Source organism: Variovorax sp. GW821-FHT09B01, from assembly GCF_059418345.1.
On record NZ_JBWKPQ010000012.1, the window covers coordinates 110,298 to 165,689 of the forward strand.

The 55,392-nt window shown below is 70.4% G+C and carries 51 protein-coding genes (2 of these 51 running past the window's edge); 27 read left to right on the forward strand and 24 right to left on the reverse strand.

The window, feature by feature from the left end; translation table 11 throughout:
- The 5 genes from AC07RV_RS28095 to AC07RV_RS28115 all read left to right on the forward strand — a co-directional run.
- A protein-coding gene (locus AC07RV_RS28095; RefSeq protein ID WP_296776113.1) for an alanyl-tRNA editing protein crosses the window boundary here: on the forward strand, positions 1–118 show its final stretch. 608 nt of this gene lie to the left of the window's left edge; only the last 118 of its 726 coding nucleotides appear in the window; the start codon falls outside the window, past its left edge; it ends in the stop codon at positions 116–118.
- A gap of 7 nt (positions 119–125) precedes the next feature.
- A complete protein-coding gene (argE, locus tag AC07RV_RS28100; RefSeq protein WP_296776110.1) occupies positions 126–1,262 on the forward strand; it encodes an acetylornithine deacetylase in 1,137 nt (378 codons plus the stop codon).
- 55 nt (positions 1,263–1,317) lie between these two features.
- On the forward strand, positions 1,318–1,968 hold the full coding sequence (locus tag AC07RV_RS28105; RefSeq protein ID WP_296776107.1) for a DNA-3-methyladenine glycosylase I: 651 nt from the start codon (positions 1,318–1,320) through the stop codon (positions 1,966–1,968).
- A gap of 219 nt (positions 1,969–2,187) precedes the next feature.
- Positions 2,188–3,957, forward strand: coding sequence for an Ig-like domain-containing domain (locus AC07RV_RS28110; protein ID WP_296776103.1), 1,770 nt, complete (start codon positions 2,188–2,190; stop codon positions 3,955–3,957).
- A gap of 108 nt (positions 3,958–4,065) precedes the next feature.
- On the forward strand, positions 4,066–5,163 hold the full coding sequence (locus tag AC07RV_RS28115; protein WP_444813771.1) for a hypothetical protein: 1,098 nt from the start codon (positions 4,066–4,068) through the stop codon (positions 5,161–5,163).
- A gap of 69 nt (positions 5,164–5,232) precedes the next feature.
- Here AC07RV_RS28115 and AC07RV_RS28120 read toward each other — a convergent pair whose 3' ends face one another.
- The 9 genes from AC07RV_RS28120 to AC07RV_RS28160 form a co-directional block, all read right to left on the reverse strand.
- Complete coding sequence (locus tag AC07RV_RS28120) at positions 5,233–7,011, reverse strand: tannase/feruloyl esterase family alpha/beta hydrolase (protein ID WP_296776097.1); 1,779 nt, start codon at positions 7,009–7,011, stop codon at positions 5,233–5,235.
- A gap of 137 nt (positions 7,012–7,148) precedes the next feature.
- Complete coding sequence (locus AC07RV_RS28125; RefSeq protein ID WP_296776094.1) at positions 7,149–8,051, reverse strand: SDR family NAD(P)-dependent oxidoreductase; 903 nt, start codon at positions 8,049–8,051, stop codon at positions 7,149–7,151.
- A 38-nt stretch (positions 8,052–8,089) separates the two neighbouring features.
- On the reverse strand, positions 8,090–9,031 hold the full coding sequence (gene kce / locus AC07RV_RS28130) for a 3,5-dioxohexanoate:acetyl-CoA acetone transferase (protein ID WP_296776091.1): 942 nt from the start codon (positions 9,029–9,031) through the stop codon (positions 8,090–8,092).
- 38 nt (positions 9,032–9,069) lie between these two features.
- A complete protein-coding gene (locus tag AC07RV_RS28135; RefSeq protein ID WP_296776088.1) occupies positions 9,070–9,789 on the reverse strand; it encodes an ABC transporter ATP-binding protein in 720 nt (239 codons plus the stop codon).
- Complete coding sequence (locus AC07RV_RS28140) at positions 9,786–10,541, reverse strand: ABC transporter ATP-binding protein (RefSeq protein ID WP_296776086.1); 756 nt, start codon at positions 10,539–10,541, stop codon at positions 9,786–9,788. Before AC07RV_RS28140 ends, AC07RV_RS28135 begins: the two co-directional genes overlap by 4 nt.
- The gene (locus AC07RV_RS28145) at positions 10,538–11,830 is read right to left on the reverse strand and encodes a branched-chain amino acid ABC transporter permease (protein WP_296776082.1); all 1,293 of its coding nucleotides are present in this window, start codon (positions 11,828–11,830) and stop codon (positions 10,538–10,540) included. Before AC07RV_RS28145 ends, AC07RV_RS28140 begins: the two co-directional genes overlap by 4 nt.
- Positions 11,831–11,847: 17 nt before the next feature.
- A complete protein-coding gene (locus tag AC07RV_RS28150) occupies positions 11,848–12,789 on the reverse strand; it encodes a branched-chain amino acid ABC transporter permease (protein WP_208509039.1) in 942 nt (313 codons plus the stop codon).
- A 116-nt stretch (positions 12,790–12,905) separates the two neighbouring features.
- Complete coding sequence (locus AC07RV_RS28155; protein ID WP_296776078.1) at positions 12,906–14,171, reverse strand: branched-chain amino acid ABC transporter substrate-binding protein; 1,266 nt, start codon at positions 14,169–14,171, stop codon at positions 12,906–12,908.
- Positions 14,172–14,220: 49 nt separating this feature from the next.
- Positions 14,221–15,012 carry an SDR family oxidoreductase gene (locus tag AC07RV_RS28160; RefSeq protein ID WP_296776075.1) on the reverse strand — a complete coding sequence of 264 codons (792 nt, stop codon included), beginning with the start codon at positions 15,010–15,012 and terminating at the stop codon, positions 14,221–14,223.
- Positions 15,013–15,229: 217 nt separating this feature from the next.
- Between AC07RV_RS28160 and AC07RV_RS28165 the strand changes: the two genes are divergently transcribed.
- The 3 genes from AC07RV_RS28165 to AC07RV_RS28175 all read left to right on the forward strand — a co-directional run bounded on the left by AC07RV_RS28165 (position 15,230) and on the right by AC07RV_RS28175 (position 19,000).
- Positions 15,230–17,254, forward strand: a complete 2,025-nt coding sequence (locus AC07RV_RS28165; protein ID WP_296776072.1) for a helix-turn-helix domain-containing protein — start codon at positions 15,230–15,232, stop codon at positions 17,252–17,254.
- Positions 17,255–17,354: 100 nt separating this feature from the next.
- Entirely contained in the window at positions 17,355–18,092 is a 738-nt protein-coding gene (locus AC07RV_RS28170) for a type IV toxin-antitoxin system AbiEi family antitoxin domain-containing protein (protein ID WP_296776069.1), read from the forward strand.
- On the forward strand, positions 18,089–19,000 hold the full coding sequence (locus AC07RV_RS28175) for a nucleotidyl transferase AbiEii/AbiGii toxin family protein (RefSeq protein ID WP_296776066.1): 912 nt from the start codon (positions 18,089–18,091) through the stop codon (positions 18,998–19,000). The genes AC07RV_RS28170 and AC07RV_RS28175 overlap by 4 nt, the downstream gene beginning before the upstream one ends.
- A 27-nt stretch (positions 19,001–19,027) precedes the next feature.
- On the opposite strand, the gene AC07RV_RS28180 is transcribed toward AC07RV_RS28175, so the two are convergent.
- The 3 genes from AC07RV_RS28180 to AC07RV_RS28190 are packed head-to-tail and all read right to left on the reverse strand — an operon-like array spanning position 19,028 to position 22,417.
- Positions 19,028–20,356 carry a sulfatase family protein gene (locus AC07RV_RS28180; RefSeq protein WP_296776063.1) on the reverse strand — a complete coding sequence of 443 codons (1,329 nt, stop codon included), beginning with the start codon at positions 20,354–20,356 and terminating at the stop codon, positions 19,028–19,030.
- Positions 20,357–20,388: 32 nt separating this feature from the next.
- Complete coding sequence (locus tag AC07RV_RS28185; protein ID WP_296776058.1) at positions 20,389–21,375, reverse strand: Bug family tripartite tricarboxylate transporter substrate binding protein; 987 nt, start codon at positions 21,373–21,375, stop codon at positions 20,389–20,391.
- A gap of 31 nt (positions 21,376–21,406) precedes the next feature.
- Positions 21,407–22,417 carry a Bug family tripartite tricarboxylate transporter substrate binding protein gene (locus AC07RV_RS28190; RefSeq protein ID WP_296776056.1) on the reverse strand — a complete coding sequence of 337 codons (1,011 nt, stop codon included), beginning with the start codon at positions 22,415–22,417 and terminating at the stop codon, positions 21,407–21,409.
- A gap of 143 nt (positions 22,418–22,560) precedes the next feature.
- Here AC07RV_RS28190 and AC07RV_RS28195 point away from each other — a divergent pair, with 143 nt between their 5' ends.
- A complete protein-coding gene (locus AC07RV_RS28195) occupies positions 22,561–23,124 on the forward strand; it encodes a MarR family winged helix-turn-helix transcriptional regulator (RefSeq protein WP_444813770.1) in 564 nt (187 codons plus the stop codon).
- Positions 23,125–23,134: 10 nt separating this feature from the next.
- Here the strand turns inward: AC07RV_RS28195 and AC07RV_RS28200 are convergent, their stop codons facing one another.
- Positions 23,135–24,139 (reverse strand): Bug family tripartite tricarboxylate transporter substrate binding protein, encoded by a 1,005-nt coding sequence (locus AC07RV_RS28200; RefSeq protein ID WP_296776053.1) that lies wholly within the window; start codon positions 24,137–24,139, stop codon positions 23,135–23,137.
- A 136-nt stretch (positions 24,140–24,275) separates the two neighbouring features.
- Here AC07RV_RS28200 and AC07RV_RS28205 point away from each other — a divergent pair, with 136 nt between their 5' ends.
- The 3 genes from AC07RV_RS28205 to AC07RV_RS28215 are packed head-to-tail and all read left to right on the forward strand — an operon-like array spanning position 24,276 to position 27,144.
- Positions 24,276–25,211, forward strand: coding sequence for a LysR substrate-binding domain-containing protein (locus tag AC07RV_RS28205; protein ID WP_296776051.1), 936 nt, complete (start codon positions 24,276–24,278; stop codon positions 25,209–25,211).
- 39 nt (positions 25,212–25,250) lie between these two features.
- Positions 25,251–25,913: a suppressor of fused domain protein gene (locus AC07RV_RS28210; protein ID WP_296776049.1), complete on the forward strand. Its 663-nt coding sequence runs from the start codon at positions 25,251–25,253 to the stop codon at positions 25,911–25,913.
- Between the two features lie 7 nt (positions 25,914–25,920).
- Positions 25,921–27,144 (forward strand): DUF418 domain-containing protein, encoded by a 1,224-nt coding sequence (locus tag AC07RV_RS28215; protein ID WP_296776046.1) that lies wholly within the window; start codon positions 25,921–25,923, stop codon positions 27,142–27,144.
- Between the two features lie 18 nt (positions 27,145–27,162).
- Here the strand turns inward: AC07RV_RS28215 and AC07RV_RS28220 are convergent, their stop codons facing one another.
- The 4 genes from AC07RV_RS28220 to AC07RV_RS28235 are packed head-to-tail and all read right to left on the reverse strand — an operon-like array spanning position 27,163 to position 32,007.
- Positions 27,163–27,555 (reverse strand): YbaN family protein, encoded by a 393-nt coding sequence (locus AC07RV_RS28220; RefSeq protein WP_093339520.1) that lies wholly within the window; start codon positions 27,553–27,555, stop codon positions 27,163–27,165.
- Between the two features lie 29 nt (positions 27,556–27,584).
- The gene (locus AC07RV_RS28225) at positions 27,585–28,676 is read right to left on the reverse strand and encodes a mechanosensitive ion channel family protein (RefSeq protein ID WP_398492091.1); all 1,092 of its coding nucleotides are present in this window, start codon (positions 28,674–28,676) and stop codon (positions 27,585–27,587) included.
- A complete protein-coding gene (locus AC07RV_RS28230) occupies positions 28,673–30,949 on the reverse strand; it encodes an FUSC family protein (protein ID WP_296776043.1) in 2,277 nt (758 codons plus the stop codon). Before AC07RV_RS28230 ends, AC07RV_RS28225 begins: the two co-directional genes overlap by 4 nt.
- Entirely contained in the window at positions 30,949–32,007 is a 1,059-nt protein-coding gene (locus tag AC07RV_RS28235) for an inositol monophosphatase family protein (protein ID WP_296776039.1), read from the reverse strand. Before AC07RV_RS28235 ends, AC07RV_RS28230 begins: the two co-directional genes overlap by 1 nt.
- Positions 32,008–32,201: 194 nt before the next feature.
- On the opposite strand from AC07RV_RS28235, the gene AC07RV_RS28240 reads away from it, so the two are divergent.
- The 3 genes from AC07RV_RS28240 (at position 32,202) to AC07RV_RS28250 (ending at position 34,547) form a co-directional block, all read left to right on the forward strand.
- Positions 32,202–32,933 (forward strand): RNA methyltransferase, encoded by a 732-nt coding sequence (locus AC07RV_RS28240; protein ID WP_296776036.1) that lies wholly within the window; start codon positions 32,202–32,204, stop codon positions 32,931–32,933.
- Positions 32,934–33,025: 92 nt separating this feature from the next.
- Positions 33,026–33,796 (forward strand): serine O-acetyltransferase, encoded by a 771-nt coding sequence (cysE, locus tag AC07RV_RS28245; protein ID WP_093339507.1) that lies wholly within the window; start codon positions 33,026–33,028, stop codon positions 33,794–33,796.
- A gap of 1 nt (position 33,797) precedes the next feature.
- Complete coding sequence (locus AC07RV_RS28250) at positions 33,798–34,547, forward strand: DUF4303 domain-containing protein (RefSeq protein ID WP_296776033.1); 750 nt, start codon at positions 33,798–33,800, stop codon at positions 34,545–34,547.
- A gap of 16 nt (positions 34,548–34,563) precedes the next feature.
- Here AC07RV_RS28250 and AC07RV_RS28255 read toward each other — a convergent pair whose 3' ends face one another.
- Positions 34,564–35,538, reverse strand: coding sequence for a LysR family transcriptional regulator (locus tag AC07RV_RS28255; RefSeq protein ID WP_208509207.1), 975 nt, complete (start codon positions 35,536–35,538; stop codon positions 34,564–34,566).
- A 162-nt stretch (positions 35,539–35,700) separates the two neighbouring features.
- Between AC07RV_RS28255 and AC07RV_RS28260 the strand changes: the two genes are divergently transcribed.
- Positions 35,701–37,002 carry an MFS transporter gene (locus tag AC07RV_RS28260; protein WP_296776215.1) on the forward strand — a complete coding sequence of 434 codons (1,302 nt, stop codon included), beginning with the start codon at positions 35,701–35,703 and terminating at the stop codon, positions 37,000–37,002.
- A 27-nt stretch (positions 37,003–37,029) separates the two neighbouring features.
- Positions 37,030–38,052: a histone deacetylase family protein gene (locus AC07RV_RS28265; protein ID WP_296776029.1), complete on the forward strand. Its 1,023-nt coding sequence runs from the start codon at positions 37,030–37,032 to the stop codon at positions 38,050–38,052.
- Here the strand turns inward: AC07RV_RS28265 and cadR are convergent.
- Positions 38,049–38,507, reverse strand: a complete 459-nt coding sequence (cadR, locus tag AC07RV_RS28270; RefSeq protein WP_296776027.1) for a Cd(II)/Pb(II)-responsive transcriptional regulator — start codon at positions 38,505–38,507, stop codon at positions 38,049–38,051. The two genes, AC07RV_RS28265 and cadR, sit on opposite strands and share 4 nt — an antisense overlap.
- Before the next feature lie 122 nt (positions 38,508–38,629).
- On the opposite strand from cadR, the gene AC07RV_RS28275 reads away from it, so the two are divergent.
- Positions 38,630–40,984, forward strand: a complete 2,355-nt coding sequence (locus AC07RV_RS28275; protein ID WP_296776024.1) for a heavy metal translocating P-type ATPase — start codon at positions 38,630–38,632, stop codon at positions 40,982–40,984.
- A 1-nt stretch (position 40,985) separates the two neighbouring features.
- On the opposite strand, the gene AC07RV_RS28280 is transcribed toward AC07RV_RS28275, so the two are convergent.
- Complete coding sequence (locus AC07RV_RS28280) at positions 40,986–41,549, reverse strand: carboxymuconolactone decarboxylase family protein (protein ID WP_296776021.1); 564 nt, start codon at positions 41,547–41,549, stop codon at positions 40,986–40,988.
- Positions 41,550–41,661: 112 nt separating this feature from the next.
- Between AC07RV_RS28280 and AC07RV_RS28285 the strand changes: the two genes are divergently transcribed.
- The 6 genes from AC07RV_RS28285 to AC07RV_RS28310 all read left to right on the forward strand — a co-directional run bounded on the left by AC07RV_RS28285 (position 41,662) and on the right by AC07RV_RS28310 (position 48,295).
- On the forward strand, positions 41,662–41,979 hold the full coding sequence (locus tag AC07RV_RS28285; RefSeq protein WP_208508752.1) for a winged helix-turn-helix transcriptional regulator: 318 nt from the start codon (positions 41,662–41,664) through the stop codon (positions 41,977–41,979).
- A gap of 46 nt (positions 41,980–42,025) precedes the next feature.
- Positions 42,026–43,873 (forward strand): ATP-binding response regulator, encoded by a 1,848-nt coding sequence (locus tag AC07RV_RS28290; RefSeq protein WP_296776018.1) that lies wholly within the window; start codon positions 42,026–42,028, stop codon positions 43,871–43,873.
- A 9-nt stretch (positions 43,874–43,882) separates the two neighbouring features.
- Positions 43,883–45,133 (forward strand): cation:proton antiporter domain-containing protein, encoded by a 1,251-nt coding sequence (locus AC07RV_RS28295; RefSeq protein ID WP_296776015.1) that lies wholly within the window; start codon positions 43,883–43,885, stop codon positions 45,131–45,133.
- Positions 45,134–45,420: 287 nt separating this feature from the next.
- The gene (locus AC07RV_RS28300) at positions 45,421–46,257 is read left to right on the forward strand and encodes a MipA/OmpV family protein (RefSeq protein WP_296776013.1); all 837 of its coding nucleotides are present in this window, start codon (positions 45,421–45,423) and stop codon (positions 46,255–46,257) included.
- 15 nt (positions 46,258–46,272) lie between these two features.
- Positions 46,273–46,950, forward strand: a complete 678-nt coding sequence (locus AC07RV_RS28305; protein WP_296776010.1) for a response regulator transcription factor — start codon at positions 46,273–46,275, stop codon at positions 46,948–46,950.
- Positions 46,940–48,295 carry a sensor histidine kinase gene (locus AC07RV_RS28310; RefSeq protein WP_296776007.1) on the forward strand — a complete coding sequence of 452 codons (1,356 nt, stop codon included), beginning with the start codon at positions 46,940–46,942 and terminating at the stop codon, positions 48,293–48,295. The genes AC07RV_RS28305 and AC07RV_RS28310 overlap by 11 nt, the downstream gene beginning before the upstream one ends.
- Before the next feature lie 6 nt (positions 48,296–48,301).
- On the opposite strand, the gene AC07RV_RS28315 is transcribed toward AC07RV_RS28310, so the two are convergent.
- From AC07RV_RS28315 to AC07RV_RS28330, 4 genes are all read right to left on the reverse strand, one after another.
- Positions 48,302–49,243, reverse strand: a complete 942-nt coding sequence (locus tag AC07RV_RS28315; protein ID WP_296776005.1) for a lipase secretion chaperone — start codon at positions 49,241–49,243, stop codon at positions 48,302–48,304.
- A complete protein-coding gene (locus AC07RV_RS28320; RefSeq protein ID WP_296776002.1) occupies positions 49,240–50,187 on the reverse strand; it encodes an esterase/lipase family protein in 948 nt (315 codons plus the stop codon). Before AC07RV_RS28320 ends, AC07RV_RS28315 begins: the two co-directional genes overlap by 4 nt.
- A gap of 218 nt (positions 50,188–50,405) precedes the next feature.
- Positions 50,406–51,746 carry a heavy metal sensor histidine kinase gene (locus AC07RV_RS28325; protein ID WP_296776000.1) on the reverse strand — a complete coding sequence of 447 codons (1,341 nt, stop codon included), beginning with the start codon at positions 51,744–51,746 and terminating at the stop codon, positions 50,406–50,408.
- A gap of 10 nt (positions 51,747–51,756) precedes the next feature.
- Positions 51,757–52,434, reverse strand: a complete 678-nt coding sequence (locus tag AC07RV_RS28330; protein WP_057594849.1) for a heavy metal response regulator transcription factor — start codon at positions 52,432–52,434, stop codon at positions 51,757–51,759.
- Positions 52,435–52,596: 162 nt separating this feature from the next.
- Between AC07RV_RS28330 and czcI the strand changes: the two genes are divergently transcribed.
- From czcI to AC07RV_RS28345, 3 genes are all read left to right on the forward strand, one after another.
- On the forward strand, positions 52,597–52,974 hold the full coding sequence (czcI, locus tag AC07RV_RS28335; RefSeq protein ID WP_296775998.1) for a cation efflux protein, CzcI family: 378 nt from the start codon (positions 52,597–52,599) through the stop codon (positions 52,972–52,974).
- Between the two features lie 104 nt (positions 52,975–53,078).
- Positions 53,079–54,473 carry a TolC family protein gene (locus tag AC07RV_RS28340; protein WP_296775996.1) on the forward strand — a complete coding sequence of 465 codons (1,395 nt, stop codon included), beginning with the start codon at positions 53,079–53,081 and terminating at the stop codon, positions 54,471–54,473.
- Positions 54,474–54,481: 8 nt separating this feature from the next.
- A protein-coding gene (locus AC07RV_RS28345) for an efflux RND transporter periplasmic adaptor subunit (RefSeq protein ID WP_296775992.1) crosses the window boundary here: on the forward strand, positions 54,482–55,392 show its 5' portion. 535 nt of this gene lie beyond the right edge of the window; the window shows 911 of its 1,446 coding nt (coding positions 1–911); the start codon lies at positions 54,482–54,484; its stop codon lies beyond the right edge, outside the window.

Genomic DNA, 55,392 nt, shown 5'->3' on the forward strand with positions numbered 1-55,392 from the left:
GCAGGCCTGCGGCGGTACCCACCTGACGAAGACCTCGCAGTCGGCGCCGATGCGCATCCTCAAGATCGAGAACAAGGGGCAGCACAACCGGCGCATCCGCATCGGCCTGGCCGCCTAGGGCCGGCATGACGACGGTCGAGATCCTGCGCGCGCTGGTCGCCTTCGACACCACCTCGCAGCGCTCCAACCTCGACCTGATCGACTGGGTGGCCGATTACCTCGCGGCCCACGGCGCGGATGTGCACCTCGTGCGCAGCGACGAAGGCCGCAAGGCCAACCTGCTCGCGCGCATCGGTCCCGATGCGGAGGGCGGCATGGTGTTGTCGGGGCACAGCGACGTGGTGCCGGTGGCGGGACAGTCGTGGCGCTCCGAGCCCTTCGCGCTGGTCGAGCGCGAGGGCCGCTTCCATGGCCGTGGTGCGGCGGACATGAAGGGCTTCATCGCGGCCTGCCTGTCGGCCGTGCCCGCATGGCAGCGCGACAGGTTGAAGCGCCCGATCCATCTCGCGTTCTCGTACGACGAGGAGATCGGCTGCCTCGGCGTGCCGCGCCTCGTCGACAGCCTCAAGGCGCGCGTGCAGGCGCCCGCGCTCGCGATCGTCGGCGAGCCCACCGGCATGCGCATCGGCGTGCGGCACCGCGGCTTCTTCGGCCATCGCGCGCTGTTCAGCGGGCTGGCCGCGCATTCGAGCGATCCCTCGCTCGGCGCCAGCGCGATCGAACCCGCGGCGCATCTGGTCACGCGTCTGGCGCGGCTGCGCCGCAGCCTCGATCGGCAAGGGCAGCGGGCCACGCTCAATGTCGGGCGCATCGATGGCGGCAGCGCGATCAACATCGTGCCCGGTTGCTGCGAGGTGCTGTGGGAATTCCGCCCCGAGGACGAAGCCGCGGCCGAGCGCGTGCGCACTGCGGTGCACCGCATCCTCGCGGCCCTGCCCGCGGGCGTGAAGGTCGAGGCCGAGCAGGTCGCGGGCGTGCCCGCGTTGTCGGCGCGGGGCAACGAGCCAGCGGTCTCGATCGCGCGCACGCTCGGCGCGCTGTGGCCCGAAGCCGAATTGCCCTTCGGCACCGAGGCGGGCTTCTTCCAGCAGGCCGGCATTCCGACGGTGGTGTGCGGGCCGGGCTTCATCGCGCAGGCGCATCAGCCCGACGAATGGATCGCGGCGGACCAGTTGCGCGCGGCCGATGGCTTCATGGCCTCGGTGGGGGCGTGGGCGATGCGCGACGTGGCCGGGCGGTTGCACGCGAGCCGGCGTGAATAGAAAGACCGGAACCGGCGAGGCACGCGCGAGCGCACTTCGCGAGAATGCCACCCCCATGGACCTCGCACCCGATGCCTCTCCCGCCGCCGACGACGGCCTGATCCAGTCCGCCGACGGCCAGCGCCATTGCGCCTGGCACCCGCAGATGCCCGACTACCACGCCCACGAATGGGGCCGCCCGGTCGGCGACGACCGCGCGCTGTTCGAGAAGATCTGCCTCGAGGGCTTCCAGTCGGGCATGGCCTGGATCACCATCCTGCGCAAGCGCGAGGCCTTCCGCGCGGCCTTCGCCAACTTCGAGATCGACGAGGTGGCGGCCTTCGGCGAGAAGGACATCGAGCGCTTGATGGCCGATGCCGGCATCGTGCGCAACCGCGCGAAGATCGTCTCGGCGATCAACAACGCGAAGCGCGCGCAGGAACTGATCGCCGAGGCCGGCTCGCTGGGGGCATGGTTCTGGCGCTTCGAGCCCGCGCCGAAGGATCGGCCGGCCGTGGTCGACATCGCCTACTACCGCGCCAACCCGACCACGCCGGCGTCGCAGCGCATGTCAAAGGAATTGAAGCAGCGCGGCTGGACCTATGTCGGCCCGACCACGCTCTATGCGCTCATGCAGGCGATGGGGCTGGTCAACGACCACATCGAGGGTTGCGCTTGCCGCGCGGCGGTGGAGGCGGCACGCGAGCGCTTCAAGCCGCCGGGCTGAATCGCGCGTCGACCCGGACCTCGCCGCCCGAGCGACGTCAATCCGGGTTTGCCGCTTGGCCGCCATTTGGTTGTTTATTGCAAACATGCGGCTTGCAATAGATAAGAAAAATCCGCTGATCTGCACACATCGGATTAGTGACATGGACTTACGCGATTACCATTCGCGACGCGCTCCGGAGAGGGAGGCGCGGTTTTCGAATTAAAAAGAGGAGCCTTCATGTTGAAGAAGTCATTGGCGATCGCCTGCGTGGCGACGTTGCTTTCTGCCTGCGGCGGTGGTGGTGGCGGAGGCGGCGGGGCTTTCCCGCCATTCCCGGCACCTGCACCGGCACCTTCCCCGGCACCCGCGCCCGCACCGGCGCCTGCGGCCGACACGACACCGCCAAGCGTCGTGGCCTTCAATCCCACGGCCAGCACCGACGTTCCCCGCAATACCGAGATTTCGGCCACCTTGAGCGAAGCTCTGCTGGCAACGACGGTGACCGACAGCAATCTGCGCATTACCCGTTTGGGGGTTGCAGTTCCGGGCTCGTTGAATTACGACGCCACGAAAAACAAGATTTCCTTCGCTCCGACGAAGGCGCTGGATCTGCTGGCCAATTACACGGTGACGGCGGGGACGGGCCTGAAGGACCTGGCGGGCAACAGCCTGGCCGCGGAGAAGTCCTGGTCGTTTCGGACGGCCGATGGGAGTTGGGACGCCCCGCATGAGCTTGAAGCGGCGACGACCAACCCTGGCAATCTCGTTGCGGTCCAGGATGGTCAAGGAAATACGGTGGCGATCTGGGCTAGCCAGGTCGCAGGTGCTTTCCAGATCCGCACTGCGGTGCAGAACGCGAGTGGTGATTGGGGTGATTCCAGCAGATTGAGCACGCCCGGAAATTACCAGGCCCTGGTTCCGCAGATCCGCTTCGACAGCCAAGGCAATGGCTTGGCCATCTGGATGCAATTGGATCAAACAGGCGCTGAGGTGTGGTCATCACGCTTCGTGAAAGGAACCGGATGGCAAGCGCCGATACGACTGGACCGCACTCGCAACACAGGCTTTGGCGCGTCGCTCGCGATCGACACCGAAGGAAATGCCTTTGCTGTCTGGGGCAAGGGGGAAACGGAATACGGCAATTCGGATATCTGGGCCTCCCGCTTCACGCCGGCCGGCGGTTGGCAGGCACCGGTCAGAGTGGGCAGTTCGGCCAACATCGGCATCTACGATCAGGCCGAGCAGCCGCAGGTGGCCGTGGATGCCGCAGGCAATGCCTATGTGCTGTGGGTTCAAAGGGCCAGCGAATCGCCGGTCTGGGTCGCGCGCTATCAAGTCGGCAGCGGCTGGCAGCCTGCGGTTTCGCTGGGTGCTGCTCGACGGGGCGATCCCTACGCTCCGAGGCTCGCCGTTTCCGGCTCGGGTCAGGTGATGGCGCTGTGGAACGCTTTTGTTCCCTCGGGCACGTGGTATCGCTTCGACCTGTGGTGGAGCGCTCTCGCAACACCGGGCGGCAGTTGGACTTCGCCGGCCCTGCTGGAGAACGACGATGTGGGCGATGCCATGAATCAGGTGCTGACAGTCGACGGTGCGGGCAACTTCCATGCAATCTGGCAGCAGCAAGACGTTTCCAACTACCGCAGCGATCTCGTTCATCGCCGGTATACGCCCGGCGTGGGTTGGGAGGCGACCACGACCGTCAGTACGGCGAATGGCACCTATTTTCAGAATCGCTTCCCCAGCCTGGTGGCAGACCGCAATGGCAACTTGATGGCGCTGTGGGGCGTTTACAAATCGGGTAGCGGCGGAGCAGAGGAGGGCACGTTCGCCAGGCGCTACGTGGCCGGTGAAGGATGGCGCGCCACCGTTCGCGTAGGCGCCACGGGAGCCGCAGCAGCGGCAACCACCTCGCTGGATGTGCAAGCGGATGGCTCCATTGCAGCGACCTGGATGGAGCCTGTGGAAAACCGTGGCAACGGGCCGATATTTGCGGCTCGGTTCAAGTAACAAGCGCCCGTCCTGACGCTTCCCGAAGCGCGTTCGCGGAGCTGTCTGTCTGACGCGCAGTGCGTCCCTCGGGGTTGATGCGACCCCGGGGATGCCCCCCAAAGCACTTTGCAAAACAACCAAGAGGAGAAGAGGATGAGGAACAACACGTACCGCGCGCTAGGCATCGCGCTGCTTGCCACGTTGACCGCATGTGGAGGCGGCGGCGGTGGTGGAGGAGGCGGCGGTTTCCCGATCGCGCCGATCGCGGTCACGCCGCCACCGGCAGCCAATCCCGACCCGGTGCCCCAGGATCCCGTTCTGCCGGCCCTGTCGCTGGACTTCGAGCTGCTGACCAACGAATTCGATCCGGTGAAGCTGCTCGCCGCGCTGAATGCGGAAGGAAGCAAGGGATTCCGCTGGGTCACCTCGCCCAACTTCAAGAACGACCCGAGGCATGTGCTGTCGAAGGACACCAAGGCGACGGACAAATACATCTACGAATTCCTGGATGTGGGGCTGTCGCAGGACGACTACCTCACGCAGATCAATGCCAGGGGCGCCCATGGCTTCAAGCTGCTCAACGACGGGGCGGTGGTGCGCAACAGCGCGGTGAGCGCCTGGTACAGCTACACGCTGGAAACGAGCTTGCGAAGGAACAATTCCAATACCGATCCCAACAACGATCCGGTGAGCCTGGATGGCTTCCTGGCGCAGCTCAACGCGAAGGGCGCGCAGGGCAATCGATACGTCGGGCAAGTGCATTTCGCACCGCTGCCGGACGGCCGCTTCAACATCCAGAGCGTGTATGAGAATGCCGGCAACGGTGCCTTCCAGTACGAGATGCTGCCGAGGGCTGGAAAGGACGCCGACTTCATCGCGCAGTTGAATGCGCAGGGCGCGAGGGGATACAGGTTCAACTTCATCGCCTTCCTGAAGAGCGGCGAGGCGAAGGCCTTCTACGTGAAGGACAAGGCGCAGACGCCGAAATTCACCTACTGGATCGTCGATCGCCCCGCCGATGCGTCGGCATTCCTGGCCCAGTTGAAGGACAACGCGAGCCGCGGCAGGGCTTTCTTCATCGACAACTACGCCTCGGGGACCGACAGGGTCACGGGCCCGGGTTCGTCGGAGCCGGTGCAGAAGGTCATCTACTCTGCTTCCGCGCAATGCCAGGGCGTTCTTTGCGGCGACCTGTATGCGTTCTCGATCATGAGCATCTACTGAAGCCGACCACCGCTTCCACGCAGAAATGGCCCGACATCGGGCCATTTCCTTTTGGGGAGCCTCAGCGCCTCAGTTCACGCACTGGAACGACCCCGCCAGATTGACGTCCCCCGACCCCTTGTACTGCGGCCACTTCGGGTAATCGCACAGCGGCCGCGTGCGCCCCGGCACGCCGGCGGTGTCGGTCGTGACCTGGTTGCTCGGCGCCGTGCCCTTCTCGACCCAGCCCTCGAGCGCCGTCAGCGAGTCCCAGGTGGCATTGAACACGCTGCTGACCGCATGGCCCAGGCCCGCGACCTCGTAGTAGCGCACGAAGCCGTCGACCTCCGACGGGCCCCAGCGCGACTGCAGGCGCTGGTAGTACTGCTCGGTGGCGCGCGTGCTCACCAGCACGTCGGCGAGGCCGTGCGCGAGCAGCAGCTTGCCGCCGCGCGCCTTGAAGGCCGAGATGTCGGTGCTGGCGTCGAGCTGGGTGCTCAGCGCGCTGATGCGGCTGGCCCACGGGCCCGGGTCCTCGGGGTCGAGCGAGAGCGAATCGAAACTCGCGTCCCGCGTCACCGAGTACTTGATCCACTGGTCGGTCAGCACGCTGATGTAGGGCGCGTTGGCCGGCATCGGCCGCGTGGGCTGCGCGCTGCCGAAGGCCAGGAAAGTCACGGTGGGCTCGAGCGGCGAGGTCCAGGTGCTGATGCCGGGATCGGCGCCCCAGATGTTGTAGCCCGGGTACTGGGTCTCGCCGCTGGCCAGCGCGAAGCGGAAGTTGGTCGCGGTGTTGATGCTCTTCATGGCCGCGATCTGCGCATCCGACAGGCAGCTGTTGCCGGTGTCGGCGCCGCCCGCGCAGCGCACGGGCGCGCCCTTGAGCATGGCAGTCGTTGGATCGAAGCGCGCGTTGCACAGGGTCTGATTGCTGATCAGGCGGTCGGCCACGCCGTCGAGCGCGTCGCAGGTCTCCATGGCGGCGTTGTAGAGCAGCTCGCGCTTGGCGGCATTGGGATAGGCACCGGGCTGCGCCAGCGCGCGGCTCATGCGGTGGCCGCCGAGCAGCGCGGCGGCGTCATTCCAGGCCGGGTACCAGGCGATCGCGCCGTCCCAGTCGGCGGGCCAGCGCTGGATGGCGGTGACGGCCTCGCGCCCGCCGGTGGAGCCACCCGCGAAGTACGACTTCGAGGGGCCGGCCGCGTAGCGTGCCTGGACGATCGCGAGCGCCGCGTCGTGCGTCTTCTTGAGCGCATCGCCACCGAAGTTGCGCACGGCCTCGTCGCTGAGGCCGAAGCGGCCGTCCTGCGAGCCGAGCGCATTGGCCTGGTGGCCCGAGTCGCTCGCGAAGGTGGCATAGCCGCGGGCCAGCGGCACGGGCTGGTCGACCGGGCCGTTGGGCACGTTGCCCTTGACGCTGGGAATGCTGCCGTTGAAGCCGCCGCCGCCGAACATCACGACCTTGCGGTTCCAGCTCGTGGGCAGGGCCACGGTGAAGCGGATGTCGGGCGCGCTGGCGTCGACCGGCGAGATCTTGCCCGAGACCTCGCAGTACTCGGGCAGCGCGGCCACGCCGGTGCCGGCGGCCGGCACGGTCTTGGTGGCCGTGACGGTGGCGCCCGAGGTCGGCAGGCCGATGGCCGCGGCCGGCACGCTCAAGCCCGGCAGCTGCTCGCAGCTCAGCGCGGTGCTCGATGGCGGCGGAGCGGGGGGTGGGGGCGGTGGGGGTGGCGGCGCGGGCGGCGGGTTGCCCGAGATGGGCAGCAGGAAGCCGTTGCCGCCACCGCCGCCGCCGCAGCCCACGAGCGTGGCGCTGACGGCGATGCAGGCGGCGACGGCCAGGACGATGTCGCGATGGCTGGATGTCATGGGTCTCCGATGTCGTTGGTTTTGGGACGCGGCACAGTCTCTCGCGCGCGGGTCCTGAATCCAATGTGCGGGCCGGACACAGCAGGCCGCGTTCCTGTGTGCGCGGCCCATGCCGCGTAAACCCTGAGAGGCGGCCCTCAGTGCGGCAGCGGCACCTCGAAGCCGGCCTTCGAGAGCTCCCACTGGTACTGCTCGAAGCCCGTGCCCGGCACGCGCTCGTCGCTGCGGTCGCGGATCTCGTCCATGCGCGCCGCGACCTCGGCCGCGGTGTAGTCGCTGCCGTCGATGAAGATGCCGCGCGTCATCGTGAGGTTGGCGCTCTCGAAGCTGCCCGCGCCCGCGAGCAGGATGGTGCGCGTGGGCGCGTCCTCGCCCACCAGCGCGACCAGGCCGGGGCTCACGTAGTCGGGCTGCAGCCGCGCCAGCGCCTCGGGCGGCAGCACGCCCTCGGTCATGGCGGTGGCGGCGGTGGGCGCGAGGCAGTTCACGCGGATGTCCTGCCGCTCGCCCTCGAGCGCGAGGGTCTGCATCAGCCCGACCAGCGCCATCTTGGCCGCGCTGTAGTTCGACTGGCCGAAGTTGCCGTACAGGCCCGAGGAGGAGGTGGTCATCACGATGCGGCCGTAGCGCTGCGCGCGCATGGTCTCCCAAACGGCTTTCACGGCGTGCACGCTGCCCATCAGGTGCACGTCCATCACGCGGCGGAAGTCCTCGAGCGTCATCTTCGAGAAGCTCCTGTCGCGCAGCACGCCGGCGTTGTTGACGAGGATGTCGATGCGGCCCCATTCGGCGAGGGCGCGCGCGGCCATCGCCTCCATGGCCGCGAAGTCGGTGACGTCGCCGCCGTCCGCGATGGCGCTGCCGCCCGCGCGCACGATCTCGTCGGCCACGGCGCGGCCCGGCGATCCTTCGTGCGCGCCGGCCACGTCGTTGACCACCACGCGCGCGCCATGGCGCGCGAGCGCCAGCGCATGGGCGCGGCCCAGGCCGCTGCCCGCGCCGGTGACGATGGCCACGCGGCCGTCCAGTGTCTTGTTCATTGCTGTTCCCGATGAATGAAGAAAAAAGGGGGCGGGGCTCAGAACGCGACCGCGTCCCGGCCCTTGAGGCCCAGCATCGCGCGCGCCTCGTCGGGGCTCGCGATCTCGAGCGAGAGCTCCTCGAGGATCCGGCGGATCTTGCGCACCTGCTCGGCGCAGGACTTCGCAAGCTGGCCGCGGGCGATGTAGAGGCTGTCCTCGAGGCCCACGCGCACGTTGCCGCCCATCACCGCGCCCATGGTCAAAAGCGGCATCTGGTGCCGGCCCGCGCCGAGGATCGAGAAGCGGTAGCCGTCGCGACCGAACAGCCGGTCGGCGGTGGCGCGCATGGTCACGAGGTTCTCGGGATCGGGCCCGAGGCCGCCGAGGATGCCGTAGATGCTCTGGATGAACAGCGGGCCCTTGACGAGGCCCTCGTCGACGAAGTGCGCGAGGTTGTAGAGATGGCCGACGTCGTAGCACTCGAACTCGAAGCGCGTGCCGCAGTCCTCGCCGAGCACCTGCAGGATGTGCTTGATGTCGCGGAAGGTGTTGCGGAAGATCAGGTCCTCCATGCCCTCGACATAGGGCTGCTCCCAGTCGTGCTTCCATTCGGCGATGCGCCGCGCCGCCGTGTGGATAGAGAAGTTCATCGAGCCCATGTTGAGCGAGCACATCTCGGGCTTGGCCTGCAGCGGGTAGGCCAGCCGCTCGGCCAGCGTCATGCGCGTGCTGCCGCCGGTGGTGATGTTGATCACCGCGTCGGTGGCGGCCTTGATGCGCGGCACGAACTGGTCGAAGACCTTGGGGTCGGCCGAGGGGCGGCCATCGACCGGATCGCGCGCATGCAGGTGGAGGATCGCCGCGCCGGCCTCGGCGGCTTCGATTGCCTGCTCGGCGATCTGGTCGGGCGTGAGCGGCAGGTGCTCGGACATGCTCGGCGTATGGACCGAGCCGGTGACCGCGCAGGAAATGATGACCTTGTCTTGGGTGCTTGCCATGGGATGTGTGGAAGAGATGAAGGATGGGGGGTGCCGCGTCAGACCGCGAGCCACTCCGAGACGAGTTGCTGGTCGGCCTTGAGCGCCTGCGGCGTGCCCTCGAACACGATGCGGCCGTGGCCCATCACGCAGACCCGGGTCGAGACCTTGAGCGCGATCGCGAGCTTCTGCTCGACCAGCACCACCGACAGCCCCTTGCGGTGCATGTCGACGATGCATTCGCCGACCTGCGCCACGATCTTGGGCGCGAGGCCCTCGGTGGGTTCGTCGATCAGCATCAGGAGCGGATTGCCCAGCAGCGAGCGGCACATGGTCAGCATCTGCTGCTCGCCACCCGACATGCTGCCGGCCTTGGTGTTGCGGCGCTCCTTGAGGCGCGGGAAGTAGTCGAACATCTGCTCGACGGTCCAGCGGTGCGCGCCGGGCACGGCGCGCTGCTCGCCCATGCGCAGGTTCTCGTCGACCGTGAGGTTGGCGAACACCTCGCGCTCCTCGGGCACGTAGCCGATGCCGGAGCGACACACGGCATAGGGCCGCGCGCCGGCCAGCTCGCGCTCGCGCAGCCGGATGCTGCCCGCGGATGGCGGCACCAGGCCCATGATGGCCTTCATGGTGGTGGAGCGGCCCGAGCCGTTGCGCCCGAGCAGGCTGATGACCTCGTTGCGCCCCACGCGCAGGTCGACGCCGTGCAGCACGTGGCTCTTGCCGTAGTGGACGTGGAGGTCCTCGACGCTCAGCAGCGTGTCGGTCGTGCTCATGCCGCCACCTCCTCGCCGAGGTAGGCCTCTTTCACGCTGGCATTGGCGCGGATCTCCTGTGGCGTGCCGGTGGCGATCACCTGGCCGTAGACCAGCACGCTGATGCGGTCGCTCAGCGAGAACACCACGTCCATGTCATGCTCCACGATCATCAGCGCACGGCCCTTCGTGACCTCGCGGATCAGCTCGGCCGTGTAGTGCGTCTCCTCGGTCGACATGCCGGCCATCGGCTCGTCGAGCAGGATCACCTTCGGGTCGGAGGCCAAGGTCATCGCGATCTCGAGCGAGCGCTGTTCCGAATAGGCCATCTCGCCCGCGATCGTCGCGGCGCGAGCCTGCAGGCGCACCAGCTCGAGCAGCCGCCCGGTCTCCTCGCGGATGGCGTGGTCGCGGTCGATGAAGCGCCAGAAGACGTACTGCAGCCCATGGCGGCGCATGACCGCGAGGCGGATGTTCTCGAACACGGTGAGCTTGGGAAAGATGTTGGTGATCTGGAACGAGCGCGCGAGCCCGAGCCGGTTGATGGCCTGCGGCGTGCGCCCGGCGATCGACTGGCCGTCGAAGTGGATGCTGCCGGCCGTGGGCGCGAGCTGGCCCGAGATCAGGTGGAACAGCGTGGACTTGCCCGCGCCGTTGGGGCCGATCAGCGCATGGCGCTCTGCCCCCAGCAGGTCGAGGTCGACGCCGCGCATGATCTCGGTGGGGCCGAAGGACTTGCGCAGGCCGCGGATGCTCAGGATCGGATCGTTCATGCGGCGCCTCCGGTGCGCTCGGTGAGGGGCGCGGCCTGCGCCGCGAGGGGAGCGTCGGCTTCGCGCTGGGCCAGGGTTCGCAGCCGTTGCCGCGCGAAGCGCGCGAGCAGCCCGCCGACCGCGAGCAGCGCGATCGGCACGGCCCAGGTCGCGAACGACAGCGGCAGCCAGGCGCGGCCCAGGAACGGGATCGGCGGCCAGCCGCCACCCGGTTGCAGGTTGGCGAGCGAGCGGTAGTCCTGCGAGAAGCAGCGCTGCAGCATCTCGATCGCGAAGGCGCCGCCGAAGCTCAGCAGCAGTGCCGCGCCGATCGACAGCGCCGCCACCGGCAGCAGCCGGGCCAGGCCAAAGCGCTGGCGCAGCCGCGCGGTGGTGCCCACCAGGCCCGCGAGGCCGGCCGGCATGAACATCATCACCAGCACGAACAGGATGCCCTGGTAGAGCAGCCACGAGCGCGTGAGGTCCGACACGGCGTAGCCGAAGAAGGTCATGAGCGCGGCGCCCAGCGCCGGGCCGAGGAACACCTGCACGCCGCCGATGTAGGTGTTGAGCACCACCGCGGCCGACAGCGCGGGATCGAACACCACGTAGTTCGCCGATTCGTTCGACACCACCTGCAGCCCGCCCGCGATGCCCGAGAACATGGCCGAGACCGCGAACACCAGCACGCCGAGGCCGTGCACGTTGTAGCCGAGGAAGCGCAGCCGGTGGCTGTTCTCGCGCAGGCCGCAGGTCAGCCGGCCCAGCGGCGTGCGGGTGTAGAGGTAGAGCAGCGCGAGCGACAGCAGCACCCAGCCCAGCGTGAGGTAGTAGACCTCGGTGGTCGAGCCGAAGCCGAAGCCCCAGGCCGGCATGCGCATGGTCGACACGCCGGCCTCGCCGCCGAACAGGCCCTTGAGGTGCGGCGCCAGCGAATGGATCAGCTCGGCGATGGCCAGTGTGATCATCGCGAAGTAGGTGCCGCTGCGCTGGGTGGCGAACCAGCCCGCGATGCCGCCGATGGCCAGGCCGCAGACCGCGCCCGCCAGCGGCATCAGCGGCGTGGGCAGCAGGCCGGCACCGCCGAGCGCGTTCATCGCGTGCACGGTGCCGAAGGCGCCGACGCCGAAGTAGGCCGCATGGCCGAAGGAGAGCATGCCGGCCTGGCCGCACAGCAGGTTGTAGGCGCTCGCGAACAGCGCGGCGATCAGCATCTGGATGGCTGCGTTGAGCAGCCCCTGCGACAGCAGGAAGGGCAGGGCCAGCAGCAGCGCGACGCCGGCGGCGAGCAAGGCGAGGGTGGTCTTCATCGTCTCGGCCCTCCCGCTCAGTTCTTCTCGCCCATCAGCCCGCTCGGCCGCACCAGCAGGATCAGCAGCATCAGCGCGAACGGGATGGTGGCCGACAGGCTCGAGAGCTTGAGCGTCATCAGCCCGCCGACGCCGCGCGCCCAGTCGCCCGCGCCGACCAGCGCGAACAGGTCGGCCAGGCTGCGGTCGATCCCCACGGCCAACGAGGTGATGACGCCGATCAGCAGCGAGGCCAGCATCGCGCCGCCCAGCGAGCCGAGGCCGCCGACCACCACCACCACGAACACCATCACGCCGAGCTCGAGCGCCATGTTGGGGTTGGTGGTGTAGAAGGCACCGGCCACCGCGCCCGCCAGGCCCGCGAGGCCGGCGCCGACGCCGAACACGCCCATGAACACCAGCGGCACGTTGTGGCCCAGCGCCTCGGCCATGCGCGGCTTGTAGATCGCCGAGCGCACCACGATGCCGACGCGGGTGCGCGTGAGCAGCAGGTAGATGGCCACGAACATCGCGATCGCGATGCCGCCCATCAGCAGGCGATAGGCCGGGTACTGCGCGCCGCCGATGGCGAAGGCCGGCACGTCGAGCGTGGGCGGGATGCGGTAGTCGACCGGGAAGTTGCCGAAGAACAGCTTGATGGTCTCGGCGATGATGAACGACAGGCCGAAGGTCAGCAGCAGCTCGTGCGCATGGCCGTGGTGGTGCACGCGGCGCAGGAAGAAGCGCTCGACCACCACGCCGATCAGGCCGACCAGGATCGGCGCGGCGATGACCGCGGCCCAGAAGCCGATGGTGCCCTGCAGCGTGTAGGCGAAGTAGGCGCCCAGCATGTAGAACGAGGCATGCGCGAAATTGAGCACGCCCATCATTCCGAAGATGAGCGTGAGGCCGGCCGACACCATGAACAGCAGCAGTCCGTAGACGATGCCGTTCATGAGCGAGACGATGAGCTGGTCCATGGGTGTCCTTGCGAGCAGCCGAGGCTGCGCCGGCGGGACGCGCGCGTCCCGCCGGGGAGGGGATTCGGGGAACGGGGCCGCGCGGCGCGGCCCCGGGGAGGGGAGCGCGCGGGCGCTCAGCCCGGGCGCTTCATCGCGCAGCTCGACTGCGCGGGCGTCGAGGCCTCCTCGGCCGTGAAGCGCTTCACCGGCTTGAAGCCCATGTCGGTGTCGTCGGCCTTGTAGCGCGCGTCCTTGGTCACGGTCGACACCACCATCGGCAGCAGCGCCTGGTGGTCGGCCGCGCGCATGCTCATCTCGCCCATCGGGGTCTTGATCTTCGCGGTCTCGATCGCGCGGGCCAGCGCGTTGACGTTGAGCGCGCCGTTCTCGGGCTTGGTGCGCTTGAGCGCATCGGCCACCATCGCCATGCCGAACACGGTCTGCGGCTCGATGAAGGCCGGCGCGTGGCCGGTCTTGGCCTTGTAGTCGGCGACGAAGCGCTCGCCCTCGGCACCGGCGGCCTCGGCGTTGAAGGTGTGGGCCACGAAATGGCCGACCGCGAGATCGCCCGCGTTCGCGATGTTGCCGGGCTGGTCGAGGAACACCGTGCCGAAGCGTACCTTGAGGCCGGCCGACTTCGAGGCCTTCATCAGCAGCAGCAGGTCGTTCGACCAGTTGCCCGTGAGCACCGAGTCGGCCTTGGCGGCGCTGATCTTCGCCACGTAGGGCGCGAAGTCCTGCACCTTGTTGACGTCGTGCAGCGTCTTCTCCACCACCTGGTAGCCGCCGGCCGATGCGTTGTCGACGATGGCGCGCTCCATGTCCTGGCCCCAGGAGTAGTTCTGGTTGATCGCATAGACGCGGGTGCCGAGCGCGTTGGCCTGCTTCATCGCGCTGACCAGCGCCTTGGTGCGGATCTGCGCGTCGCCGCTGAAGCGGAAGTGGTGGAAGTTGCACTTCTCGCCCGTGAGCTCCAGCGCCTCGGCACCCACGTTGATGTAGATCATCTCCTTGCCGGGATTGCGCAGGTTGTACTTGCGGATGTCCTCGGTGATCTGGCCGCCGATGGCCGAGGAGGCGCCCTGCACGATCAGCTGCACGCCATCGGCCGCGGCCGCCTTGAGCTTGTCGGCCGCGCCCGCGGGGCCGCCCTGGTTGTCGTACTCGAGCAGCTGCACCGGCTCGCCGTTCCAGCCGCCGGCCGCGTTGATCTGGTCGATGGCGAAGCGCACGGCCGTGCGATAGGCCTGGCCCGACGAGGCCTGCGGGCCCGACAGCGTCTCGAGCACGCCGATCTTCACGGGCGCGGCCGAAGCACCGGCTGACAGCAGGGCCAGCGAGCAGGCCAGGGCCGACGCGGCGGCGTTGAACGAGAGAGGGAAGGGGGCGGATGTGCGCATTGATGTCTCCATGCTTCTTGAAAAAAAGGGGTGGGCCGCTCGTCGGCGTTCAGAGGTATTCCATGTTCCCGTCGACGCTGATTGCCTGGCCCGTGAGGTTGCGGGCCGCGGACGAACAGAGGAACAGCGCCATCGCCGCCACGTCGTCGAGCGTGACCATGCGGCGCAGCGAGATCTTCTGCAGGTACTCGGCGCGCATGGCCTCGACCGACACGCCCGCGGTGGCGGCGCGCGCGCCGATCACGCTGTTCATGCGCTCGCCCTCGACCGTGCCCGGCAGGATCGCGTTGACGCGCACGCCATGCGGGCCGAGCTCGATGGCCAGCGACTTCATGAGGCCGACGATGGCCCACTTGGTCGATGCATAAGGCGTGCGGAACGGATAGCCGAGCCGGCCCGCGACCGAGCTCATCGCGATCAGGCAGGGATTGGCCTGCGAGCGCTTGAGCAGCGGGATCGCGCGCTGCGCGAAATAGAACTGGCTGTGCAGGTTGACGGCCACCGTGCGCTCCCAGTCGCCGCGCTGCAGGTCCTGCAGCGCGCCGGTGGGGCCCGCGATGCCGACGTTGTTGATCAGCACGTCGAGCCCGCCGAGCGCGCCTTCCACGTCGTCGAACACGCGCGCCACGTCCTCGGGCACCGAGGCGTCGGCCATGCTCGAGGTGATCTCGGGCGCCTCGCGCGCCATGCGGTCGAGCGCGAGGCGGTCGATGTCGCAGACATGCACGCGCGCGCCGGTCTCGCGAAAGGCCAGCGCGATGGCCGCGCCGATGCCGGACGCGCCCGCGCTGATCAGCACCCGCAGGCCCGGCGCGGGCCGCAGTGAATCGATGATGCTCATGGGTTCCTGTGGTGTCTCGTTGTGTCCATGCGGGCGCCATGGCGCTCTCGCTTCATCGGCAGTGTCTTGAAAGCACCGCGTCAAAACTATGTGCGTCGCGCACACTGGCAACCCCCTGTCGATGTGATGCGGTGTTCGCGATCGCCATCGCGGCACCAGGGGAGAGGGATCGGACCCATGGGCATAGCCGCATCGTTCTGCTAGCCTTCGCGGCCCTATGTCATCCCTGTCCACCGAACGACCGCGCGCGGCGGGCTCCTCACGCGATGCGAGCGAGCAGGCGGCCGACGAGATCGCCGCCGAGCTGATCGGCCTGCTGCACCGGAATGCGCCCGCGGAAGAATTCGCCGGCCGTCTCGCGGCCGTGGAAGCACTGCCCGATGCATTGCGGCGCAAGTCCAGCCTGGTCGAGCTGGTGCGCATGGCGATGGCGCTGCGCAACCGGCTCGAGCTGCACGAACAGCGCGAGCGCGGCATGCTCGCGGTGATCGAATCGGCGCAGGACCTCTCGGGCCGGCTCGACCTCACGGGCCTGCTCAAGACCATCGTGAAGCGCGCGCGCCACCTGATGGGCTCGCACCTGTGCTGGCTCACGGTCTACGACACCGCGACCGGCGCGTTCCAGGTGGTGGTGGCCGACGGCGCGATCTCGGACCGCACCGGCCGCATGACCGTGGGCCGCAACCTCGGCATCGCGGGCATCGTGATGAGCACGCGGCTGCCCTTCTTCACGCCCGACTACCTGCACGACAACCGCTTCGTGCACGACCCCACGCTCGACGACATCTTCCGCGACGAGGGCGTGGCCGCGCTGGTGGGGGCGCCGCTGATGCGCGACGACGAGGTGATCGGCCTGCTGTTCGTGGCCGACCGCTACCACCGCACGCACACCGCGCTCAACGTGTCGATCCTCTGCACGCTGGCCGCGCATGCGGCGGTCGCGATCGAGAACGCCAAGGCTTTCGCGGAAGCAAAGGACGCGCTCGCGCATGCCGACCAGGCGCGCGGCGAACTCGAGCGGCACGTGCGCGACGTGCAGGGCGCGGCCGAGGCGCACGAGCAGCTGACCTCGCTGCTGGCCAAGGGCGCGTCGCTGGGCGCGCTGTGCGAATCGATCGCGCAGCTGCTCAACGGCGGCGTGCTGGTGCTCGACGAGGCCCATCAGGTCATCGGCCGCGCGCTGGCGCCCGGCTACGAGGGCACGGCGGCCGACGCCCATGCGCCGAACGACGAACACAGCGCCGCGCTCGCGAAGGCACTGCGCGAGAGCCGGCGGGCCGGCCGCTCGGTGGTGGCCTACGAACGCGACGGCGAGCTGTGCCGCGCCATCGCGGTGCTCGGCGGCAACGAGGTGCTCGGTGCCGTGCTGCTGTTCCGGCACCAGGACCTGCGCGAGACCTCGCTGCGCACCTTCGAGCGCAGCTCCAGCATCATCGGCATCGTGCTGCTGTCACAGGAGCGCGTGGAGGCCGGCAAGAGCCGCGAGGTGGCGGCGCTGCTGCGCACCCTGATCTCGCCGCGCCAGGACGAGCCCGCGCTCACGCGCGACCGCGCCGAGCGCTTCGGGCTCGATCTCTCGCAGCCGATCTCGCTGATGGTGGTCGAGATGGCCGAGCCCCGGCCCGGCTTCTGGGCCCGGCGCCTGCGCGCCGGCACGCCGATGTCCGAGCAGGTGTTCGACGAGGTCGACGGCGCGCTCGCCATCGTCTGCGCCGCGACCCGCGCGCAGGACGTGCTCGAGGCCGTCACCGCCTTCGCGCGGCGCGAGCTCGGCGATGCCTACCGCGGCGTGCTGTCGCGTCCGGTGCAGTCGCCGGCCGAGATGCCCGCGCTGTATGCCGCGCTGCGCCGCGCGCTGCCCGTGCTGGGGCGGCTTGGCATGCGCGGCGCCATCGTCGGGCAGAACGAGATGGCGCTCTATTCGGTGCTGTTCGAGACCCACGACCAGGGCAGCCTCAACACCTTCCTCGACGCCACCATCGGCGCGCTCACGAGCCATGATCGCAAGCGCGGCGCGGAGCTCACGTCGACCCTGCTGGCCTACTTCGACTGCAACCAGAACGCCAAGACCACCGCGGCGCGCATGGGCATCCATGTGAACACCGTGCGCCAGCGGCTCGCGAGCGTGGAGGAACTGCTGGGGCACTGGGGCAGCGCGAGCCGGGCACTGGAGATCCATGTGGCGCTGCGGTTGTGGAGCCTGGGGATGTCCAGAACGAGCCTGGAGCCCGAGGCGACGTGATCGGACAATTTCGATTGTTCTGTGAAATCGTAGCCAAACTACGATAAATGAGACAAATCGAAGACTTGTTGGAGCTTTGAATTGTCTGAATAATCGTAGTATGGCTACGATAAATCGATCAAAGCTAAATTCTTTACTGAGCCGGCTGCCGAGCGGAACCCCCGTCACGACGGAGGACCTAGCGCGCGAGGGTATCTCCGGCGACCTCGCCGTCCACTATGTGCGCGCGGGATGGCTGCTGCGGCCGGCGCGCGGCGTGTACTGCCGACCCGACACGCCTTTGCAGCGCGACCCTAGCCTGCTGCTGCTCCAGCGCCAGATTCCCGGCCTCCACGTGGGCGGAAAATCGGCGCTCGACTGGCACGGGGTGCGCCACTACGTTTCGCAGGCGCCGATGCTGCATCTCTACGGCCTCGAGTCGGCCAGCCTGCCGGACTGGTTCACCCGGGTCTTCGCTGCCGACTACCACCGCAAGCACCTCTTCAGCAGCGATGTCACCGGCATGCGGCACGCAGGCCCCTTCGAGGGCCGTGCCGATGCGCCGAACGTGTCGGCGCCCGAGCGCGCGTTTCTCGAGATGCTGAGCGAGGTGGGCGTGCGTCAGCCGCTGGCGGAGGCGCGCGAGCTGGCGGAGGGCGCCTACGGCCTGCGCTCCTCGGTGCTCGTGGAACTGCTGCGCCAGTGCACCAGCGTGAAGACGGTGCGCCTGTGCCTTCAACTCGGACGCGAGCTGTCGCTGCCGTGGGCGAAGAAGCTCGACCCGGCCAAGCTGCCGACCGGTGGCGACCGGCCCTGGGTCGGCCAGACCCGCGAGGGCCTGCTGGTCCTGAAGTCGTGAACGAGATCTACCTGCGGACCGCGCGCCTGCTGACGCAGGTCGCGCCCCTGGTCTTCGAGGACGACACCTTCGCGCTCAAGGGTGGCACGGCCATCAATCTCTTCGTGCGCGACATGCCGCGGCTGTCGATCGACCTGGACCTCGTCCTGCCCGACCACACGCTGTCGCGCGGCGCGGCGCTCGACAGGATCAAGGCGTCGCTCGGCAAGGCCGCCGACACGCTTGGCCGCAGGGGATTCCAGACCCGTCTTGCGGGCGCACCCGCTGCGGGAGAGAGCAAGCTCCTGGTGAAGCGCGACGGCATCGAGGTCAAGGTCGAGGTCAACTACGTGATGCGCGGAACCGTGCGGCCGGTCGCCCTCGTGGGGCTGCATGCCAGGGCGCAGGAAGTGCTGCAGGCCGAACTGGAAATCCCGGTGGTATCGCTCGAAGACGTCTATGGCGGCAAGCTGGTCGCCGCCATGGACCGCCAGCATCCGCGGGATCTCTTCGACGTGATGCAACTGCTGGCGCACGGCGGTATCACGGACGGCATCCGTCGTGCCTTCGTGGTCTATCTGGCGAGCCACAACAGGCCGATCGACGAGGTCCTGTTTCCGCCGCTGCGCGACGTGCGCCAGGCGTTCGAAAGCAACTTCGTGGGCATGACCACCGAGCCCGTGGAACTGGATGCGCTGCTTGCCGCGCGCGACCGAATGATTGCCACGCTCCAACAGGGCCTCGATGCGGACGAGCGGGCCTTCCTCCTGAGCCTGGCCGATGCCGCTCCCGATTGGCAGCGGCTCGATGTGCCGCATCTTTCAGAGATGCCGGCGATCCAGTGGAAGCTGCAGAACCTCGTGAAGCTGAAGGCCTCGAACCCGGCCAAGTTCGAGGCGCAGTCGAAGGCGCTGGCCGAGAAGCTCTAGTCCCCGCCAGTCCCAGCGCGCCGCAACTCAACGCTGCGGCATGTCCTTCACCGAATACCCCAGGCTCACCGTCGCATCCTCCGGAATCGGCGGCATGGTCGCGTTCCAGGCGAGCCAGTCCTCGCGCATCGCCGCGAGCCGTTCGGGCTCCTGCTTCGCGCGGTTGGCGCGCTCGCGCTCGTCGGACGGGATGTTGAACAGGTACTCGTTGCCGTCGACCTTCAGGTACTTCCAGTCGCCGTCGCGCAGCGCCTGCTGGCCGCGGTGGTTCATGCGCCAGTGCAGCGGGCGGCGGAAGCCGTGCTTCGCGTCTTTCAGCACGGGCATCAGCGAGACGCCGTCGAGCGGGTAGGCCGGGTCGGCCTGCACGCCGGCCGCGTCGAGCATGGTGGCCGACCAGTCCATGGTCAGGCAGTGCTGGGCGCTCTCGCCGCCGGGCGCGATGACGGCGGGCCAGTGGGCGATCCATGGCACGCGGATGCCGCCTTCGGTCAGGTCCATCTTGCCGCCGACCAGCGGCCAGTTGTCGGAGAAGCGCTCGCCGCCGTTGTCGCTGGTGAACACCACCAGCGTGTTCTCGGCCATGCCGTGCTTCTCGAGCGCGGCCATGATCCAGCCGATGCCCTCGTCCATGTGATGGATCATGCGGCGGTAGACGTGGATGTTGCCGCCCGCGAGGTCGAACAGGTTGTCCTTCACCAGCGGCGCCTTGTCGGCATCGTCGCGCGTTTCCCACGGCCAGTGCGGCGCGGTGTAGTGCAGGCTCAGGAAGAAGGGCTTGGCCTCTTCCGCAGGCTGCTGCGCCATGCGCTCGACGAAGTCGACGGCGCGCTTCGAGAGGATGTCGGTGAGGTAGCCCTCTTCCTGCTTGTCCTCCTCGCCATACCAGAGGTCGTGGCGGCCGCTCGAGTCGCAGTGGGTGAAGTAGTCGACGCCGCCCGACATCGGGCCGAAGAACTCCTCGTAGCCCGAGCGCAGCGGGCCGAAGCTCGGCGGATAGCCGAGGTGCCACTTGCCGATCAGCGCGGTGCGATAGCCGCTGGCCTTGAGCAGCGAGGGCAGGGTGGGATGGTCGACCGGCAGGCCCAGCGTGCTGCTGCCGCGGCTCTTGCTGTTGATCGGCTCCTCGGCCGCGCCGCGCAGCCGGTACTGGTAGCGCGCGGTGATCATCGCGAAGCGCGTGGGCGAGCACACGGGCGAGTTCGCGTAGCCCTGCGTGAGCTTGAGGCCCTTGGCGGCCAGGCCGTCGAGCACCGGCGAGACCGGGCCGAAGACGGCGTCGCGGCCGCCGTAGCAGCCGAGGTCGGCATAGCCGAGGTCGTCGGCGACGATGAAGATGATGTTGGGTCTTGTCATGGTGTCGAGGGCCTGCAGGGCCGGGAAAAAGGTCAGGGCTGGTAGCCCGATTTCTGCACCACCGGACCCCATTGCAGCCGATAGGCCTTGAGCATCGCGGCGGTCTGCGCCGGGGTGCTGACCACCGGCGTCATCTTCGAGTCGGTGAACTTGCGCACCGTGTCGGGGTCCTGCATCACCTCGCGGATCGCGGTGGCGAGGCGCTCGACCTTCTCGCGCGGCATGGTGGCGGGCGCGAAGAAGGTGTTCCAGCCGCTGGCCGAGAGGTCGAGGCCGGCTTCCTTGAAGGTGGGCACCGAGGGCGCGAAGGGCGAGCGCTTGGCGCCCGAGATCGCGAGGATGCGCAGCTTGCCGCCCTCGTGCTGCGGGATCACCACGTCCTCGGTGTCGACCGCGATCGGCACCTGGCCGCCGATCAGGTCGTTGAGCAGCGGCGCCGAGCCGCGGTAGCCGATGACCTGGGTCTGGACCTTGGCCTTCTCGCCGACCATGAGGCCGAAGAAGTGCGGCAGGCTGCCGGTGGCCGGCACGCCGACGTTGGCCTGCTTGGGATTGGCGCGCATCCAGGCCAGCAGGTGGTTGAGCTCGCGCACCGGCAGCGTGGGCGACACGGCGAGCGCGAAGTCGTAGTCGTTGACGTGCGAGACCGGCACGAAGTCGCGCTCGGGGTCGTAGCCGTTGTCCTTGAACACCAGCGGCGCCACCACCATCACGGCGGGGTTGGCGAGCATCAGCACGTTCTGGTTCGCGGGCGTGGCCCTGGCCTGCTGCGCCGCGAGGCGGCCGCCCGCGCCGGGCTTGTTGTCGACGATGACCGGCACGCCGAGCTTGGGCGAGAGCTTGTCGCCGACGATGCGCGCGACGCGGTCGGTGGCGCCGCCGGGCGCATAGCCGACGACGATGTGCAGCGGGCCATCGAGCGCCTGCGCGGCGGCGCCGGTGGCCGTCAGGGCCGTCGCGAGACCGGCGATGGCCATCAGGCCGGCGAGGCGGCGGGTGATCGGGTGCTTGGGTTGCATGGGTTCCTCCTTGCGTTTCATGTAATGGGGTTCAGTCGTTGGCCTGGAAATTCACGGCCTTCATGATGCCGGCCCAGCGTGCCGTGTCCTCGCGCATGGTCTTCACGAGCGCGTCGCCCGTGTCGGCCACCGGGTACATGCCGTTCTGCAGCAGCATCTGGCGCACCTCGCGCTTGTTGACGGCGCGCGCGAACTCGGCGCGCAGCTTCTCGACCACGGGCTGCGGCGTCTTCAGCGGCGCGTAGTAGGCGAACCAGGCGGTGGCGACCACGTCCTTGTAGCCGGCCTCGACGAAGCTCGGCAGGTTGGGCATCAGCGGCGAGCGCTTCTCGCCGCTGGTGGCCAGCACCTTGACGCGGCCCGAGGGCAGCATCTGCTGCGCGCCGCCCACGGTGTCGAAATAGACCGGCACGGTGCCGCCCATCACGTCCTGCCGCGCGGGCGTGGAGCCGCGGTAGGGCACGTGCACCATCTTCAGCCCGGCCGCGCGGTTGAGCATCTCGCCGAGGAAGTGCGAAGGCGTGCCGGCGCCGTACGAGGCGAAGCTGACCTTGTCGCCCTGCGCCCTGGCCCAGGCGATGAACTCGGGCAGCGTGTTCGCGGGCACGTCCTTGTTGAGCACCAGCGCGAGCTCGAAGCGCGCCGCGTTGAGGATCGGCGCGAAGTCCTTGATCGGGTCGTAGGAGAGGTTGCGGTAGGCGCTCGGGAACATGGTCATCATGCCGGCCGTGCCCAGCAGCAGCGTGTGGCCGTCGGGCGCCGCGGTCTTGACCGTCTCGACCGCGATGCGGCCGGCCGCGCCCGAGCGGTTGTCGATGATCAGCGGGCCGAGGCTGTCGCGCACCTCCTGCGCGATGGCGCGCGTGAGCACGTCCTGCGTGCCGCCCGCGGGCACGCCGATCAGCACCTTGATCGGCTGGCCCGGCGCGAAGCCCTGGGCGCGCGACAGCGCGGGCGCGAGCGCGAGGCCGCCGAGCGCGGCGACCAGCCGGCGGCGGTCGGGGGCGGGCAGGTGGGAAGCGTGCAAGGGGCGGGAAGGCATGGGGCGAAGTCTCCGAAAGGCGCCGGGTCGGCGGGGCGTGGTCCCGCGGCTGCGGACGATTCTGGAGACGCTACAGTCGATTGATCAAATCAACCATTCCCCGGATTAACCCGAGCGCGATGCCCCAGCCCATCGATGTGCCCGTGAAAGCGACCGCTCGCAAGACGGCCAAGGCCACCATCAAGGCGGCCGAGGACGCCAGCCTCGCGTTGCCGCGCCGCCCGCTCGACGACCTGCTGCTCTACCGCCTCTCGCGCCTGCTCGCGGTGGCCGGCAGCATGGTGATCCGCCTCTGCGAGGGCCGATTCGGCATCACGCGCCGCGAATGGCGGCTGATCGCCACGCTCGCGAGCCGCGGCGAGCTCGGCTCCTCGCAACTGGCCGAACATGCGCAGCTCGACCGCGCGCGCACCTCGAAGGCCGTGGGCTCGCTGGTGGAAAAGAAACTGCTCTCGCGCGTGGCGCGCGCGGGCGATCGGCGCCATGTGCAGCTGCGGCTCACCGACAGCGGGCAGGCGCTGTACGACGCGCTCTTTCCGCTCGTGACGGCGATCAACGGCGAGCTGATGGGCGCGCTCGATGCCGGCGAGGCCGAGCGCTTCGACGCCGCGCTGCACCGGCTGCAGGAGCGGGCCGAGCGCATGGTGGCACAGGCGGTGTTGCCGAAGGCGGACCGGGGAAGGCGCCAGCCGGCGGTCGCGCGCTGAGCGGCGCACCTCAGTCCACTTTCATGCCCGTGGCCTTGACGATGCGGCCGTAGCGTTCGCGGTTGCCGTCGAGGTGCGCCGCGGCCGCGGCACCGGTCTCGCCGAGCGCCACCATGTCGAGCGAGGCGAGCCGCGCCTTCACCTCGGGCCGGCCCAGTGCCGACTGCAGCGCCGTGCGCAAGGTCTGCATCACGGGCTCGGGCGTGGCGGCCGGCACCATCGCGAGATAGAGAACCTCGAACTCGAGGTCCTTCAATCCGAGCTCGCCCACCGTGGGCACCTGCGGCAGCAGCGGCGAACGCTGGCGGCCGGTGACCGCGAGCGCATGCAGCTTGCCGGCCTGCAGGTGCGGCAGCAGGCCCGGCGTGGCCAGGATGCCGGCCTGCACCTCGCCCGAGAGCAGCGCCAGCACGGCGGGCGCGTTGCCCTTGTAGGGCACGTGCGTGATCTTCGCGCCGGTGGCGTTGGCGAAGATCTCCGCGGCGATGTGGCCGGGACTGCCGTTGCCGGCCGAGCCGAAGGTGACCGACTCGCCCTTGGCCTGCGCGACGAACTCGGGCAGCGTCTTCGCCTTGACCGCGGCGCCGGTGCCGAAGGCCAGGCCCGAGGAGCTGAAGATCATCAGCGGCTTCAGGTCCTTCGCCGCGAAGGGCATGGCGGCGTAGAGCTGCGGGTTGATGGTGAAGGTGCTGTCGATGCTCAGCAGCACCGTGTAGCCGTCGGCCGGGCTCTTGGCCACGAGGTCGGCGCCGATGTTGCCGCCCGCGCCGGGCCGGTTGTCGACGATGAAGGGCTGCTTCAGTTCCTTCTGCAGCACCTCGCCGAGCGCGCGCCCGAGGATGTCGAGCGGCCCGCCGGCCGGGAAGTTGGTGAGGAAGCGCACGGGCTTGGCCGGGTACGCGGCTTCGGTTTGCGCCAGGGCGGCGGCCGGGGCGCCGAGGCCCAGGACGAGCGATGCGGCCATGCAGGCGCTGGCGAGCGCCAGGCGCCGGCCCTTCGGGATGCGGGGGGTCATGCGGGTGTTTCCTTGTCTCCGTGTCGGCGCACTCTAGGAGCGCCGTGCCGCGCGCACAACTGAAAGCTGTTCCGCCAGGTATTCCCTATCGTTATATTTGGTGCCCGCCGCTTCACAGCCAGCCGCCATGTCAGCCATGAACTTTTCTCGCTTGAAGCTGCGCCACCTGCAATGCCTGGTGACCGTGGCGCAGGAGCGCAACCTGGTGCGCTCGGCCGAGGCCCTGTCGCTGACGCAGCCCGCGGTCTCCAAGACCATCGCCGAGCTCGAGGAGATCGTGGGGCGCCAGTTGCTGCTGCGCCGCCGCCGCGGCGTCGAGCTCACGCCCGCGGCCGAGGTGCTGGTGCGGCACGCGGTGTCGGCCCTGCGCGGACTGCGGGAAGGCATGGGCCTGGCCATGGACCAGCCCGATGCCGACCAGTTGCTGGTGGCCGTCGGTGCGTTGCCGAACATGGTGCCCAACCTGCTGCCCGAGGCGGTCGCGCTGCTCAATGCCGCGCATCCCGCGCTGCGCGTGCGGGTCATGAGCGGCACCAACGCGCAGCTGATGACGCAGCTGCGCCAGGGCGAGATCGACCTCGTGCTGGGGCGGCTCGCCCAGGCCTCCGCGATGGCCGATCTCGCCTTCGAGCAGTTCTACAGCGAGCCGCTGCTGCTGGTGGTGCGCCCCGACCACCCGCTGGCCGCGCGGCGCCGGCCGCCGCTCGATGCCTTGGCCGCCCATCCGCTGGTGCTGCCGGTGTCGGGCACGCTGATCCGCCACACGGCCGATGCCTTCCTGATCGCGCGCGGCCTGGAGCTGCCGCACCGGCTCGTGGAAGCGACCGACACCAGTTTCATCGTCGGGCTGCTGCAGCGCTCCGATGCCGTGTGGTTCGCGCCGCAGGGGGCGGTGGAAGGCTTCATCGCGCGCGGCGAACTGCGGCGCGTGGCGATCGACACCGCGAGCACCGAAGGTCCGGTGGGCATGACGGTGCGGCGCGGCGCCGAACTCGGGGAGGGCGCGCGGCTGCTGGTGGAGGCGATCCGGCGGATCGTGGGCCGGCGCGCGGCCGCGGGCCCTGGTATCTAATCGGGTGCGCCGCCGCCCACCGAACCAGGAGAAGACGCGATGAGCTCGATGGAAGAAGTCTGGAAATACCGCGAGGAAGTGCTCTACCCCCAGCTCTTCGGCGAGAAGCGCAAGGGCATCTTCGTGCTGGGCCCCGACGATTTCTCGGCGCTGGGCGCGCAGGACATCGATCCGCGCTGGCTGCACCTGGGCGTGTTCGAGTTCGAGCCGACGCCCGTGCGCAACTCCTGGCTCTACGTGAGCTCGGGCGGCTCGACGCCCTGGGAGGGCGAGCCCGCCGACTACGACCCCGAGGACTACTCGTGGATCGGCTCCGAGCTGGTGCTCGAGGTGCCGTCGCAGGCCGGCGAGACCTGGCCGATCAAGCTGCTGCAGAAGCTGCTGGCCTACAACGTGCTGCTCGCGCATGGCCGCTTCGGCGAGGACAAGCCGCCGCTGGACTACGGCGACCGCATCCCGCTGGGCGGGCCGATCGGGCAGAAGGCCGCGTCGGCGCTGCGCCACGTGCTGCTGGCGCAGCCGAAGCACTATCCGGCGACGGCGCAGCTCGACTCGGGCAAGTTCGATTTCCTGCACGTGGTGGGCATCTCGGACACCGAGCGCGACTGGGCCAAGGCGCGCAGTTCCGAGGACCTGGTGCGGCTGCTCGAGGTGCATGGCCACTGCCCGGTGACCGACCCGAAGCGCGCGCCGGTGGCCTGAGCGCCGCATGCAGGGAATGGACGAGGCCGAAGCGCCTTCCTCATCGCCCGCGCCGCCCGCGCCGCAGCGCCAGACCACGGTCGATGCATTGCGCGGCTTCGCGCTGCTGGGCATCCTGGTGGTCAACATCGCGACCTTCGCCTCGACCTACTACGGCATGGGGCTGCCCGATCCGCTCGCGAACTCGCTGCCCGAGCGGTTCGCGGTGTTCGTGCGCACCTTCGTCTTCGAGACCAAGTTCTACCTGCTGTTCTCGTTCCTGTTCGGCTACAGCTTCCTGCTGCAGAAGGAGGCCGCGCAGCGCGCGGGCCAGGCGTTCGCGCCGCGCATGGCGCGCCGGCTGCTGGGGCTGTGGCTGCTGGGCGTGGCGCATGGGGTGCTGCTCTACCAGGGCGACATCCTCACGACCTATGGCGTGATCGGCGTGGTGCTGCTGTTGCTGCACCGGCGCGGCGACCGCTTCCTGCTGGGCGCCGGCGTCGCGCTGGTGGTGGGCACCGCGCTGCTGTGGGCGGCCTTCAGCGCGCTGCTGTCGCTCGCGCTGGGCGGCGGCCCGATGGACCTGCGCAGCGCCTATGCGGAAGCCGCCTCGGCGTTGGCGGCCTACCGCGGCACGCCGATGACGGTCATCGTGCAGCACCTGCGCGAGCTGTCGCAGATCTGGTGGCTCACGGCGCTGGTGCAGGCGCCGACGGCGCTCGCGATGTTCTTCGCGGGCTTCGTCGCGGGGCGGCATGCGCTGCTGGCCGATACCGGCGCGCACCTGCCGCTGTTCCGGCGCCTGCTGGCCTGGGGGCTGGTGGTGGGGCTGCCGGGCGCGGCCTTCTATGCGCAGTCGGCGATGCGCGTCGATGGCTCGGTGCGCGACTTCCTCGGGCTCTCGGCCACGCTGCTCACGGCACCGTTCCTGAGCGCCGCCTATGCCTGCGCGCTGGTGCTGCTGTTCCGCACGCCGCGCGGCCGCGTGCTCGAACGCTGGCTCGCGCCCGCGGGGCGCATGGCGCTGTCGAACTACCTGCTGCAGTCGGCCGTGTGCGCCTGGCTGTTCCTGGCCTACGGGCTGCGCTGGATCGGCGCGACGCCGCCGCTCGCGGCGATGGGGATCGCCTTCGCGATCTTCGGTTGCCAGCTGCCGCTGAGCCGCTGGTGGATGGGGCGCTTCGCCTACGGGCCCGTCGAGTGGCTGCTGCGGGCGTTCACGAACCTCGCATGGCCACCGCTGCGGCCCTGAGCCCGCGGCGTACGCCGATCAGGGCGGCGGCAGCGGCCGCGACCACAGCCAGGCCAGCACCACCGCCATGCAGCCGATCGCGAGCACCGCGGTCCAGGCCCGGTGCGCGGTGTACGAGATGATCACGGCGCACAGCGCCATGGTGACGGTGGCGCTCCACTTGGCGCGCCGGCTCACGGTGCGGCCGTGGGCCCAGTTGTGCAGCAGCGGCCCGAAGATGCGGTGCCCGAGCAGCCAGGCATGCAGCCGCGGCGAGCTGCGCGCCGCGGCCCAGGCGGCCAGCAGGATGAAGACGGTGGTCGGCATGCCCGGCACCACCACGCCGATGAGGCCGAGCACCAGGCACAGCACGGCGAAGGCATAGAGCAGGGCGCGTACCAGCGGGCCTCTGGGTTCGGGATCGGGCTTCAACGCGGCACGCTCGTGGTGGAAGGCGCCGCTCAGGCCACGGCCTGCGGCTGCAGCGGCCCGGGCTCGCGCTCGGCCGGGTGGTCGTTGCCCACGCGCACCTTCGGCAGGTGCTGCGGGTACTCGCGCTGCATGAAGTCGATCAGCCCCTCGCGCACGTTGCAGCGCAGGTCGAAGGCCAGGCCCGAGGTGGCGGCGGTGCACAGCACGCGGATCTGCATGGTGCGCTCGGTGGCGTCGGTCACGCGCAGGTTGAAGAAGCGGCCGTCCCATTCGGGCGAGGCCTTCACGATGCGCTCGACCTCGGCGCGCAGCGGCGCCAGCGGCATGCCGTAGTCGGCATAGACGAACACCGAGCCGAGGATCTGCGAGGAGTGGCGGGTCCAGTTCTGGAACGGCTTCTCGATGAAGTAGGTCAGCGGCAGGATCAGCCGGCGCTCGTCCCAGATCTTGAGCACGACGAAGGTGCCGGTGATCTCCTCGACGCGGCCCCATTCGCCCTCGACCACAAGCACGTCGTCGATGCGGATCGGCTGCGCGAGCGCGAGCTGCAGGCCGGCGATGAGGTTGCTGAACACGGGCTTGGCCGCGAGGCCGGCCACGATGCCGATGACGCCGGCCGAGGCCAGCAGGCTGGCGCCGACCTGGCGCGCGCCCGGGAAGGTCATGAGCATCATCGCGCCGCCGGCCACCACCACCACGGTCATGGCGGTGCGCGCGAGCACGCGGGTCTGCGTGAGCACGCGGCGCGCCTGCAGGTTGTCGGCCACGTCCGACGGATGCTGCGCGAGCACGCCATCGGCGAAGCCGCCGATGGCCTTGAGCGCGAGCCAGGTGGTGGCCGCGATCAGCAGCAGGCCGTTGAGATGGCGCACGCTCGCGATGTAGCGCAGGTCCTCGGGCGTGGCCTGCCACACCATCTGCAGCGCGATCAGCGGCAGCACCACGCGCGCGGGCGCATGGCAGGCCAGCACCATGGCATGGATGGCGGGCGCGGGGCGCGTGATGCGCTTGAGCACCATGCCGCCGATGCGGTGCACGGCGAGGGCGACGGGAATGGCGATGACGGCGGCCAGCCAGGTGCCGAACCAGGGATGGGAGAGGATGGATTGCAACAGGGTCATGCCGATGCGAGTCCCGAAGCTTCCTGTTCGTTCAATGCCTGGAGGATCCGGGCCGCATCGTCTCGCAATTGGGTCGACAGCGCGGTCGCCAGGTCGAGCCGGCGCAGCAGCCAGGGACTGATGTCGTTGTCGAAGGGATCGGGCAGCGGGATCGGGCCGCCGACGGCGGTGGAGGCCGTGCTCTCGGGCTGCGAGGGCCCCGAGGTGGGCACCGCGCCGATCGCGGCCTCGATGCGCTGCGTGGTGCGCGCGAGCGGCCCCTCGACCTCGCCGGGCGTGAGGCGGTCGCGCCGCAGCACCAGCATCGACTTGACCGCGCTGAGCTGCGCCAGCAGCTGGTAGCTGTGGGCCTGCAGGTGCTCGAGCGGCTCGACCGGCGGCTGCACCGCGCGCGGTTCGGACAGCGAACGCTGCGTGGCCTGCACCAGTGCCGAGAGGCTGTCGAAGGCCTCGCGGCGCGCCAGCCGCCATTCGAGCTCGGGGCTGCTGTCGACGGTCTGCAATTGGCCCAGGCCCAGCGCGAGCCGCGCATGGCGTGCCTGCGCGGTCAGCACGCGCGCCACCAGCGCCGGGATCTGGCCACGTTCCCACGAGGGCAGCACGTAGCAGAAGGCCCAGGCGAGCGCGGCGCCGATCAGCGTGTCGGCAATGCGCTCGAACAGCGCGAACAGCGGCGCCGCGCCGGTGTTGAGCATGTGGGCCTGCAGCAGGCCCAGCACGGTGGCGGCCACCGCGGTGATCAGGTAGCGCCGCACCGCGAAGCTGTGGGCGATGGCCTGCGCCACGGTCAGCACCGCGAGCAGCCCGAGCGCCGAGAGGTGCGCCGACAGCAGCCCGACCGCGAGCACGCAGCCCAGCAGGGTGCCGGCCACGCGGTGGTTGCGCCGCTCCAGCGTCTGCGAGAGGCTGCCGCGCAGCACCACCACGATGGTCAGCAGGATCCAGTAGTCGTGCGAGCCCCAGGGCATCGACACCGCGACCGCGTAGCCGGCGGCGATCGCGAGCGCGGCGCGGATCGCGTGGCGCAGTGGCGGCGCGTCCCAGCGCCACAGGGTGAAGAAGGGGCGCCACGACCAGTCGGTGGGGCTCACGAACATCTGCCAGTTGGCGCGCACCACCGCGAGGTTGGGCTCGGCGTCGCCGCGCGCCATGGCCGACAGCCGCAGCACCTCGTCGTTGATGTGGCCGATGCGGCTCGCGAGGCCGCGCGCGAGCATGGCGGCGTTGGGGCCGGGCAGCATGGGATGCGGGTGGCCGGCCGAATCCTCGCCGTCGACGTGGATCGCCGCGAGGCGCGGCCGGCGGTCGGCCACGAGGTGCGGGTGGCGGCCCATGAGCAGCGCGTCGGCCAGCGCGATCGTGTCCTCGGCCAGTTCCTCGAGCACGCAGCGCATCTCGACCAGCGCGTCGGCATGGGCGGGATGGGTCTTGAGGGCGTCGAGGTCGAGCTCGCTCGCGAGCAGCTGGTCGCGCATCTCGAGCACGATCACCAGCATCGCGGCCAGCCGCTGGCGGCGCGGCGTGCGCGGCGACTCGAGCACGATGTCGCGCGTGGCCTGCAGCTGGTCGGCCAGCGCGGCCTGCTCGCGCAGCAGGCGGCCCAGCATCGGCGCGGGGGTCTCGCGCACGTCGCCGGTCTCGTCCTTGGGCGTGAACTGGCTGGCCTCGGTGCGCATCAGCGCGGCCAGCGAATACAGCACGTCGGCCACCGACTGCACGCGGTAGCGTGTGTTGAGGATCAGGTTGGCGAGCACCGACCACACCACGTAGAGCCCCGCGCCGAGGCCGAAGTGCCAGGTGCGCTGCAGCGCCTCGTCCATGCCGTGCGGCGTGGGCGTGGCCATCGAGAAGATCATCGAGAACATCACGGCGATCGCGATCGGGATGCCGCGCTTGCCCCAGGCCATGGCCAGGAAGGCGAAGAAGGTGGCCGGCACCAGCAGCAGGCCGAGCCGGATCGGCGCGGCGTGCAGCAGCTGCACGGCGAAGAACAGCGGCAGCCCGATCAGCGGTGCCGGCAGCATCTGCCAGAACTTGCCGCGGCGCGGGCCCGGCAGGTCGGGCGGCGCGGTGACGATCACGCCGACCGCGGCCGAGGAGGCCGCGATGGTGCCAAGCCAGAAATGCACGCCGCCCGAGATGAACAGCAGGCCGAGCGCGACCGTGAGGCCGCTGGCGACGTAGTGGCTCAGCGCGATGCGCAGCGCGGCGCGCAGGCGCTGCTGCAGCACCGAGGCCTGGGTCTCGCCGCCGATGGCGCGGGCCCCTGCCATCACTTGGCGGAAGCGTCGCCCTCGAACGGGCCGGTGGCGGCGGGGGCGTCGCGGCGGATGCGGGTGAGCTTGCGCTTGGCCGGGGCGGCGGTGGCGGCGGGTGCCTCCGCGTTCTGGTCGTCCTCGGCCGGGCCCATCTCGGTCACGGTGCTGCGCGCGTAGATGTAGTCCGAGCCCTCGGTCTGGGGCTTGCTCGCGGCGGCGATCGCGCGCACGCGGTCGCTGGCGCGCAGCTTGTCGTCGACGCTCGCGAACTTCGAGTACTTGGCCAGCAGCGGCACCAGCTGGCCGTAGATGCGCGGCGCGCCGGCCAGGCATTCGCGCTGGTCGATGAAGTCGGGCTCGCCCGTGAAGTTGCCGATCAGGCCGCCGGCCTCGGTCACCAGCAGCGAGCCGGCCGCCACGTCCCAGGGGTTGAGGCCGGTCTCGAAGAAGGCGTCGGTGAAGCCGGCCGCCACGTAGGCGAGGTCGAGCGCCGCGGCGCCGGGGCGGCGCAGGCCGGCCATGCGCGGCATCAGGTCGGCCATGATGGCCAGGTACTGCTTGAAGTTGTCGCCGGTGCGGAACGGGAAGCCGGTGGCCACCAGCGATTCGGACAGCCGGGTGCGCTTGGACACGCGGATGCGGCGGTCGTTGACGTAGGCGCCGCGGCCCTTGGTGGCGGTGAACAGGTCGTTGCGCGTGGGGTCGTAGACCACCGCCTGCTCGATCTTGCCGCGCACCGACAGCGCGATCGACACGCAGTAGAACGGGAAGCCGTGGATGAAGTTGGTGGTGCCGTCGAGCGGATCGATGATCCAGACGTAGTCGGAATCCTTGGCGCCGTGCTCGGAGCCCGATTCCTCGGCCAGGATGCCGTGCCCCGGGTACGCCGTGAGAAGCGTTTCGATGATGGCCTGCTCGCTCGCGTGGTCGATCTCGGTGACGAAATCGTTCACATGCTTCTGGGAGATGCGCACGGCCTCGACGTCGAGCGCGGCGCGGTTGATGATGGCGCCGGCGGCGCGAGCGGCCTTCACGGCCACGTTGAGCATGGGATGCAGGTTGGGGGACGACATTCTGAATTGTGAGCGTGAGCGGAACGCCTGCGCGGACCCGGCAAAGGCCCGGGTGGCCACGGCTGTCGTTCCTGACTGACTGGAAGAACTGGGGGTGGGACCCTGAAGGACCCGGAAACCGGCCCGGCGATGCGGGCGGCGAGAATCGGGGGATTTTAACGGCTCGGCCGGTCCCTGTCTCCCCACCCCTTTTCATGCGCACCCGTTTCATCCTGATCCAGACCAGCCACGCCGGCAACGTGGGCGCCGCCGCCCGCGCCATGAAGACCATGGGTTTCGGCGAACTCGTGCTGGTGGCGCCGCGCTGGGCCAACGTGCTGCGGCGCGAGGAAACCATCCAGCGCGCGAGCGGCGCGCTCGACGTGCTGGCCAATGCGCGCATCGTGGAAACGCTCGACGAGGCCCTCGACGGCGTGACCCACCTGTGCGCCACCGCGATGGTGCCGCGCGACTTCGGCCCGCCCACGCGCACGCCGCGCGAGCACCTCGGCCCGCTGGCCGCGCAGGACGAGGCGCACGTGGCCTTCCTGTTCGGCTCCGAGCGCTTCGGCATGCGCAACGAGGACGTCTACCGCTGCCACGTCGCCCTGAGCATTCCCACCGACCCGAACTTCGGCTCGCTCAACCTCGGCGCCGCGATCCAGGTGATCGCCTACGAATGGCGGCTCGCGCTCGGTGGCTTCGAGGTGCGCGACGCGGTCGTGCCGCCGCCGGCGGCCGATGCCCAGGCCGTGGCCGGCATGCTCGAGCACTGGGAGCGCTCGCTGGTGGAGGTGGGCTTCCTCGACCCCGAGGCGCCCAAGAAGCTGATGCCGCGGCTGCAGCAGCTGTTCAACCGGGCCCAGCCCACGGCCGAGGAGATCCACATCCTGCGCGGCATCGCCAAGGCGATGAGCGAGGCCGCGGCCGGCAAGATCCGGCGCTGAGCGGGCCTAAAACCCCATCGCCCGTACGCGATGAGGGCCGGCTATAGACTGCGCGGCCCCCATCGTCATAACCAAAATATCCGAAGGCAGCGATGTTCTCTCGCCTGCGCGCCGACATCCGGTGCATCCTCGAACGCGACCCGGCCGCGCGCAGCGCCTGGGAGGTGCTCACGGTCTATCCGGGCCTGCATGCCGTGGTGCTGCATCGCTGGGCGCATGCCTGTTGGAACCATGGCTTCAAGTGGCCCGCGCGCTTCATCGCGCACATGGCGCGCTGGCTCACCGGCATCGAGATCCACCCGGCCGCCAAGATCGGCCGCGAGGTGTTCTTCGACCACGCCATGGGCGTGGTGATCGGCGAGACCGCCGAGGTCGGCGACGGCTGCACCATCTACCAGGGCGTGACCCTGGGCGGCACCTCGCTCTACAAGGGCACCAAGCGCCATCCGACCCTGGGCCGCAACGTGGTGGTGAGCGCCGGCGCCAAGGTGCTGGGCGGCTTCGTGGTGGGCGACGGCGCCAAGATCGGCAGCAACGCGGTGGTCATCAAGCCGGTGCCCGCTGGCGCGACCGCGGTCGGCATCCCGGCGCGCATCATCCCCTCGAAGGCCGGCGAGAGCGCCGACGTGACCGTGCCGCAGAAATTCAGCGCCTACGGCATCACGCAGGACGACGACCCGCTGAGCCAGGCGATGCGCGGCCTGATCGACAACGCCTCGAGCCAGGAGCACCAGATCGCGCTGCTGTGGCAGGCGATCGAGAAGCTCTCGGCCCATCCCGGCACCAAGGACTGCGTGCCCGGCGACGCGGCGCGCGACGAGTGCTTCGAGGCCGAGAAGCTCACGCAGCTGGTGGGGAAGTGACGTGAGCTGGGCGCTGTTCCATCGTTTCGAGGACGAGCGGCCCACAGACTTCCACGAGCTGCGCCAGTTCGGCAATTCGCTGTGGGCCGCGAGCGGCAAGGTGCAGACCTGGGGGCGCTCCAGCGTCGCCGAGTTCGCCAGTCCCCAGGCCGCCGAGGAGGCCCTGGCGCAGCGCGGCCGCGAGATCGAGGCCCAGGGCTACGTGCGGGTGCGCCAGGGCATCCACGACCCGGCCCGCGTCGACTTCGCGCTGCTCACGGACGAGATTCGCGAGGGCGCGCGCCGCGCCTTCGGGGCCATTCGCGCGGCCGAGCCCGAGCGGACCTTCCGGCTTTTCGCGCTGGGCAGCGACGAGAGCGCGATGACCATCGTGCATGCCGCCAGCGACCTCGCCCTGGGCGAACCGGGCGAGATGGAGGACGAGAGCGAGATCTGGAGCTCCGGCGAGTGGTCCCACGGCGATGGCGGCGAGTTCCTCGACATCGCCTACCGCATGCTCCTGGCCTGCCATCGCGAGGACCTGCCCTGCAGCGTCGAGTTCGACGTGCTGCGCGACGGCCTCTTCGAGGCCTGCATCGCCGCGATGGCACAGCTCGATGGCGAGGGATTCTTCGGCACCGGCGCCGAACGCGAGGAGGTGGTGCTGCTGTGCCAGGTCGAGGGCAGTGAGGACATGGAAGGCTCGGTCGCCCGCCTCAACACCGCGCGCGTGGCGGGTCGGCTCCAGCGCTGGATCGATCTCTGCGAATGAAGGCCGGGCCGGGCCTTCAGCCCGGCACCATGCTCAGCCGCTCGGTCAGCGAGTAGCGCTGCATCGTGCGCTCCATGGCCTCGAGGAAGGCCTGCTCCGCGGCGTTCATCTTGCGCGCGCGCAGCCACATCAGCTGGATGTCGACGTCGGTCACGCCCTCGTCGGGCGGCAGGCGCCATAGGCGCTGCTGCGCCAGGTCCTCGCGCACGATGTGCTCGGGCAGGCAGCCGATGCCGAAGCCCGCGAAGATCATGCGCCGCACCTCGTCCAGACTCGACGAGGCGGCCACGATGCGGCCCGTGAAGCCGCGCGTGTCGCGGAACACCGTGAGCGGCGAGAGGCTGTCGCCGAGCTGGTCGCTGGTGAAGGAGACGAAGTTCTCGGCCAGCAGGTCGTTCGTCGTCAGCCCGTGGCGGCCGAACAGCCGGTGGTGGCGGCCGCAGAAGATCGCATAGCGCTGGCGCATGAAGCAGCGCAGGTCCAGCCGCTCGTCGGGCGCGCGGCACAGCCCCAGGCCGACGGTCGCGGTCTTCTGCAGCAGCGAGGAGATGATGTCCGAGGAGCGCATGACCTCGATCTGCAGCTCGATGCGCGGATAGGTCTGGTGGAAGTCGGCCAGGAACTGGTCGTAGACGGCCGACTGCATGCGGCTGAGCGACAGCAGCCGCACCGAGCCCGCGACCTCGTCGCGCCGCTCGTCGAGCTCGCTCTCCAGCCGCGACACGTGGCCGTAGATGTCGCTCGCGATGCGGAACACCTCCTCGCCCGCGCGCGTGGGCTCGAAGCGCGCGCCGTGGCGCTGGATCAGGCGGCAGTCCAGCGATTCCTCGAGCCGCTTGAGCGCCTGGCTCACCGCGGGCTGCGTGACGTGCAGGCGCGCGGCGGCCCGGCTCACGCCGCGCTCCTGCACGATCACGAGGAAGGTGCGCAGCAGGTTCCAGTCGAGCCGATCGTTGAGGAAGCGGGCCTTGTCGAGGGTGGGCGAGGTCATGGGCGGGGGTCCTCCGCCTTCAAGATTAGCTCAACTTATGTGAAAAATAAAAAACAGAAATTTGACTGATATTTGGGCGCTGACGATAGTCCGGGCTCGCCTGCGGCCTTCGCCGTGGCACCCGGAGGAGACACCTTGAACACAGCCAACCCGGCGGCCTCGATGCCGTCCGCCGCCCCGGTCCGCCAACCCGCCCGCGCGGCGGCCGCGGCCTTCGTCGGAACCATGATCGAGTGGTACGACTTCTACATCTACGCCACGGCCGCCGCGCTGGTCTTCGGCGCGCTGTACTTCCCCTCGCAGGACCCGTTCCTGAGCACGATGGCCTCGTTCGGCACCTTCGCCGTCGGCTTCTTCGCGCGGCCGCTGGGCGCGGTGGTGTTCGGCCACATCGGCGACCGGATCGGCCGCAAGAAGGCGCTGATGGCCACCATCGTGATGATGGGCATCGCCACCGTCTGCATCGGCCTGCTGCCCACCTACGGCCAGATCGGCGTGCTGGCGCCGGTGCTGCTGATCGTGCTGCGCGTCGTGCAGGGCATCGCGGTCGGCGGCGAATGGGGCGGGGCGGTGCTGATGGCCGGCGAACACGCGCCCAAGGGCCGCCGCACCTTCTTCGCCTCGTTCGCGCAGCTCGGCAGCCCGGCCGGGCTGATCCTGTCGCTGGTCGCGTTCCGCCTGGTCTCGACCATGGACCCGGCCGACTTCCTCTCGTGGGGCTGGCGCCTGCCGTTCCTGGCCAGCGCCGTGCTGCTGCTGGTGGGCGCCTGCATCCGCCTCGGCGTGCACGAGTCGCCCGAGTTCGAACAGGAGAAGCGCTCGCGGCTCACGGTGAAGCTGCCGATCGCCGAGGTGTTCCGTTCCTCGGGGCTGCTGGTGGCGCTGTGCATCGGCGCCAACACGCTCGGCGTGGCCGGCGTGTACTTCACCAACACCTTCATGATTGCCTACACGACCACCTACCTGGGCGTGACGAAGTCGGTGATCCTCGACTGCCTGTTCCTGGTCGCGATCATCCAGTTCGTGGCGCAGCCGCTGGCCGCGCTGCTGGCCGAGAAGATCGGCGGCGCGCGCTTCCTCAAGCTCAGCGCCTTCCTCGCGATGCTCTCGCCCTATCCGATGTTCCTGCTGGTGCAGGGCGCCAGCGTGCCGTCGATGGTGCTGGGCATCGCGCTCGCGGTGGTCTGCCTGTCGAGCTTCTATTCGGTGATCGCGGGCTTCGTGAGCGGCGTGTTCCCGACGCGCGTGCGCTACTCGGCGATCTCGATCGGCTACCACGTGTGCGGCGCGATCGCGGGCGGCCTGACGCCGCTGGTGGGCACCTACCTGGCGCACCGCTTCGTCGGCCAGTGGTGGCCGCTGGCGGTGTTCTTCACGGGCCTGGCCGGCGTGTCGCTGCTCTGCGTGATGGCGCTCGACGCGTTCAAGCACCGTCGCGCCGATGCCGGCGCCCCCGAGCACTGATCCTGCAACGACACCGATCCGATTCCGATGCTGACCTACTTCCATCCCGAGCAACTGAAGCACCACCCGCAGAGCTACCTCTCGCGCGGCCGCATGCGCACGCCGCAGGAGGTGCCCGAGCGCGCGCTGCGGCTGCTGCGCGCCGCGCGCGCGCTGGGCTTCGAGGTGCGCGAGCCCGCCGACCACGGCGCCGCGCCGCTCGCGGCCGTGCACGGCATGAACTACCTGCGCTTCCTCGAGGAGGCGCATGCCGAGTGGCGGGCCGCGGGCCCCGACTGGGGCGACGAGGTGATGTCGAACATCTACGTGCGCGAAGGCAACGCGCTGCGCGGCGTGCTCGCGCAGGCCGCGCGCTACCTGGCCGACGGCAGCTGCCCGGTGGGCGCGCAGACCTGGCGCTCGGCCTACGGGTCCGCGCAGTCGGCGCTGGCCGGTGCGCAGGCGCTGCTGGCCGGCGAACGCGAGGCCTATGCGCTGTGCCGCCCGCCCGGCCACCATGCGCGCGCCGAGGGCGCCGGCGGCTTCTGCTACCTGAACAACGCGGCCATCGCGGCGCAGGCGCTGCGCGCGCAGCATGCGCGCGTGGCGGTGCTCGATACCGACATGCACCACGGCCAGGGCGTGCAGGAGATCTTCTACGAGCGCGCCGACGTGCTGTACGTCTCGATCCATGGCGACCCGACCAATTTCTACCCGGTGGTCGCGGGCCACGAGGACGAGTGCGGCGCCGGTGCCGGCCTGGGCTTCAACCTCAACCTGCCGATGCCCCATGGCGCCAGCGAGGCGCTGTTCTTCGACCGGCTCGACGCGGCGGCCCGCGCGCTGCGGCGCTACCAGCCCGATGCGCTGGTGCTGGCGCTGGGCTTCGACATCTACCACGAGGACCCGCAGTCGCGCGTCGCGGTGACCACGCCGGGCTTCGCCCGCCTGGGCGAGGCGATCGGCGGGTTGAAGCTGCCGACCCTGATCGTGCAGGAGGGCGGCTACCACCTCGACAGCCTCGAACGGAACGCGGCCGCGTTCTTCGAGGGCTTCGCGCGCGAGCGCTAGCGGCGCGCGTGCAGCGCGCCGTGCACGTGGCCCGCGTGCTGGCCGAAGCCCTCGGGCTCGAGCGCGACCGCGTCGAGCTCCTGGATGATCCCGCAGGGCTGGGCCGAATCGGCGCCGCCGCATTGCTGGCGCAGCGCCTTCAACTGCTTCTCGAGCGTGCGCAACTCGGCGATGCGCGCCGCCACGTGGCCGATGTGGTCGTCGAGCAGCTGGTTGACCTCGCCGCAGTCCTCCTGCGGCGCATCGCGGAATTTCAGCAGGCTGCGGATCTCGTCGAGCGTCATGTCGAGCGAGCGGCAGCGGCGCACGAAGCCCAGGCGCTGCGCGTGGTCCTCGCCGTAGATGCGGTAGTTGCCCTCGGTGCGCGCGGGCGCGGGCAGCAGGCCTTCGCGCTCGTAGTAGCGGATGGTCTCGACGGGCGTGTTCGCGGCCTTGGCCAGATCACCGATTTTCATGATGCGGCAGATGGATGAAGGGCTGGCGGGCGGGCCGGGCCGTGGTGGCCGGCGAAGCCCCGCCAGCGGGTGGGGGAACTGCGTTTGACTCTACACCTGCTTCAGGGTTTTCAATCGAGCCCATGACGAACCAGAACACGCTCGACAGGGATATTCGGGGGGGCACGGCGCCCGCCGACGCGCACGGCCACGACCATGGCCACGCGCACGATCACGGCCATGCGCCCGCGGCCGCGGCCGCGCCGCCCGCGCACGACGCCTGCTGCAGCCACACGGGCTGCGGCTCGGCCTCGGTGTCGGCCTTCGTGTCGGCGCCGGAGCCGGCCGACCTGCCCCAGGGCGCGACGCTGTTCCGCATTCCCACCATGGACTGCGCGGTCGAGGAGTCCGAGATCCGCCGCGCGCTCGAGCCCGTGGCCGGCATCGGCGCGCTGCGCTTCCGGCTCGGCGAACGCACCATGGCGATCACCGCCGACGCAGCGGCGCTGGCCGAGGCCCTGGCGGCGATCCGCAAGGCCGGCTTCAAGCCCGAGCCGGTGGCCGCGCCCGCGCCGGGGGCGGCGCGCAGCATCGAGCCCGCGGGCTGGAAGAGCGCCGGCCTCGCGCGCCTGATCGCGGCGCTGGTGCTCGCCATCGGCGCCGAGTCCGTCTCCTTCCTCGCGCTCGAGGGCAGGGGCTTCATGGTCTTCGAGATGGGGCTCGCGCTCGCGGCCATCGCGCTCGCGGGGCTCGACACCTACAAGAAGGGCTTCGCGGCGCTGGTGCGCGGCCGGCTCAACATCAATGCGCTGATGGCGGTGGCCGTGACCGGCGCCTTCTTCATCGGCCAGTGGCCCGAGGCCGCGATGGTGATGGCGCTCTATGCGATCGCCGAGCTGATCGAGGCGCGCGCCGTGGACCGCGCGCGCAACGCGATCCAGAGCCTGCTGGCGCTGGCGCCCGAGCAGGCCGAGGTGCGTCAGCCCGATGGCGGCTGGCAGACCGTGCCCGCGAGCGAGGTGCCGTTGGGCGTGGTGGTGCGCATCCGCCCCGGCGAGCGCGTGGCGCTCGACGGCGCGGTCACGGCCGGCAGCAGCGCGATCGACCAGGCGCCGGTCACGGGCGAGAGCATCCCGGTCGACAAGACCGTGGGCGACACCGTCTTCGCCGGCACCATCAACCAGACCGCGGGGCTCGAGTTCCGCGTCACCGCGGTGGCCGCCAACACCACGCTGGCGCGCATCATCCACGCGGTGGAGGAGGCGCAGGGCACGCGCGCGCCCACGCAGCGCTTCGTCGACCGCTTCGCCGCGATCTACACGCCGGCCGTGTTCGCGATCGCGCTGGCCATCGCGCTGTTCACGCCCTGGGCCATGGGCTGGACCTGGCTCGAGGCGATCTACAAGGCGCTGGTGCTGCTGGTCATCGCCTGCCCCTGCGCGCTGGTGATCTCCACGCCGGTGACGGTGGTGAGCGCGCTGGCCTCGGCCGCGCGCCGCGGCATCCTGATCAAGGGCGGCACCTACCTCGAGGAGGCGCGCAAGCTCAAGGCGGTGGCGCTCGACAAGACCGGCACCATCACCGAGGGCAAGCCCAGGCTGGTCGAATCCGAGGTGCTCGGCGCCACGGCCGGCGGCGACGCGGCCGTGCTCGCCATCGCGGCCAGCATCGCGGGGCGCTCCGACCACCCGGTGTCCAGGGCCATCGCCGAGGGGCTGAAGTCGGTCGACCATGCGCTCGAGGAGGTGCAGGACTTCGCGGCGCTGCCCGGCCGTGGCGTGGAAGCCGTGCACGGCGGCCAACGCTATGCGCTGGCCAACCATCGGCTGATCGAGGAACGCGGCCTCTGCACGCCCGCGATCGAGGCCGCGCTGAAGCGCCACGAGGAAGCCGGCCGCACGGTCACCCTGCTGGCTTCGGAGCAGGCGGTGCTCGCGCTGTTCGCGGTGGCCGACACCATCAAGCCTTCGTCGCAGGCCGCGGTCGCCGAACTGCGCGCGCTCGGCGTGGTGCCCGTGATGCTGACCGGCGACAACGCCGCCACCGCGAGGACCATCGGCGCGCATGCCGGCATCGAGGACGTGCGCGGCAACCTGCTGCCCGAGGAGAAGCTCGATGCCGTGAAGGCGATGCAGCAGCGCTACGGCATGGCCGCCATGACCGGCGACGGCATCAACGACGCGCCCGCGCTCGCGCAGGCCGACATCGGCTTCGCGATGGGCGGCGCCGGCACCGACACCGCGATGGAGGCGGCCGACGTGGTCATCATGAACGACGACCTGCGCCGCATTCCCGAGACCATCCGGCTGTCGCGCCGCGCGCATGCGGTGCTGTGGCAGAACATCACGCTGGCGCTCGGCATCAAGGGCGTGTTCTTCGTGCTCGCGGTGTTCGGCAGCGCGACCATGTGGATGGCCGTGTTCGCCGACATGGGCGCGAGCCTGCTGGTGGTGGCGAACGGGCTGCGCCTGATGCGCGCCGAGAAGAACAACGCCTGAGCTACCAGCGCGCGGCCCAGCGCTCGAGCGGCACGCGCGCCGCGTTGCAGACGTAGCTCACCGCGTGGTACCAGCCCGCGAGCATCATCAGCTCGAGGCACTGCGCGTGGTCCCAGTGCTCGCCGAGGGCGTGCCACAGCGCATCGTCGATGTCGCCCGTGTCGTGCAGCTGGTCGACCATGCGCAGCAGCAGGGCGTCGCGCGGCTGCAGCGCGCCCAGGTCCGCATCGCGCTCGGCGGTCGCGCGCCGCTCGGCCTCGCCGAGGCCGGCCGCGTCGGCGAAGCCGCTCCAGTGCACGCCCCATTCGTACTCGGCGCCGCAGCGCGCGCACACGCGCAGGATCACGAGCTCGCGCTCGCGCAGCGAGATCGAGGCCTTGCGGCCCAGGAAGTGGCGGCCCAGCTCGAGCGTGCGCTCGGCGAGCCGGGGATTCACGGCCATCACCCGGAACAGGCTCAGCACCTCGGGGGCCTGCGGTGGCGTCATGCGCGCGAGCAGTTCGGCGATGCCTTCGGGGTAGGGCGCCTCGAGCGGCGGAATGCGGGGCGCGGTCTCTGCAGTCATGGGAACTCCTTGCATAGAATGGCTTGAAATCGCTACGAAATCCGTAGCGATGATCCAGTCTATCGCTACGAAATGCGTAGCGCAGTAACGCACGCGACTCGCCCGCCGAACCATGCAAGAGAACGATCCAGCCGAAGCCCCCGCGGTGCACCGCCGCCCCGTCATGCGGTTGCTCGAACAGCTCGGCCGCAAGGGCACCCTGCGCGTGCTGTGGGAGCTGCGCGACGGCCAGCCGCAGAGCTTTCGCGCGCTGCGCACCAGCTGCGGCGAGATGTCGCCCTCGGTGCTCAACGACCGCCTCAAGGAGCTGCGCGCCACCGGGATCGTGGCGCTGGGCGACGCGGGCTATGCGCTGACCGAGTCGGGCGCCGAGCTGGTGCGGCGGCTGAAGCCGCTCAACCAATGGGCCGACCGCTGGTTCGTCCCATGACTTAGGGCACTTCCGAGCGCCGGGGGCGGTCCCCAGAATCGTCCCGATGACCAGTGCCGCAGCCCGCGACCCGAACGGCGAGCTCCTCGACCGTGCCCTCGCACAGCGCGTGCTGCGCGAGCACCTGGCGTCGTTCTATGCCTCGCGCAACGTCTCGGTCGCCACCCACATCGGCTTCGCAATCGCGCTCGGCGTCGCGACCTTCGAGCGCAGCTCGGTCCTCGCGCTGCTGTGGCTGGGTCTGGTGGTCATCATCGACCTCGCGGTGCTGCTGGCGCCGCGCTGGCATGCCGGCATCCCCGATGCCATGAGCGCGACCTGGGCGCGTCGCTATGCCGCGCAGGTCACGCTGCTGAGCGTCGTTGCCGCGCCGGTGCCGGCCTTCTTCATGGCGCGCGACGACCTGGTGACGACCACGCTGCTGGTGGTGGTCATCATGAGCGGCTGGACCCGCTCGATGCAGTCGCTGTGCTCGCTCAAGCCCGCCTTGTTCGGCTACGGCATCCCGATGATGGCGGGGCTGGTGCTCGCGCTGGCCTGGCAGGGCGACGGCGTGCACCTGTTCCTCGCGGTCTTCGGCGCGGTGCACCTGGTGCTCACCTTGCGCATCGCGACGCGCCAGCACCGCGTGCTCGACGAGGCGCTGCGGCTGCGCTTCCGCAACGAGGTGCTGGCCGCGCGCCTGGGCGAGCAGGTGGTGGCCACCGAGCGCGCGAGCCAGGAGAAGAGCCGCTTCCTCGGCACCGCCAGCCACGACCTGCGCCAGCCGCTGCATGCCATCGCGCTGTTCGGCGCCGCGCTCGAGAACGAGCTGCGCAATCGCCCCGAGGGCCGCAACGCCGAGCGGCTGATGCGCGCGGTGCATGCGCTGGGCCATTCGCTCGACACCATGCTCGACGTCTCGCGGCTCGATGCCGGCGTGGTCGCGCCGGCGCTCGACGCGGTGCCGCTCGATGCGCTGTTCCTGCCGCTCAACCACACCTTCTCGGCCCAGGCCGAGCAGCGCCAGCTGCAGCTGCGCGTGCGCGCCAGCGGGCTGTGGGTGCGCAGCGATCCGCAACTGCTGCACCGCATGCTGTCGAACCTGATGGACAACGCGCTCAAGTACACCTGGCGCGGCGGGGTGACGGTGATCGCGCGCGACCGCGGCGAGGTGGTCTGGATCGAGGTGCGCGACACCGGCATCGGCATCGCGCCCGAGCAGTCGGGCCGGATCTTCGAGGAGTTCTACCAGATCGACAACCCGGGCCGCGACCGCTCGCGCGGGCTCGGAATCGGGCTGGCGATCGTGCAGCGTCTCTCGCGCCTGCTCGGCCATCCGGTGCAGGTGCATTCGCGCCTGGGCCGCGGCACGCACGTGCGCGTGGTGGTGCCCGCCGCGCCGGCGCGCGACGAAGCCTGCGCGCCCGCGGCCGCGGCCGCGCCGCCATGGCGCCAGTCCTTCACGCCCGCGCCTTCGTTCGGGCCGCGCGCGCCGATGCCGCGCATGGAACCGATGCCGCGCCGCGTGCTGCTGGTCGACGACGAGGCCGATATCCGCGATGCCATGACCGGCCTGCTGCGCCAGCACGCGATCGACCTGCACGCGGTGGCCGACGAGGCCGCCGCCGCGCAGGCGCTGGCGCGCGCCGGCGCCGAGGGCCGGCCCTACGACCTGCTGCTGTGCGACTACCGGCTGGCCGACGGCTCCGACGGCCTCGATGCCGGGCTGCGCCTGCGCCGGAGCCAGGGCGGACGGCTGCCGCTGCTGCTGGTGACCGGCGAGACCGCGCCGCCGCGGCTGCAGCGCGTACGCGAGTCGGGCGTGCCGGTGCTGTTCAAGCCGGTGGTCGAGGAGTCGCTGCTGCGCGCCATGGCCGCGCTGTGGACCGAGGCCGAGCGCGGCGGGACTTAACATCCGGCCATGTCCGCCACGACGCTGCTGCTGCAACTGATCGTCATCCTCGGCACGGCCCGCGTCTGCGGATGGGTGCTGCGCCACCTCGGCCAACCCGGCGTGGTCGGCGAGATGGCCGCCGGCCTGATGCTGGGGCCGGCCGTCATGGGCGCGCTGTTCCCCTCGCTGCATGGCCAGATCTTCGCGAAGGAGTCGCTGGGCGGCCTGTCGGCGCTCGCCACCGTGGGCCTGGTGCTGTTCATGTTCGTGGTCGGCCTCGAGCTGCGCGCCTCGCAGGGCGTGAAGGCGCAGCTCAAGTCGGCCGGCTGGGTCGGCATCGCCAGCGTGATCGCGCCGCTGGGCCTGGGGCTGGCGATCGCGCCCGCGCTGCATCCTTCGCTGGCACCGACCGGCGTGGGCTTCTGGCCCTTCGCGCTGTTCATCGCGGCGGCGCTGTCGATCACCGCATTCCCCGTGATGGCGCGCATCCTCAAGGACCGCGGCCTGACGCGCACCCCCTTCGGCCAGCTCTCGCTGGGCGCGGCCGCGGTGGTCGACGTCTTCGCCTGGGTGCTGCTGGCCTTCGTGGTGGCGCTGGCCGGCGCCGGCGAGGGCTACCTCGGGCTGCTGCGCACCGGCGGCGGCGCGGTGGCGCTGTTCGCCTTCCTGTTCCTTGGCCTGAAGCCTGCCTATGCCTGGCTGCTGCGCACCCGCGCGCCCGACGGCGAGCCCTCGACCACGGTGCTGGCCTCGCTGATGATCGGCCTGCTGGTCTCGGCCCTGCTCACCGAATGGCTGCACCTGCATGCGGTGTTCGGCGCCTTCCTGTTCGGCGCCTGCCTGCCGCGCGACGACCGCCTGCTGCGTTCGCTGCAGGAGCGCATCGAGCCGCTGTCGATCGTGCTGCTGATGCCGCTGTTCTTCGCGCTCGCGGGGCTGGGCACCACGGCCAGCGCCTTCTCGGGCGCGGGCATCGGCGCGCTGCTGCTGATCGTCGCGGTCGCCAGCATCGGCAAGCTGGCCGGCGGCGCGATCGGCGCGCGCCTGGCCGGCTATGGCTGGCGCGACAGCCTGGCGACCGGCGCGCTGATGAACGCGCGCGGGCTGATGGAGCTGATCGTCATCAAGATCGGCCTCGACGTCGGCCTGATCGGCCCCGAGCTCTTCACCATGCTGCTGGTGATGGCGCTGGCGACCACGGCGATGACGGGGCCGCTGATCAACCTCGTGATGGGGCGCAAGGCGCGCGCGGCCGAGGCGGCGCGCGTGGAGTCCTAGGCGCAGGCGGGGGCGCCGGTGCGGCCGGCGGCACGCGCGCCGGTGCCTTGCGCGCGGACCAGGGCGAGGGCACCCAGGGCGCGGGCATCAGCGCGGCGTGCTGCATCGTGCAGCGGGAAGTCGGGTCGAAAAAAGCATGGGCATCGGCGGCTCCGGTTCGAAGAGGCGCGCATCCTCGGCCCGGCCGTCTTTCCGCGGGCTTACCGCGCGGACGCGGGCCGGTAAGACCGCGGTAAGACTGCCCCATCGAGCATCCGGGCTTCCCTGACAACCCGATTGGCTTCGCCATGCCGCGTGCTTCCTCGCTCTCTTCCTTCTCCCGTTGCCTGCCCGTGCTCGCGGGCCTGTCGCTGACCCCGTGGGCCGTGCCCGCCTGGGCGCAGGACACGGCCCTCGAACAGCCGCTCGCCGAGCCTTCCGCCGCCCCGTCCGACGACCGCGCCCGCTGGGGCCTGGGCCTCGCCGCCGGCGTCAGGCAGCAGCCCTACACCGACGCCGGCAACAAGTCGCAGGGCCTGCCGCTGGTCTACTTCGAGAACCGCCATGTGCGCGTGTTCGGCACCGGCGCGGAACTCAAGCTGCCGGCGCTCGAGCTGGGCGGCCGTTCCTCGCTGTCCTTCGGCCTGCGCGCCCGCTACGGCCTGGGCGGCTACAAGCCCGACGATGCGCCCGTGCTCTCGGGCATGGAGGAGCGCAAGGGCAGCATCTGGCTCGGCGCCGGCCTCGTCTGGCGCAACGAGCTGGCCGACGTCTCGCTCGAATGGCTCGGCGATGCCTCGGGCAAGAGCAAGGGCCAGCACCTGCGCCTGGGCGTGCAGCGCGACTTCCGCGCCGGCCGCTTCACCTTCACGCCGCGCCTCGAGGCCGTGTGGGTCGACGACAAGTACGTCGACTACTACTACGGCGTGCGCGCGCAGGAGGTCCGCATCGGGCGTCCGCTCTACCTGGGCCGCTCGAGCGTCAACACCGAGATCGGCCTGCGCGTGGGCTATGCGATCGACCGCCACCAGTCGGTGTTCCTCGACATCGGCTCCACCCAGCTGGGCAAGCAGATCAAGAACAGCCCGCTGGTGAACCGCTCCGGCCTGGGTTCGGCCTCGGTCGGCTATCTCTACCGTTTCTGAGGCATCCTCGGGCGCATGAACCGGATCGCGCTGATCGAAGACCACGAACGCATGGCCGCGCTGGTCTGCAAGGCGCTGTCGGGCGCGGGCATCGAGGCCGACGTCTTCGGCCGCATCGACAGCGCCGCGCATGCACTGCGCGGCACCGCCTATGCGGCGCTGGTGGTCGACCGCGGCCTGCCCGACGGCGACGGCCTGGAGCTGGTGCGCCGGCTGCGCGCGGCCGGCACGCGCACCCCGTGCCTGATGCTGACCTCGCGCGATGCGCTGCACGACCGCGTCGATGGCCTGGAATCGGGCGCCGACGACTACCTGGCCAAGCCCTTCTCGATGGAGGAGCTGGTGGCGCGCGTGCGCGCGCTGCTGCGCCGGCCGGTGCAGCTGCAGAGCCTGTCGCCGGCCCATGGCGACATCCGGATCCAGCCCGACAGCGGCACGCTGGCCTGCGGCCCCGAGGCGGTCACGCTGGCGCCGGCCGAGCTGCAGATCATGCTGTGCCTGGTGCGCGCCGGTGGGCAGACCGTGCGGCGCGGCGCGCTCGAGTCGGCCGCCTGGGGCCTGTCGGAAGCGGTCACGCCCAATGCGCTCGACGTGGCCCTGCACCGGCTGCGCAGGAAGCTGCAGGCCGTGGACTCGCGCTTGCAGATCGCCAACGTGAGAGGCCACGGCTATGCGCTTCGCGATGCCGCGTAGCCTCGGCACGCGCCTGCTGGTCACCTACGTGGCGGGCGTGCTCGTGTGCATCGTGCTGATCGCCGCGGGCGGTGCCGTGGCGTTCGCGCTGCGCGGCCAGGTGTTCAACGAGAGCATCGCCAACCATGCGCGCCTGATCGCTCGCGCGCTGCGCTTCGACGCGGCCGGGCAGCCGGTGGGCCTGGACGAATCCCGCCTCACGATGTGGCTCTATGCGGGCCTGGGCCGCGAGACCTCGGTGCGCGTGCTCGACGCGGCGGGCCAGGTCGTGCTGCCCGCGGGGCAGGGCCTGGCGGCGCTGCGCGCGGACAACGGCAGCTTCGAGCCGGAAGGCCGCTCCTTCGACGCGGTGGCGGACGGCCTGCCGATGCGGGTCGCGACCGAGGCCATCGAGCATGGCGGCCGGCGCTGGTACGTGCAGGTGGCGATCAGTCGGCGCTTCATCGAGGTCATGGAGCGCGCCGTCGGCCTGCCGGCGCTGGGGCAGGGCATGCTGTTCGCGAGCCTGGCCTCGGTGCTGGTGTTCGCCGTCGCCATGTACTTCACCCTCGGCCGCATGCTGCGGCCGCTGCGCGCGGCGTCCGACAGCGCCGCCTGCATCACGCCGCGCACGCTCGATGCGCGGCTCGAGGTGCGCGGGCTGCCGTCCGAGATGCTGCCGCTGATCGAGGCCTTCAACCGCGCGCTCGACCGGCTCGAGCGCGGCTATGTCGCGCAGCAGGATTTCCTCGGCACGGTGGCGCACGAGCTCAAGACCCCGCTGGCGCTGATCCGCGCCCAGATCGAGCTGCATGGCGCGGGCGATGCCGGCTTCGATCGCGAGGCCCTGCTGCGCGACGTCGACCAGATGGCGCGGCACGTGAACCAGCTGCTGCACCTGGCCGAGGCCACCGAGCTGCGCAACTACGAGATCGGCCTCGTGCACCTGGCCGCGTTGGTCGACGAGGTGGGCGACTACCTGGCGCGGCTGGCCGAGCGGCGCCGGGTGCGGCTCGACCTGCGCGTGGCCTCCGAGTCGCTCGGCTGGCGCGCCGACCGCGGGGCGCTGTTCACGCTGCTGAAGAACCTGCTCGAGAACGCGATCCAGCATTCGCCGCCGAACGCGACGGTGCGGCTGGTGGCCGACGAACAGCGGATCTCGGTGCGCGACCAGGGGCCCGGGCTGAGCGCCACCGAGTTGCCGAAAGTCTTCGAGCGCTTCTGGCGCGGCGCCGGACGGCGCGACGAAGGCTCGGGCCTGGGGCTCGCGATCTGCCAGGAGATCGCGCTCGCGCATGGCTGGCAACTGACGGTGCGCAGCGCGGCACCGGGGGCCGAGTTCGTGGTCGCGCGCGAAACCTCCTAGCGGGTCCTAGCGCGGCGTCATCGACGGCGCCGCGGCCGCCGCCTGCGCGCGCAACTGCAGCGCCGCTTCCAGCCGCATCCGTTCCTCGGGCGTGAAGAGCTGCTGCTTCATCTGTTCGAGCGACTGCGCATCGGCCTTGGCCGATTGCAGTGCCGCGTACTGCGCGAGCCGCCCCTGCCAGTCGCGTTCCTCGCGGTCGAGCTGGGCGAGCTGCTGCGCGGCCGGCGCGCCGTACTGCGCGCTGCGTTCGGCGAAGCGTTCCTGGTCGCTGGCGCCGCGCGCTTCGAGCGCCGCGGTCTGCGAGGCCACCTGGAGCTGGGCCACGGTCCCGGCGCGCTGGGCGCGTTGGGTCTCGCCGAGGCTGCGCTCGTTGTCCTCGAGCGCGGCCTGGCGCTGCGCGGGCGTGAGGGCGGTGTTGCGCTCGATCTCGAGCCGCGCGAGGCTGTAGCGGTCGAAGTCGTCGTCGGCACCGAACAGCGCCTGGTACTCGTCGGGCATGAAGTGCTGTTCGCGCACCCGGCGGCGCGCCTCGACCGTGTCGCGCAGCGCGCGCGGATCGCCGAGGTCGGCCGGCAGCTGCAGCGCGCCGAGCGCCACGCGGTAGTCGACGTAGCGGCCCAGCAGCGCCCGGGCGCGCGCCGCCTCGTGCGGCGCGAAGTGCGTGGGCACCAGCGCCTCGACGCGGCGCTTGAGGTCCTCGGGGCTCGCGGCCTCGCCGGCTTCGAGCAAGAGCGCCTCGATGCGGTCGCGCAGGTTCGGCGTGAGGAAGCTGTCGGCGATGACCGCGGGCGCGGCGGTCGGGGGCGTCTGCGCCAGCGGCACGGGACCGGCCGATGCGGCCTCACCCGTGCGCGCCTCGCTTTCCGCCGGGCCCGACATGCCGAACCACCAGCCGCCGAGCGCCACCACCGCGGCCGCGGCCAGAACCAGGGGCCAGCGGCGCGTCACAGGCCGATCTGCTTGAGGCGGGTGGCGTGCTGGCGGTACAGCGCGACCGGATCGGGTGCGAGCCAGTCGCGCACGCCGAGCAGCTGGTTCACCTCGTCGAGGTGGTTCTGGCGGTAGTCGCCCAGGTGCTTGCCCAGGCGCGAGGAGCACACGGCCACCAGGCCGTCGTTGGTCTCGCCGAAGCTCAGGCCCAGCAGGCCGAGCGAAGCGTCGCTGGGATCGAGCAGGTTGGTCACGGGCTGCTTGCCGGTCCACGAGTAGTAGCGCACGCCACCGACCACCTCGGCGCCGTCGCCGCAGCCCGTGGGCACGGCCTGCGGGAAGCGGCGCGTGAAGTCGGCCGAGCCGGCCGCGGTCAGCGAATCGAGCGCGGCCACCGGCATCTGCGGCAGCCCGCTGCCGCCCGAGCCGAGGTTGATGAGCGCCACGAAGGCATTCACCGCGCCGTTGAGCACGGTCTCGCTGAGCGAGCCGGCCGGCACGGTGCCGCGCAGGATGTCGGCCACGCGCGAGCCCTTGTTCGGGCCGGCCACCGAGGTGACCGAGGCCACGAGCTGCGGCGCCACGCCTGCCACGTAGCGGATGGTCGGGCCGCCATGCGAATGGCCCACCAGGTTGACCTTGGCGGCCCCGGTGATGGCCATGATGTTCTTCACCTGCGCGAGCAGTTGCTCGCCGCGCACCTCGGTGCTGTTGGCGGCCGACACCTGCGCCACGAACACGCGCGCGCCGCTGCGCTGCAGCGCCGAGGGAATGCCGTACCAGTAGTCGACGCCGAACAGCGAATCGAAACCGAACAGGCCGTGCACGAGCACGATCGGGTAGCGGGTCTGCGTGGCGTTGTCCTGCGCCTGCGCGGGGGCCATGAAGCCCAGAAGGCCCAGCAGGGCGAAGACCGTCGGAAGCGCCAGGCGGCGCAGCAGACCACCGAAAAATCCATTCATGCTCATCTCCTTGAGTGCCGGTTAATAAAACGAACGTCCGTGCTTTTTATTGAGGGCGGATTCTTGGGGGCGCGGCGCCTGTGCCGTATCGGGATAAACCCGGCTTGGCCGACGAAAGGTACGCGCAGTTCCGCGAAGGAAGCCCAAAGTTCTCGGGCGTTGCGTGCGCGATGAAGAAGAAAGGCGTCAGCGGCCCGCGGCGGCCGGACGCCCGCGCATCACGGGTGCGTTGGCACCGTGAAGCCGATGCGCGTCGTGCCGTTTTGGCTGGATGCGAACACGCGACCGCCGTGCATGCGCGCGATGGCCTCGACGATAGCCAGGCCCAGCCCATGGTGGCGGGCCGAGCCGTCGCGCGCCGGGGCCGCGCGGTAGAAGCGCTCGAACAGCCGCGGCAGCACCTCGGGCGCGATGGCGGCGCCGCGGTTGACGAGCACCAGCGCGATCGCGTCGCGCTGGCTGCCCGGGCCGGCGTCGGGCCCGATCTCGATCGCGATGGCCGAGCCCGGCGCCGCGAAGCGGATGGCATTGCCCAGCAGGTTCGAGAGCGCGCGGCGCACCAGCGCCGCATCGACGTCGACCCTGGCATCGCCGTCGACGCGCGCCTGCAGCCCGGCCTCCTCGAGCATGGCGTCGTGGAAGTCGATCACGTCCACCGCCTGCGCCGCCAGGCTCACGGTCGCGCGCGAGCGCGTCGCGCCGCCGCGCTCGGCCTGCGAGAGGAACAGCATGTCGGTCACGATGCCCGAGAGGCGGCCGATCTCCTCGAGGTTGGAGGCCAGCACGGCCTGCAACTCCTCGTTGCCGCGCGGACGGGTCAGCGCGAGCTCGGTCGAGCCGATCAGGTTGGCCAGCGGCGTGCGCAGCTCGTGTGCCACGTCGGCGTTGAAGGATTCGAGCTGCACGTAGGCGCGCTGCACACGCAACAGCAGTGCGTTGAACTGCGTGATCCAGGGTTGCAGTTCCTCGGCGAAGGCCAGCGCGTCGATCGGCTCGTTGGGCCGGTCGGGCGCCATCGCCGAGGTACGCTCGGCCAGCGCCTTCAGCGGCCGCAGACCGCGCCGCACCAGCCAGAAGCCGGTCAGCGAGACCAGCGCCGTGCCCAGCAGCACCGCGCCCAGCAGGGTCCAGGCCAGGCGCTCGAGCAGCCGCGCGTCGTTGGCCACGCTGATGCCGATGGAGACCGTGAGCGGCGCGGTCTGCGCGCCCGGCGCGCGCCACGGCATCTGCCGGTCGCTGCGCACCCAGCGCCCGCCCGTGGGCGGCGTGGAGCGGAAGATGGTGTCGCCCGTGGCCGTGACGATGGAGAGGCTGAACTCGTCCTCCATCGAGAAGAAGTCCTCGAGCTTGTGCCGCAGGGTCGAGAGATCGCCGGCCTTCTCGCCCTCGGCCAGCAGGTGCTGCACCAGCTCGGCCTTGTGCGCGATCTCGGTGTCCTGCTTGGCGCCGAAGTTCCAGGCCGTGACCAGGTAGACCGCGAGGCACACCACGCTGAGGCCGAAGAAGGTCTGGGCCGCGAACCAGAGCGACAGCCGGCGGCGTATCGAGGGGGCGCGCATGCTCGGGCCCTCAGGCCCAGGAGCGGTCTTCGAGCACGTAGCCCATGCCGCGCACCGTGTGCAGCAGCTTCACCTCGAAGGGATCGTCGATCTTGCCGCGCAGCCGGCGGATCGCCACCTCGACCACGTTGGTGTCGCTGTCGAAGTTCATGTCCCACACCTGCTCGGCCAGCGTGGTGCGCGAGAGGATCTGGCCGCGCCGGCGCAGCAGCACCGTCAGCAGCATGAATTCCTTCGAGGTCAGGTCGACGCGCTTGCGCGCGCGCTGGCACTTGCGGCTCGCGAGGTCGAGCTCCAGATCGGCCAGACGCAACACGGTGGCGTCTTGGGCCTGGCCGCGGCGCAGCAGGGCCTGGATGCGCGCGAGCAGTTCCGAGAACGAGAAGGGCTTGACCAGGTAGTCGTCGGCGCCCTGCTGCAGGCCGTTGACGCGGTCCTCGACCTTGTCGCGCGCGGTCAGCACCAGCACCGGGACGTTCTTGGTGCGGCGTATCGCCTTGAGCACCGCGAATCCGTCGATGCCCGGGAGCATCACGTCGAGCAGGATCAGGCCGTAGTCGCCCTCGGTGGCCAGGTAGCGGCCCTCGATGCCGTCGCGCGCGATGTCGACGACGTAACCGTTCTCCTCCAGGCCTTTCTTGAGGTAGTCGCCCAGCTTGGGCTCGTCCTCGATCACAAGAATTCGCATCGCCGGATGGTAATGAAACAGGGGCCTCGCAGGGGGTTACAAATTCGTAATCCGCTTGACGGACAAAGCCGTGTCGAGGCGTCGTACAGTGCGCTGCACCCGCGTTCCGTGGGGTCTTGAAAGCCTCGGTGCCGCAGGTGCCGTCGATATACTCCCGCTCCCATGCGCCGCTGGCTGTTGATCTTCCTGGTGTTCCTGCTTCCGCTCCAGTACAGCTGGGCGATGTCGGCCGCCTATTGCGCGCACGAGCAGGACGCGCAGACACAGCACTGGGGCCACCACGAGCATCCGGGCAACGCGGCCGAAGACCGCAGCCACGCCGACGCGGGCACGTCGAAGGACGCCGGCAACGCGCCGAATCCCGCGATCGGCGACTGTGCCCTGTGCCACTTCGGTCATGCGCAGCATGCGGTGGCGGCGCCCGCCGAAGTGCCCGGCATCGCCTTCGTTCCGCAGGGCCCGCGCGCCGTGCTCGCCGAGTCCTTCGACTCCCACATCCCCGAAGTGCCAGTGCGCCCCGCATGGACTCTCGCCGCCTGATCCGGCGAGAGCACGCCTTCATTCCCTTTTCGCACTGACACGGTTCATGCACTGAGCTCTCGCCGGATTTTCCCGTTCGTTGTTTCGCAACCCAGGAGAATCCGATGCGCACGCTCTTCGTGCCGCTGGCCGTGTTGGCCTTGGCGGTACCCCCGGTCTTCGCCCAGCCTTCGCTGCCCACGCAGCAGGCCGCGACCGGCACTTCCACTTCTGCTGCCTCATCGCAGGCATCCGCCGGCTTCGAGCCCGCGGGCCCGCTGACCCTGCGCAGCGCGCTCGCGCTGGCGTTCCAGGCCAACCCGGGCCTGTTCGCGGCCCGGCGCGAGCGCGAGGCCACCGATGGCGCGCTGGTGCAGGCCGGCGCCTGGCCCAATCCGACGCTCGACGTGACGCTCGAGGACACGCGGCGCGACAACCGCACCACCACGGTCCAGCTGAGCCAGCCGATCGAGCTCGGCGGCAAGCGCGCGGCGCGCGTGAGCGCGGCCGAACGCGCGCGCGACCAGGCCGAATCCGCGCTCGCGGCCAAGCGCGCCGAGCTGCGTGCGACCGCGATCACGCTGTTCTTCGAGGTGCTCTCGGCACAGGAACGGCTGCGGCTGGCGCAGGACTCGGTAGGCCTCGCGCAGGCGGCCACGCGCGCCGCGGCCAACCGCGTGGCGGCCGGCAAGGTCTCGCCGCTGGAAGAAACCCGCTCGCGCGTGGCCGAGGCCGGCATCCGCGTCGAGCTGATGCAGGCCGAGGGCACCCTGCGCACGGCGCGCCAGCAGCTCGCGGCGCTGTGGGGCAATCCGGCGCCGCGCTTCACGCAGGTCGACGGCGCGGTCGACCGCCTGCCGCAGCCCCTGGGCGAGCAGGAGGTGGCACTGCGCCGTGCCGAGGCACCGGCGCTGCGCCAGGCGCGGCTCGAGGTCGAGCGCCGGCGCGCGCTGTCCGAGCTGGAGCGCGCCAAGCGCATTCCCGACGTGACCGTGTCGCTGGGTGCCAAGCGCGTGCCGGCCTCCGAGGGCGAGGGCGGTGCCGGCAGTTCGCGCCGTGACCAGGTGGTGCTGGGCCTGTCGGTGCCGCTGCCGATCTTCGACACCAACCGCGGCAACCTCGCCGAGGCCCTGAGCCGCGAGGAGAAGGCGCGCGACGAGCTCGCCGCGGCCGAACTGCAGCTGGGCGCCGACCTGGCCCAGGCGAGCGAACGGCTGCGTTCGGCGCGTGCCACCGCCGAGACCCTGCAGCGCGACGCGCTGCCCGGCGCGGCCGAGGCCTGGCGCGCGGCCACCAAGGGCTTCGAGCTCGGCAAGTTCAGCTTCCTCGAGGCGCTCGATGCGCAGCGCACGCTGTTCCAGGTGCGCGCGCAGTACCTGCTGGCGCTGGCCGAGGCGCACCGCGCCGCGGGCGAACTCGACCGGCTGCTCGGCACCGAGGGCCTGTCCGACGACCTCGCCACCCCGGCCCCCATGGCCGCCATTCCCGCCGCCACCCCCCATTCCGCTGTCACCCGCTGAGGTTTCCCATGAGCATCGAACAAGAACGCAAGAACGCCTCGCCCGCCGTGGGCCGCAAGCAATGGATCGCAATCGCCGTCGTGCTGGCCGTGGGGCTGGCCGTCGGCGCGCTGATCCTGCGCACCGGAGGACCGTCGAAGCCCGCCGGCGGCCACGCCGAGTCGGCCGCGCATGCCGACGAGGAGCACCACGAGAGCGGCAAGGAGGCCGCCGGCCATGGCCATGACCACGAGGAGGCGAAGGGCCATGCCGATGGCGAGCACCACGAGGAGGAGGGCAAGGGCGAGAAGAAGGCCGAGGCCGGCGATGACGGCCACGGGCACGGGGCCAAGGAGGAGGCCAAGGGCGAAGCAAAGGGCGAAGCGAAGGGCGACGCCAAGGCCGAGACCAAGGCCGCCGCCGGCGGGCACGAGGGCGAGGACCGCAGGATCGCCTTCACCGAGGCCCAGATCAAGGCCGCCGGCGTGGCGATCGAGACCACCGGCCCCGCGAACATCCGCACCGCGCTGCAGCTGCCGGGCGAGATCCGCTTCAACGAGGACCGCACGGCGCACGTGGTGCCGCGCGTGCCGGGCGTGGTCGACAGCGTGCCCGCCAACCTCGGGCAGGAGGTCAAGCGCGGCCAGGTGCTGGCGGTGATCTCGAGCCCGGCGCTGTCGGAGCAGCGCAGCGAGCTGCAGTCGGCGCAGCGCCGGCTCGAGCTGGCGCGCAGCACCTACGAGCGCGAGAAGAAGCTGTGGGAGGAGAAGATCTCGCCGCAGCAGGACTACCTGCAGGCGCAGCAGCTGATGCAGGAGGCGCAGATCGCGGTCGCCAACGCGAACCAGAAGCTGCTGGCGCTCGGCGCCGTGCCGGGCTCGGGCGGCGGCTCGCTGGGCCGCTACGAGCTGCGCGCGCCCTTCGACGGGCTGGTGGTCGA

Excerpts from the sequence above, each read along its gene's own strand:
- argE (WP_296776110.1), top strand. The coding sequence starts at position 126 with ATGACGACGGTCGAGATCCTGCGCGCGCTGGTCGCCTTCGACACCACC.
- AC07RV_RS28105 (WP_296776107.1), top strand. The coding sequence starts at position 1,318 with ATGGACCTCGCACCCGATGCCTCTCCCGCCGCCGACGACGGCCTGATC.
- AC07RV_RS28110 (WP_296776103.1), top strand. The coding sequence starts at position 2,188 with ATGTTGAAGAAGTCATTGGCGATCGCCTGCGTGGCGACGTTGCTTTCT.
- AC07RV_RS28120 (WP_296776097.1), bottom strand. The coding sequence starts at position 7,011 with ATGACATCCAGCCATCGCGACATCGTCCTGGCCGTCGCCGCCTGCATC.
- AC07RV_RS28125 (WP_296776094.1), bottom strand. The coding sequence starts at position 8,051 with ATGAACAAGACACTGGACGGCCGCGTGGCCATCGTCACCGGCGCGGGC.
- kce (WP_296776091.1), bottom strand. The coding sequence starts at position 9,031 with ATGGCAAGCACCCAAGACAAGGTCATCATTTCCTGCGCGGTCACCGGC.
- AC07RV_RS28135 (WP_296776088.1), bottom strand. The coding sequence starts at position 9,789 with ATGAGCACGACCGACACGCTGCTGAGCGTCGAGGACCTCCACGTCCAC.
- AC07RV_RS28140 (WP_296776086.1), bottom strand. The coding sequence starts at position 10,541 with ATGAACGATCCGATCCTGAGCATCCGCGGCCTGCGCAAGTCCTTCGGC.
- AC07RV_RS28145 (WP_296776082.1), bottom strand. The coding sequence starts at position 11,830 with ATGAAGACCACCCTCGCCTTGCTCGCCGCCGGCGTCGCGCTGCTGCTG.
- AC07RV_RS28150 (WP_208509039.1), bottom strand. The coding sequence starts at position 12,789 with ATGGACCAGCTCATCGTCTCGCTCATGAACGGCATCGTCTACGGACTG.
- AC07RV_RS28155 (WP_296776078.1), bottom strand. The coding sequence starts at position 14,171 with ATGCGCACATCCGCCCCCTTCCCTCTCTCGTTCAACGCCGCCGCGTCG.
- AC07RV_RS28160 (WP_296776075.1), bottom strand. The coding sequence starts at position 15,012 with ATGAGCATCATCGATTCACTGCGGCCCGCGCCGGGCCTGCGGGTGCTG.
- AC07RV_RS28165 (WP_296776072.1), top strand. The coding sequence starts at position 15,230 with ATGTCATCCCTGTCCACCGAACGACCGCGCGCGGCGGGCTCCTCACGC.
- AC07RV_RS28170 (WP_296776069.1), top strand. The coding sequence starts at position 17,355 with ATGGCTACGATAAATCGATCAAAGCTAAATTCTTTACTGAGCCGGCTG.
- AC07RV_RS28180 (WP_296776063.1), bottom strand. The coding sequence starts at position 20,356 with ATGACAAGACCCAACATCATCTTCATCGTCGCCGACGACCTCGGCTAT.
- AC07RV_RS28185 (WP_296776058.1), bottom strand. The coding sequence starts at position 21,375 with ATGCAACCCAAGCACCCGATCACCCGCCGCCTCGCCGGCCTGATGGCC.
- AC07RV_RS28190 (WP_296776056.1), bottom strand. The coding sequence starts at position 22,417 with ATGCCTTCCCGCCCCTTGCACGCTTCCCACCTGCCCGCCCCCGACCGC.
- AC07RV_RS28200 (WP_296776053.1), bottom strand. The coding sequence starts at position 24,139 with ATGACCCCCCGCATCCCGAAGGGCCGGCGCCTGGCGCTCGCCAGCGCC.
- AC07RV_RS28205 (WP_296776051.1), top strand. The coding sequence starts at position 24,276 with ATGAACTTTTCTCGCTTGAAGCTGCGCCACCTGCAATGCCTGGTGACC.
- AC07RV_RS28210 (WP_296776049.1), top strand. The coding sequence starts at position 25,251 with ATGAGCTCGATGGAAGAAGTCTGGAAATACCGCGAGGAAGTGCTCTAC.
- AC07RV_RS28215 (WP_296776046.1), top strand. The coding sequence starts at position 25,921 with ATGCAGGGAATGGACGAGGCCGAAGCGCCTTCCTCATCGCCCGCGCCG.
- AC07RV_RS28225 (WP_398492091.1), bottom strand. The coding sequence starts at position 28,676 with ATGACCCTGTTGCAATCCATCCTCTCCCATCCCTGGTTCGGCACCTGG.
- AC07RV_RS28230 (WP_296776043.1), bottom strand. The coding sequence starts at position 30,949 with ATGGCAGGGGCCCGCGCCATCGGCGGCGAGACCCAGGCCTCGGTGCTG.
- AC07RV_RS28235 (WP_296776039.1), bottom strand. The coding sequence starts at position 32,007 with ATGTCGTCCCCCAACCTGCATCCCATGCTCAACGTGGCCGTGAAGGCC.
- AC07RV_RS28240 (WP_296776036.1), top strand. The coding sequence starts at position 32,202 with ATGCGCACCCGTTTCATCCTGATCCAGACCAGCCACGCCGGCAACGTG.
- cysE (WP_093339507.1), top strand. The coding sequence starts at position 33,026 with ATGTTCTCTCGCCTGCGCGCCGACATCCGGTGCATCCTCGAACGCGAC.
- AC07RV_RS28255 (WP_208509207.1), bottom strand. The coding sequence starts at position 35,538 with ATGACCTCGCCCACCCTCGACAAGGCCCGCTTCCTCAACGATCGGCTC.
- AC07RV_RS28260 (WP_296776215.1), top strand. The coding sequence starts at position 35,701 with ATGCCGTCCGCCGCCCCGGTCCGCCAACCCGCCCGCGCGGCGGCCGCG.
- AC07RV_RS28265 (WP_296776029.1), top strand. The coding sequence starts at position 37,030 with ATGCTGACCTACTTCCATCCCGAGCAACTGAAGCACCACCCGCAGAGC.
- cadR (WP_296776027.1), bottom strand. The coding sequence starts at position 38,507 with ATGAAAATCGGTGATCTGGCCAAGGCCGCGAACACGCCCGTCGAGACC.
- AC07RV_RS28275 (WP_296776024.1), top strand. The coding sequence starts at position 38,630 with ATGACGAACCAGAACACGCTCGACAGGGATATTCGGGGGGGCACGGCG.
- AC07RV_RS28280 (WP_296776021.1), bottom strand. The coding sequence starts at position 41,549 with ATGACTGCAGAGACCGCGCCCCGCATTCCGCCGCTCGAGGCGCCCTAC.
- AC07RV_RS28285 (WP_208508752.1), top strand. The coding sequence starts at position 41,662 with ATGCAAGAGAACGATCCAGCCGAAGCCCCCGCGGTGCACCGCCGCCCC.
- AC07RV_RS28290 (WP_296776018.1), top strand. The coding sequence starts at position 42,026 with ATGACCAGTGCCGCAGCCCGCGACCCGAACGGCGAGCTCCTCGACCGT.
- AC07RV_RS28295 (WP_296776015.1), top strand. The coding sequence starts at position 43,883 with ATGTCCGCCACGACGCTGCTGCTGCAACTGATCGTCATCCTCGGCACG.
- AC07RV_RS28300 (WP_296776013.1), top strand. The coding sequence starts at position 45,421 with ATGCCGCGTGCTTCCTCGCTCTCTTCCTTCTCCCGTTGCCTGCCCGTG.
- AC07RV_RS28305 (WP_296776010.1), top strand. The coding sequence starts at position 46,273 with ATGAACCGGATCGCGCTGATCGAAGACCACGAACGCATGGCCGCGCTG.
- AC07RV_RS28310 (WP_296776007.1), top strand. The coding sequence starts at position 46,940 with ATGCCGCGTAGCCTCGGCACGCGCCTGCTGGTCACCTACGTGGCGGGC.
- AC07RV_RS28320 (WP_296776002.1), bottom strand. The coding sequence starts at position 50,187 with ATGAATGGATTTTTCGGTGGTCTGCTGCGCCGCCTGGCGCTTCCGACG.
- AC07RV_RS28325 (WP_296776000.1), bottom strand. The coding sequence starts at position 51,746 with ATGCGCGCCCCCTCGATACGCCGCCGGCTGTCGCTCTGGTTCGCGGCC.
- AC07RV_RS28330 (WP_057594849.1), bottom strand. The coding sequence starts at position 52,434 with ATGCGAATTCTTGTGATCGAGGACGAGCCCAAGCTGGGCGACTACCTC.
- czcI (WP_296775998.1), top strand. The coding sequence starts at position 52,597 with ATGCGCCGCTGGCTGTTGATCTTCCTGGTGTTCCTGCTTCCGCTCCAG.
- AC07RV_RS28340 (WP_296775996.1), top strand. The coding sequence starts at position 53,079 with ATGCGCACGCTCTTCGTGCCGCTGGCCGTGTTGGCCTTGGCGGTACCC.